Raw genomic sequence first — 56804 nt, 5'->3', positions numbered from 1 at the left:
CAGACCTCGCATGTCCCTAGTCTGCGCCGTCATCTGGGCCGCGCGGCCGGTGCGTGGCCTGTCCGCGAGCCGGCCGTGGACCTTCACGTCCAGTGCGATCACCATGGTTCCAGGTCTTGCGTCGCAACCCGGCCCTGGAGGCTCTCTCCCTCCATGTCCGGGATGCTGACCAGACTTCGGACCTATTTATCTGGCACGCCATTGGTGCCGGTAAGCGCTAGAAGAGCGCTTACCGGTGTCATGATGACGTCATGCCATGACTGGAGCCGCTGAAACTCCTATTGGCGGCATGAGCAGTAGGTGATTTGCGGTACAGTCGGGGCATGGCAGACGCGACGCGACCCTTCGGTAGCTGGCGGCTGCGCGGCGGGCGGTACGACACGCCCGGTCTGCCCGTCGAGATGCTGTCGGAGCTCGCGCTTTACCAGCGACTGGTCCTAGATGTCGCCCAGAATCTCTACAAGCAACGGCACCCACTGCGGCGGCGGATCCCTCGCGGGTTCTCTGCTGGTTTTGATCTCCGGCTGACCGAGGTGCGGCACGGTAGTGTAGTTCCGGTACTTGAGACGCCGATCCTGGCGGAGCAGGACGAGATCGACCGGATGCCAGATGGGATCTTCGACGAATCGCGGCTGCTGATACAGAACGCTCTCCGTATGATCGCCGATGAGGGTGCGCTCCCTCGCGACTTTCCGATACCTGCTCTACGCGAGTTCGCACGGTTTGGCCGGAGCCTGAAGGACGATGAGTTCATCGTCTTCGACGAGGGCTCCCCGGCTCAGGCAACCTATTCCCGCGAGGTCCGCCGGAAGATCCAGGCCTTTACCAGGCGCGTGCTCTTCGAGGTCGAGGTTGTCGTAGTGGGTCAGATTACCGGGCTGCTCGCTGACCGGTCGGCTTTCGAGATCAGACTGTCATCCACCGGGAGGACGGTTGCTGGCGGTTATTCGGCTGACGATGTCTTCCCGGACCTGGTTGCCCATCTGGGCAGCTCGAGTATGGCGCCGACGGTTGCGCTCAACTGCGTGGCGCTCCAGGACAGGGATGAGAACATCCTTGAAATAAAGGATGTTCTCGGTGTCGAGCCAGTGCTGCCCGAGGAGTGGTCCGCGCGGCTGAAGGAGATCGCGGAAATGCCGGCGGGGTGGTACGACGGAAGCGGGGAGCCGATCTCCCGGCTGACCGTTCGACAGGCAGAGACGCTTCTGTTGGAACTGCTTGAGAACGGTGTCCACGGCCACCACGTGTACCCGATGCCTGACGGCGGGATCCAGCTCGAATGGCCACACGAGCATGGTGAAGTCTCGATGGAGATCAAGCCTGGAAATATTCTCGTGTCGTACTACTTCAACAAGAGAAATGACGGCGACGACCGGGAGCTGACCTGCGCGTGGCGGGACGTCGACCGGATGGTGGCCTTCATTCGCGAGGGGATCGATGTCGTCCAAAGACTCGGAGCCTGACCTTCTTCCGGGTGAGCAGATACTGTCTGACGCTGACGAGCTTCTCTGGCGTCAGGTCCACCCCGCCTTCGTGAGCAGAGGACGGATTACCAGCCAGGCATTTACGCCGACCGAGAAGGACGCCAGACAGCTGTCGGTGTCCCGAAGCGCCCTCGTCACCGCCGAGCGGGCCCATCGGCATCACACGGAAGTTCTGGGCCTGGCCTCGGTGGGTTCATACGCCGTGTCGGTCGGAGACGTATCCGCGGAAGATCTTCGGGTGATTGACGACGCGGAGTCCACGATGGTGCTCGAGAGCGCGCCGCCTGGGCATGCCTACATCGACTTCAGACCTCGTCTCCCCGAAGGAGCCGGGCGCCTCAGGAAGATTGCGGCAAGACTCCGCGACGCGGCGGAAGCCCGCGGCCCCCACCATTCGCCTCGGCCGCCCGTCGTGGGCTAAACGGTATGCCCCCAGTCTGTGGCCGCCGCGCAGACTCAGCCGCTCAGTGCATCGACCGGCTGAGGATTCGCTACCCGCTGAGGAGAGTGCTGGTGCTCGCGGGTTCCGTCGTTGACGTGCGTGCGGCGCTCGCGTTCTTCGCTGGCCAGTTCACGACCGCCGCGAACATCGCGCATCGGGCGAGGCTCCCCACCGTCCGCGAACTCGCCCACCGGCTCACCGATCGTCGAGCCCTACCACCAGGCCACCGTCTGAACCACGCCGTCCGACGGCACCCGTCACCTGACATCGTCAACGCAGAACTCTGCGCGGCTTCGAGGAAGGCACTACCTCCCATGCGCGATCACAACACGGGACCCACGGATGGCAACGCCACCAACGCGCAGCAACTCAACCCCGTCAAACCAGTCCCCGCCTTCTACCTCCAGTACCCCCTGGGATGGAGCGCGTCACTGCAAAGCGACGCCAGGACGGGAAAAGTGCAGGTCGCCCGGATCGACCACGGTGCCGCCATCGGCGGAGTCCTCGTCCGCGACCTCGTGAACCTCGGCCCCGTACTCGCCTTTTCCCAGGCAGAATGGCACGCCTTCCTCGACGGAGCTGCCAACGGCCAGTTCCGCTACTGAGAGTGAGATCGTGCCGCCCGTCGCCGCGCGCCGCGCGGGCGAAGATCGGGGTCTCTGCTCCCTGGTGGTCGTTGGCGGGCTGAGGAACAGCCCACGAGGGAGCAGAAACAGCGATCAAGCGTCGCGCGGGCTAGGCCGCCGGCGTGCCGTCGTCGGAGCTGTGGCCGGGGAAGACCTTGGCGGAGGGGTCGATGACCGGGGCCGCGTTGTTGACGGCGGTCGCGACCTCGCCGAAGCCGGTGGCGATCAGGCGGACCTTGCCGGGGTACTCGGTGATGTCGCCCGCGGCGAAGATGCGCTCGACGCCGGTGTACATCGTCGTGTCCACCACGATGTGCCGCTTGTCGATGTTGAGGCCCCAGCGGGTGAGAGGGCCGAGGTCGGCGGTGAAGCCGAGCGCGGCGACGACGGCCTGGGCCTCGCGGACCTGGCGCTCGCCGGACTTGCTGTGGACCAGCTCGACCTTCTCGATCCGCTCGTCGCCGCTGATGGCGGCGACCTCCGTGAAGGTGAGCACCTCGCAGGAGGAGGCATGCACCCGGTCGACGGTGTGCTGGTGGGCGCGGAACTTGTCCCGGCGGTGCACAACCGTGACCGACTTCGCCAGCGGCTCCAGCGCCAGCGCCCAGTCGAACGCGCTGTCGCCGCCACCGACCACCACGACGTCCAGGTCGCGGTAGTCGTCGAGGCGGGGCACGAAGTACACCAGGCCGCGCCCCAGGTGCTCGACGCCGGTCGGCAGCGGGCGCGGAGTGAAGGTGCCGAGGCCGCCGGTGATGATGATGACCTTGGCGCGGACCCTCAGGCCCTTCGGGCTGGTCACCACGATGGCATCTGGTTCGTGCGCGATCTCGGCGGCCTGCTGGTCGAGCAGGTAGGTCGGGTTGAACGGCGCCACCTGCTCGACGAGCGCGTTGACGAGCTCACGCCCGCGCACCGCCGGGAAGCCCGCGACGTCGTAGATGACCTTTTCCGGGTACATAGCGGTCACCTGGCCGCCCGGCTCGGGAAGCGAGTCCATCAGCGCGACCGACATGCCGCGGAAACCCGCGTAGTAGGCGCCGAACAGCCCGGCCGGGCCGGCGCCGACGATGAGCATGTCGACCGAATGGTCGACGGACGTGTCACCCATGGCGTATCTCCATCCGCTGGCACCCGGGCCCCGGCCCTGAGGATCACTGCGGGCCCAGGCGGGCCCGGACTACCGATGGCCCGACCGTGCCTAGAGGGCCAAGAGCGTGCGAAATGCTCTTCCTTCGCACGCCCGGCGGCCGTTGCCCCAGGATCTAAGGGCAACGCCCCGGCCCGGCAGAGTCCTTCCGCCCGGCCGAGCCCCAGGCTCCGGTTCGATGCCACTGGAGTACTCCTAGGGCTTCATACTGCCCGACGTCCGGGTCACGTGCCCTGATCCGGCTTGTCGGAGAGTCGGGGCGAGGCGCTGGGCGCTCGCCCCGTGTCGGGGCGAGGCGCTGGGCGCGCTCGCCCCGTGTCGGGCGCTGGGCGCGCTCGCCCCGTGTCGGGCGCTGGGCGCCCTCCTCGCGTGGTGCCGGGCCCCTGGCATATGGCGGTGGTGGGGCTTGGGCCGGGCTGACGACGTGGTCGGGTTGGTACTGCGCCGATGCGCTGTCGCCAGGTGTGGGTGAGTTGCGCTTACTGGTCGCTGGAACGGTGTCGCGGGCCGCGGCGCGACTGGACAGGTGTGGGTGAGTTGCGCTTACTGGTCGCTGGGGCGGCGTCGCGGGGCGCCGTGCGGCCGGACATCCGAGCCCATGGGATGTCGGCGGTTGGACAGCGGTGGTCGGCCGACTGTGACAATCGTCGCGCCGTTTGCCCGGGAAGGGTCAGAACTTAGACAAGTTGACGGAAGCCACTGGCTGGCGGGTTACCGTCGGCCAGTACAAGGCCAGAGGTCCCAGGATCACGGGGCTCGGGAACAGGTCCCGCGGCCTCCGGGGCTTCGGGCCGCCAGAGAGTCGTACGGCATGCGATCCGGATCATGGTCCGGGTGCCTGGACGATCGTGGACGATAGAATGAGGTCGACGAGCGGGGTGGCAGTGTCGGAACGATCGGTCTGGACGGAGCGGTCCGCGGGCCCACCGGTTCCCGGTGATCAGCTGCGCTCCTCCGACCCGCGCATGATCGGCCGGTACGAACTGTTGAGCCGGCTCGGCGCCGGCGGGATGGGCGCCGTCTACCTCGCCCTGGACTCCAGCGGCCGACGGGTCGCGATCAAGGTGATCCGTGGCGAGCTCGCCAACGACCCGGAGTTCCGCGCCCGCTTCGGCGACGAGGTGACGGCCGCCCGGCGGGTCGCGCCCTTCTGCACCGCGGAGGTGCTCGACGCCGACCCGGACGCCCGGCAGCCGTATCTCGTCACCGAGTACATCGACGGCAAGCGGCTGGACACCGTCGTCGAGGAGTCGGGCCCGCTCGGCAAGTCCACGCTACAGGGCGTGGCCATCGGCGTGGCCAGCGCGCTGACCGCGATCCACGGCGCCGGGATCGTGCACCGCGACCTCAAGCCCAGCAACGTCATGCTGTCCTACTCGGGCCCGCGGGTGATCGACTTCGGGATCGCCCGCGCGCTGGACGCGGTCGCGAACCGTACCCGTTCCGGCATCGTGCTCGGGTCGCTTGGCTGGATGGCCCCCGAGCAGATGGAGGGCAGCCCGGTCGGGCCCGCCACCGACATCTTCGCCTGGGGCCTGCTGATCGGCTACGCCGCGACGGGCGTCCACCCGTACGGCGAGGGCACCTTCTACGAGATCTCCGAACGGGTGCTGGTCGGCAGTCCCGACCTTTCCGGCATCCCGACCGACCTGCGCCCCGTCGTCGCCGCGACGCTGGGCCGCGACCCGCGGCTGCGGCCGTCGGCGGATCAGATCCTGCTGACGCTGCTCGGCGAGACCGGGCGGGGCAACGTCCGGGCGGCCGCTACCCGGGTGCTCGGCGGCACGTGGCCGGGCGTCGAGCAGGGCGCCGCCGGGCTCGACCCGACCCGGATCGGCGGCCCGACGGAGGCGCCCGCGCGCCACGGCGGTGCCGGCGCGGCCCGGCCGGGCGCGAGGGCCCGGCCCGGCGCGGCTGCCGGGTACGGCGACGGCGGCTACCAGGGCGGACAGGCGCCCGCCCCGCGCCAGCCCGCTGGCTACGCCGGTGACGGCCACTACGGCCAGCCTGGGGATCCGCGCGCCGGTGGCAGGCAGGGCGCCGGCTATGCGGGCGGCGCGGTGGACAGGGCCGCGCGAGACGCTGGCCGTAAGCCCCGCGGCGGTGGCTACATCCGCTACGAGGAGCCACCGGCTCCCGCGCCCGCCCCGCCGGCCCGGCGGCCGGCCGCCCGCGAGCCGGCGCCCTACCGGCCCCCGTACCAGCCGCCCGCGCCGGCTCGCCCGGCGCCGCCAGCGCCGCCGCCCGCTCCCGCGCCGGTGCCGCGCCGTGAGCGTCCCGTTCGGCGCCGTCGCGGTTTCCGGCTCCGGATCCCGTTCAAGAAGACGATCCTCTTCGTACTGATCGTCCTGCTCCTGCTCTCGGCGGCCGATCGGATCGCGAGCGCGATCGATAAGCAGCGCCAGGCGGTCTGGGACCGTGTCGTGAACCGAGTGGAGCAGCAGATCGACGAATGGCGCGGCAAGGCGACCAGCGACCTGCCGGGCCAGGTGAACCAGCTGCCGGGCCAGCTGCGAGACCGGTTCGAGGACAGGGCGGGCAGTGGTGCCGCCAGCGGCGCGCCGCCGGCGGCGACGCCCTGACAGCTCCTACGCTGGGTGACGACAGTCCAGACAGAAAGTGTTCTGGGCGCATGATGTAGGTGCCTGGCAGGTACAACCCCGTCATGGCGAACTTCACGCAGCGGGTCTCGGAGATGCTGCACAACCCGAAGGCCCACGAGATGATCAACAAGGTCAAGTCGCAGGCCACCAAGCCGGAAAACAAGGCAAAGATCACGCACTTCAAGGACAAGCTCCGCAGCTTCGGCTCGTCCTCGTCTGACCGTGGTGGCCCCCGCTACTGACCGCCGGATCCGCCCCCTCCGCCCCGGCGCACGCCTGTGCCGGGGCGGAACGGGATGCCTTCGGCCTGTGTGGTCGATCCCACTGGGCCGCCGTGCCTTCCCGGAGGAGGCCGGCGTCGAGGGTGGGGAAGATAGCATCTGGCCGGTGAGCGAGATCCGATCCTTGCTGGCCCGGGCCGCCGACGGCGGCCGGATCACGCCCGATGAGGCGCTACTGCTCTATACGCAGGCGCCGCTGCACGAACTCGGGCAGGCCGCGGACGCCGTGCGTCGGCGCCGCTTCCCGGACGGCATCGCGACCTACATCATCGATCGCAACATCAACTACACCAACGTCTGTGTGACCGCCTGCAGGTTCTGTGCCTTCTACCGGGCGCCGAAACACCCGGAAGGCTGGGTCCGCGACATCGACGACATCGTCGCCAAGTGCGGCGAGGCGGTCGATCTGGGTGCCACCCAGATCATGCTGCAGGGCGGTCACCATCCGGACTTCGGCATCGAGTGGTACGAGAGCGCCTTCTCCGCCATCAAGGCCGCTTATCCACAGCTGGCGCTGCACTCGCTCGGTGCGAGCGAGGTCGTGCACATCGGCCGCACCTCCGGGCTGACACACGAGCAGGTCATCGTCCGGCTGCGCGACGCGGGCCTGGACAGCTTCGCCGGCGCGGGGGCCGAGATCCTCACCGAGCGTCCGCGGGCCGCGATCGCCCCGCTCAAGGAGCCCGGCCACGTCTGGCTGTCGGTCATGGAGACCGCTCACGGCCTTGGCCTGGAGTCGACGGCGACGTTCATGATGGGCACCGGCGAGACCAACGCCGAGCGCATCGAACACATGCGGATGATCCGCGACGTCCAGGACCGCACCGGTGGATTCCGCTCGTTCATCCCATGGACCTACCAGCCGGAGAACAACCACCTGCGCGGTCGCACCCAGGCGACGACGTTCGAGTACCTGCGCCTGGTCGCCGTCGCACGGCTGTTCTTCGACAACGTCGCCCATCTGCAGGGCTCGTGGCTCACCACCGGCAAGGAGGTCGGCCAGCTCACGCTGCACATGGGCGCCGACGACCTGGGCTCGGTGATGCTGGAGGAGAACGTGGTCTCCTCCGCCGGCGCGCGGCACCGCACCAACCGGGCCGAGCTGATCCACCTGATCCGCGCGGCCGACCGGATCCCCGCCCAGCGCGACACCCTCTACAACCACCTGGTCGTCCACCGCGACCCGGCCGACGACCCGCTCGACGAGCGCGTCGCCTCGCACTTCTCGTCCACCGCCCTCCCGCTCGTCCAGGCGAGCTGACCCGCCGTGGTGGCGGCGCCGCAAGGCGATCCCGACGTGGCCGCGCGGCCGGTGCCCGCGGCCGGCGCACACGAACCGCCCGGCGAGGCCGAGCGGCCGGGGCCGGCGCCGGGCAGGGGTGCGCGCGCCGGGCTGGACAAGCGGCCCGACGAGGTCGCGGCGATGTTCGACCAGGTGGCCCGGCGCTACGACGTGACCAACGCGGTGCTCTCGGCCGGGATGGACCGCGGCTGGCGCAGGGCCACCGCGAAGGCGCTGCGTCTTGAACCGGGCCAGCTGGTTCTCGATCTTGCCGCCGGTACCGCGACCTCGTCGCGCGCCTTCGCGACGGCCGGCGTCGATGCGGTCGCCTGCGACTTCTCCGTCGGCATGCTGCGCGCCGGCCAGGCACGGCTGGCGAAGCGGCCCGTCAGGACTGGCAGTGTCCGGCTGGTCGCGGGCGACGGCCTGCGGCTGCCGTTCCCGGACGGCGCGTTCGACCGGGTCACGATCTCGTTCGGACTGCGCAATGTCGCCGACGTGCCCCGCTGTCTGGCCGAGCTGCGCCGGGTGACCCGCCCGGGTGGCCGACTGGTCGTCTGCGAGTTCAGCCAGCCCACCTGGGGCCCGCTGCGCCGGGTCTACCTGGGCTACCTGATGCGCGCGCTGCCCGCGGTGGCCCGCCGCGTCAGCAGCAGCGCGGACTCCTACGTCTACCTGGCGGAGTCGATCCGCGCCTGGCCGGCTCAGTCCGACCTCGCCGAGACCCTCCGCGCCGCCGGCTGGACGGGCGTGGGCTGGCGCAATCTCACCGGCGGCATCGTCGCCCTCCACCACGGAGACAACCAGGGGCTCACCCCGTTCTGAACTCGCCAGCATTTGGGTGTCCGGTGGCGAGGCGGGGTGTGACGTTTTACCGGTCGCTCGTAAGTGTCACTTTGGCCACCGACTGTGACGGCGTCTTGACGCAGCGTCAACGAGACCACCTCGCTGGTCCGGGCCCGGACTGACTACCGCCGCATGCCCCGGCCCGGAACCACCTAAAGAGGGCGCTCGCGCCCGACAGACGGGCGCTGGGGTGGGTGCTCCGCGCCTGCCCCCAGCGCCCGCCGGATCCTGGTTGATGCCAATGGCGGTGTGAGCGCCTACACTCGGCCGTGGCGGGACGCTCGTGAAGAAATTCACGAGCGTGCGAGGAACGCGCGGTCAACGACCGGCGAACGGCTGGAGTACGCATCGCTCCACGCCCCAGGATCCGTGGTGGGACAGCGGAACCTCAGGGGAGGCGGATCAGTGTGGGACCTGGTGGAGAGTCGGTTGTCGGTGGGGAGCATCAGGTGACGACGGAGACCACGACGCGGTCGGACGGCGCGACACGCGCCGATGCCGACGTGATCGTCGTCGGCGCCGGTCCCGCGGGCTCGGCGGCCGCCTACCACCTCGCGAACACCGGCCTGGACGTGCTCCTGCTCGAGAAGGCGTCCTTTCCGCGCGACAAGGTCTGCGGGGACGGCCTCACGCCGCGGGCGGTCGCGAGCCTCGTGCGGATGGGTATCGACACCGGCCCCGCCCGCCCGCCGGCGGCCAGGCCCGCGGCATCCGGCGGCACCGGCGCCGGTGGTGCGCCAGCCGACGGGACCAAGGGCGACGGGACCAAGGGCGACGGGACCAAGGGCGACGCGGCCGAGGCGGACTCCGGCTGGGCGCGCAACAAGGGCCTGCGGATCGTCGGCGGCGGCCTGCGCCTGGAGCTGCCGTGGCCGGAGCTGGCGAGCTTCCCCGACTACGGCCTGGTCCGGCCGCGCTCCGACTTCGACGAGCTGCTCGCCCGCACCGCGCAGAAGGCCGGCGCCCGGTTGCATGAGGGCACGACGGTCGCCGGCGTCGTCCGCGAGGAGCGGACCGGCCAGGTGGTAGGCGTCACGGCCCGCTCGGGCGCGGACCGCGAGCCGGTCACCTACCGCGCCCCGGTGGTCGTCGCCGCCGACGGCAACAGCGCTCGGCTCGCGCTCTCGCTGGACATCCGCCGCCGGGACGACCGGCCGCTGGGCGTGGCGGTCCGCCGCTATTACCGCAGCCCGCGCACCCATGACGACTACCTCGAGTCGCACCTGGAGCTCTGGGAGGGCAGGCCGAACGCGAGCCGGCTGCTGCCCGGCTACGGCTGGATCTTCGGCATGGGTGACGGGACGAGTAACGTCGGTCTGGGGATCCTGAACACCACCCCGGCCTTCGGTAACACCGACTACCGCGACCTGCTGCGCCGCTGGCTGTCGGCGCTGCCGCCGGAGTGGGGCTACACCGAGGACAACGCGACCGGCCCGGTCCGCGGCAGCGCGCTGCCGATGGGCTTCAACCGGACCCCGCACTACGCCGACGGCGTGCTCCTCGTCGGCGACGCGGCCGGGATGGTCAACCCCTTCAACGGCGAGGGCATCGCGTACGCGATGGAGTCCGGCGAGCTTGCCGCCGAGGTGGTCGCGCAGGCGCTGGCCAGGACGAGCGACGCCGCCAGGGAGAAGGCGTTGCGTCAGTATCCCGAGGCGGTGCGGGCCCGCTACGGCGGTTACTACACGCTCGGGCGGGTCTTCGTGAACCTGATCGGCAACCCCACCGTGATGCGGCTGGCCACGAAGTACGGGCTGCCGCACCCGGTGCTGATGAGGTTCATGTTGAAGATCATGGCGAACCTTACCGACCCACGGGGAGGTGATGCGCACGACCGGGTGATCAACGCGCTGTGCCGGCTGGCACCGAGCGCGTAGGGCCCTTGGGCGTGCGTGTAGAAAGCGAAGAAACTCACCGCCGGGTGGCGGCGGGAATCACCGCCGCGACCGGCGGCATGGCATCACCAAGACAGGCCTCCGGGGAAGCGGTCCTGACCGGCCGGAGGCGGGGCAGGGAGCCCGGCGCACCGCCGGCCACACTTTCTCTGGGGAGAGGAGCTCGGCATGCTCTCCAACTACGTGCCGATCCTCGTCCTGATCGCGATCGCCACGGCGTTCGCGGCCGGGTCGATCGTGATCAGCATGTTGGTCGGGCCGAAGCGGTTCAACCGGGCCAAGCTCGACGCCTATGAGTGCGGTATCGAGCCGGCACCGCAGGAGGCCGGCCCGCGCCGTTTCCCGGTGAAGTTCTATCTCATCGCGATGCTCTTCATCGTGTTCGACATCGAGATCATCTTCCTGTACCCGTGGGCGGTGGCCTTCGGCGGGCTCGGCGTGTTCGGCCTGGTCGAGATGGTGCTGTTCGTGGCAACGGTGTTCGTCGCCTACGCGTACGTCTGGCGGCGGGGAGGCCTGGAATGGGACTAGAGGAGAAGCTGCCCGGAGGCGTGCTTCTCGCCAGCGTCGAGAAGCTCGCGGGACTGGGTCGCAAGTCGTCGCTGTGGCCGGTGACGTTCGGCCTCGCCTGCTGCGCCATCGAGATGATGGGTACCGGCGCGGCGCGGTACGACCTTGCCCGCTTCGGCATGGAGGTCTTCCGGGCGAGCCCCCGCCAGGCCGACCTGATGATCGTCGCCGGCCGGGTCAGCCAGAAGATGGCCCCCGTGCTGCGCCAGATCTACGACCAGATGGCCGAGCCCAAGTGGGTGCTGGCCATGGGCGTCTGTGCCTCCAGCGGCGGCATGTTCAACAACTACGCGATCGTGCAGGGCGTCGACCACATCGTCCCGGTCGACATGTACCTGCCCGGCTGCCCGCCGCGTCCGGAGATGCTGATGGACGCGATCATGAAGCTGCACCGGAAGATCCAGACCGGCCCGGTGTCCGGCAAGCTGGACCGCACCGAGATCGGCGAGTCGCCCTACCCGAAGCCCATCGAGGTCGCGACCGCCCAGTCGGCGCTGCCGGCGGGCAGCCTCGACACCCGGACGCTGTCGGTCAACGACCGCAAGCGCTTCAGGATGCCCGCCGACGCCCCGCTGCCGGCCGGCCGTGGTGCCGTCGAGCCCGCGGCGCTCGACGCGCGCAAGCCGGCCGCGGTCGTCCCGCCGTCGGTCTTCGGCCGGCGCAAGCAGCTTCCGGTCGTCGGGCAGCCGTCGACCACCGGCAGGCTCGACGAGTTGTTCGACGCCGAGCCGACCGACGACGTACACGGGCGGGACGGCGGACCGACCACCGAGGACCTGGGCTGATGAGCGAACTGGTACCGAACGGATCGGCGGCCGCGGGCGGTCGCCGGCAGGACGCGTTCGGCGCGAAGGGTACGGGCGACACCTCCGGCTTCGGCGGCCTCGTCGCCCCGGCGCCGGTGCTGGGATCCAGCGAGCGGCCGTTCGGCGACGACGACGCGGACAAGGTCTACGACGCGCTGGAGCGGGCGTTCCCCGGCCTCGACGAGGCGATCGAGCGGGTTGTGTTCGACCGCGGCGAGCTGACGCTTTACGTGCGCCGCGAGTACCTGCTCGCCGTCGGTCGCACCCTGCGCGACGACCCGGCGCTGCGCTTCGAGCTGCTGTCCTCGCAGTCCGGCGCGGACTACCCGGACGATCCGACCGGGCGGCGGCTGCACTCCGTGGTCCACCTGGCGTCGCTGACCCACCGGCGCCGGATCCGGGTGGAGGTGTCCGTGACCGTCGAGGACCCGGTGATGCCGAGCCTCACCTCGCTGTGGCCGACGGCGGACTGGCACGAGCGGGAGACCTACGACTTCTTCGGGATCATCTTCGAGGGCCACCACGCGCTGACCCGGATCATGATGCCGGACGACTGGGTGGGCCACCCGCAACGCAAGGACTATCCGCTCGGCGGTATCCCGGTGGAATACAAGGGCGCCCAGGTGCCCCCACCCGAGAAGCGTCGGAGCTACTCGTGAACAACGACCTGAAGCGATGCCTGACCAGCAGGTTCGCGATGTCATCAGGGGCGTCTGGAGACGTGTTGAAGACCGTTCTCCCGGCCCCCCTGGCCACGATCGAAGGTGTGTCATGACCGCCGACACGCATACTCCGCCCGGGGCGGCCCCCTACGAGGCCGGCTTCACCGAGGGCGGCGCGAACCGGGTCTACACCGTCACCGGCGGGGACTGGGAGCAGGTGCTCGGCGCCGGTGAGGAGGGCGCCGAGCAGATCGTCATCAACATGGGACCGCAGCACCCGTCGACGCACGGCGTCCTGCGGCTGGTCCTCGACATCGAGGGCGAGACGGTCCGCCAGACCAGGCTGGTCATCGGCTACCTGCACACCGGCATCGAGAAGAGCTGCGAGTTCCGCACCTGGACGCAGGCGGTCACCTTCCTGACCAGGGCGGACTACCTCTCCCCGCTGTTCACCGAGACGGCCTACTGCCTGTCCGTGGAGCGGCTGCTCGGCGTCACCGACCAGATCCCGGAGCGGGCGACCGTCATCCGCGTCCTGGTGATGGAGCTGCAGCGGATCTCCTCTCATCTCGTGGGCCTCGCCACCTCCGGTATGGAGCTCGGCGCGACCACGGCGATGATCGTCGGTTTCCGCGAGCGCGAGAAGATTCTCGACCTGCTCGAGATGATCACCGGCCTGCGGATGAACCACGCCTACATCCGCCCCGGTGGGCTCGCCCAGGACCTCCCGGACGGCGCCGAGCGCGCGATCCGCGAGTTCCTCGTCGACATGCCGAAGCGGATCAAGGAGTACCACCGGCTGCTGACCGGCCAGCCGATCTGGAAGAACCGGCTGATCGACGTCAACTACCTCGACGCGTCGTCCTGCCTGGCCCTCGGCATCACCGGCCCGATCCTGCGGTCCGCCGGCCTGCCCTGGGACCTGCGCAAGACCATGCCGTACTGCGGCTACGAGACGTACGAGTTCGACGTGCCGACGGCGACCGAGGCCGACTCCTTCGCGCGCTACCTGGTGCGACTGGAGGAGATGGGCGAGTCCCTGAAGATCGTCGAGCAGTGCCTGGACAAGCTCTCGAGGCTTGGTCCCGGCCCGGTCATGGTCGCGGACAAGAAGATCGCCTGGCCGGCGCAGCTGTCTATCGGCTCCGACGGCATGGGCAACTCGCTCGACCACATCCGCAAGATCATGGGCACCTCGATGGAGGCCCTGATCCACCACTTCAAGCTGGTCACCGAGGGCTTCCGGGTGCCGCCGGGCCAGGTCTACACGGCCGTCGAGGGCCCGCGCGGCGAGCTCGGCGTGCACGTCGTCAGCGACGGTGGGACCAAGCCGTTCCGCGTGCACGTGCGCGACCCAAGCTTCGTCAACCTGCAGGCGGTGCCCGCGATGACCGAGGGCGGACAGATCGGCGACGTGATCGTCGCGGTCGCCTCGGTCGACCCGGTGCTCGGGGGAGTTGATCGCTGATGCCACTCACGGACGAGACCCGGGCCGCCGCCCGGGAGATCATCGCCCGCTATCCCGTGGGACGGGAGCGCTCGGCGCTGCTGCCGATGCTGCACCTGGTCCAGGCCGCGGAGGGCTGCGTCACGGCCGAGGGGGTCGACCTCTGCGCGCGCGAGATCGGGATCACCGCGGCCGAGGTCAGCGCGGTCGCGACCTTCTACACGATGTACAAGCGCCGCCCGGTCGGGGACTGGCTGGTCTCGGTCTGCACGAACCTGTCCTGCGCGCTGATGGGCGGCCAGGAGGTCTACGACCGGATCTCGAAGAAGCTCGGCGTCGGGCACGACCAGACGACGCCCGACGGCTCGATCACCCTTGAGCACGCGGAATGCCTCGCCGCGTGCGACTACGCCCCGGTGATGACCGTCAACTACGAGTTCTACGACGGTGTCGACGAGGGCGCGGCCGAGGGCCTCGTCGAGGCCCTCCAGCGTGGCGAGCGCCCCCTGCCCACCCGTGGCGGTCCGCTGTGCACGTTCGCCGAGGTCTCCCGCCAGCTTGCCGGCTTCGAGGACCCGCGGCCCGAGGGCATCGCCGGCCCCGGCTTCCTGGAGCCCTCGGTGGCCGGCCTCACCCTCGCGGAGCAGGCCGGCTGGCGCGGCGAGGTCGCCGGCTCGTCCGCGGCCGGTCCGGCCGGCGCCGTGCCGGTCGAGGACGTGCCGGTCGAGGACGTGCCGCCGGACAGGGTGCCCGCGGACGGCGCCCGGTCCGGGGCCACCCCGGCCGCCGGCGCTCCGACGACGACACCGGCCGCTCCTGCCGCTACGAAGTCAAAGGGGGCGTGACGATGCCCGTCACCCCGGTTCTCACCGCGCGCTGGAAGGTCCCCGGCATCTGGACGCTCGACACGTTCGAGCGCCACGGCGGCTACGACTCGGTGCGCACCGCGTTCGCCAAGGGCCCGGACGACATCATCAAGATGGTCAAGGACTCCGGTCTGCGCGGCCGCGGCGGCGCCGGCTTCCCGACCGGGATGAAGTGGAGCTTCATCCCACAGGGCGACGGCAAGCCGCACTACCTGGTCATCAACGCCGACGAGGGCGAGCCGGGCACCTGCAAGGACGCCCCGCTGATGATGATCGACCCGCACTCGCTGATCGAGGGGATCATCGTCGCCTCGTACGCGGTGCGTGCCAACCGGGCTTTCGTCTACGTCCGCGGCGAGCTGGTGCACGCCGCCCGGAGGCTGCGCAACGCCACCGCCGAGGCGTACCGGGCCGGCTACCTCGGCAAGGACATCCTGGGCAGCGGCTTCGACCTCGACCTGGTGATCCACTCCGGTGCCGGCGCGTACATCTGCGGCGAGGAGACGGCCCTGCTCGACTCGCTCGAGGGCCGGCGCGGCCAGCCGCGGCTGCGCCCGCCGTTCCCGGCGACGCATGGCCTCTACAACTCGCCAACGGTGGTCAACAACGTCGAGACGATCGCCTCGGTGCCGTTCATCGTCAACAACGGCGTCGAGTGGTTCCGCTCGATGGGCACCGAGAAGTCGCCCGGCCCCAAGATCTATAGCCTGTCGGGCCACGTCACCCGGCCCGGCCAGTACGAGGCGCCGATGGGCACCACGCTGCGCGAGCTGCTGGAGATGGCCGGCGGGGTGCGCGGCGGCCGGGCGCTCAAGGCCTGGACGCCCGGCGGCTCGTCGACCCCGATGCTGACCGCCGAGCACCTCGACGTCCCGCTGGACTTCGACGGCGTGATGGCCGCCGGCTCGCTGCTGGGCACCGCCGCGCTCATGATCATGGATGACACGGTGGACATGCTCAAGGTCGTCCGCCGGCTCACCCAGTTCTACGCGCACGAGTCCTGCGGCAAGTGCACGCCGTGCCGCGAGGGCACCACCTGGATGGTGCAGATCCTGTCCCGGATGGAGCGCGGCCAGGGCGACCCGAGCGACATCAACACCCTGACCGACGCCTGCGACAACATCTTCGGCCGGGCGTTCTGCGCGCTCGCCGACGGCGCGGTCTCGCCGATCGTCTCCGGCATCAAGCACTTCCCGGAGGAGTTCGCCGCGGCGGCCCAGCCACGGCCGGCGGACCAGGCGCAGGGCTCCAGCAATGGCGTCGCCACCGGGCCTGCCGCCCTGGCGGGAGCGCACTGACATGGGATCGTCACTGATCATGGAAGCGGTCGGAATATGACTGTCACCGCGGACGCCGCGGCCGGACCGGGCGGGCCTCCCGCCCCGCCACCCGACCACGTCACGCTGACCATCGACGGGCTGCCGGTCAGCGTCCCCAAGGGCACGCTGATCATCCGGGCGGCCGAGCTGCTGGGCATCGAGGTCCCGCGGTTCTGCGACCACCCGCTGCTCGACCCGGTGGGTGCCTGCCGGCAGTGCATCGTCGAGGTGGAGGGCCAGCGCAAGCCGGTCGCCTCCTGCACGACGACCGTCGCCGCCGACATGGTGGTGAAGACGCAGCTGACCTCCCCGGTCGCCAGCAAGGCGCAGGCCGGGACGATGGAGTTCCTGCTGCTCAACCACCCGCTGGACTGCCCGGTCTGCGACAAGGGCGGCGAGTGCCCGCTGCAGAACCAGGCGATGGCCAACGGCGGCAGCGAGTCGCGGTTCAAGGAGGAGAAGCGGACCTACCCGAAGCCGCTCGCCATCTCCTCGGAGATCCTGCTCGACCGTGAGCGCTGCGTGCTCTGCGCGCGCTGCACCCGGTTCTCCGCGCAGATCGCCGGCGACCCGTTCATCGAGCTGTTCGAGCGGGGCGCCGCCGAGCAGGTCGGCGTCGCGGGCGACGAGCCGTTCTCGTCCTACTTCTCCGGCAACACGGTGCAGATCTGCCCGGTCGGCGCGCTCACCAGCGCCGCCTACCGGTTCCGCTCCCGCCCGTTCGACCTGGTCTCCACGCCGACGGCGTGCGAGCACTGCGCGTCGGGCTGCTCGCTGCGCACCGACCACCGGCGCGGCACGGTGATGCGCCGCCTCGCCGGCGACGACGGCGCGGTGAACGAGGAGTGGAACTGCGACAAGGGCCGGTTCGCGTTCACCTACGCCCGCCAGGCCGACCGGCTCACCACCCCGCTCATCCGGGATGGCGAGACCGGCGAACTGGTCGAGGCGAGCTGGACCGAGGCGCTCGAGTACGCCGCGCGGGGTCTCGCCGAGACCCGCGACCGCTACGGCGTCGGGGTGCTGGCCGGCGGCCGGCTCACGCGGGAGGACGCCTACGCCTACGCGAAGTTCGCCCGGCTGGCGCTGCGCACCAACGACATCGACTTCCGGGCCCGGCCGCACTCGGCCGAGGAGGAGGCGTTCCTCGGGCACGCGGTCGCCGGCACCGGCATCGGCGTGAGCTACGCCGACCTGGAGGCCGCTCCCACCGTCCTGCTCGTCGCCTTCGAGCCGGAGGAGGAGTCGCCGATCGTCTTCCTGCGGCTGCGCAAGGCGGTCCAGAAGCGTCGTACGGCCGTCTACGCCGTCGGCCCGGTCGCGACCCGCGCGCTCGGCAAGCTCGCCGGCACCCTGCTGCCGGTGGTGCCGGGCGGCGAGGCCGACCTGCTCGCCGGCCTCGCCGGCGGGCGGCCCGGTCCGGACGGCGAGCTCGCGGCGAGCGTCTCCGAGGCGCTCCGGGCCCCCGGCGCGGTGATCCTGGTCGGCGAGCGGGCCGTCGAGGCGCCGGGCACGCTGACCGCGGCGCTGCGCCTGGCCGAGGCGACCGGTGCCCGGCTCGGCTGGGTGCCGCGCCGGGCGGGCGAGCGCGGCGCGCTCGCCGCCGGTGCCTTCCCGTCGCTGCTGCCCGGCGGCCGCCCGGTCGCCGACCCGGCGGCGCGCGCCGAGGCCGAGGCCGTCTGGGGGACGCCGGTTCCCGGCGCGCCCGGCCGGAGCACCGCCGAGATCCTCGCCGCCGCGGCACTCGAGAACGCCGGGCTCGACGCCCTGGTCGTCGCCGGCGTCGACGTCGAGGACCTGCCGGACCCGGCGGCGGCGCTGGAGACGCTCGCGACCGTGCCGTTCCTGGTCTCGCTGGAGATCCGCCGCTCGGCGATCACCCAGGTGGCCGACGTGGTGTTCCCGGTCGCCCCGGCCGCGGAGAAGGCCGGCTCGTTCGTCGACTGGGAGGGGCGGCTGCGCCCGTTCCAGCGGGCGCTGGAGACCCAGGCGCTGCCGGACCTGCGGGTGCTGCACCTGCTGGCCGCGAAGATGGGCATCGACCTCGGCGTCGCGGACGTCGGCGCCGCCGCCCGCGAGCTCGCCGCGCTCGGCCGGGCCGGCGCCGAGGTCGCACGGGTGCCCGCGCCCGCCTCCTCGGCCGTGGCGCCGGTCACCCCGCCCGTCGGTACGGCCGTGCTCGCGAGCTGGCACCAGCTCATCGACGACGGCGCGCTGCAGGCCGGCGAGCCCTACCTCGCCGGTACCGCCCGCCCGGCCGCGGCGCTGCTGTCGGCGGCGACCGCCGCGGAGGCGGGCGTGGCCGACGGTGGCCTGCTGACCGTCAGCACCGAACGGGGATCGGTGACGCTCCCGGTGGAGATCGCCGACATGCCCGACCGGGTGGTCTGGGTGCCGACCCACTCGCCCGGCTCGCACGTCCGCCGGGCGCTGGCCGGGTCCACCGGCGGGATCGTGAAGATCGCGGCCGCCCAGGCGCCGGGGACGGTGCCGGCGCCCGCGGTGCCGGCGGCGGCCACGACCAGGAGCACTATCACTGCCGGAGGCCCCGTCACCGCTGGAGGGGCAGCATGAGCGACTCTGTAACCACCGTGCTGCTCGCCGCGGGCAGCACCGGCGCCGACCCCGACCTGACCAGGTTCGGCTCGGACCCCTTCTGGCTGATCCTGATCAAGGGTGTGGCGGTCTTCGCCTTCCTCATGATCATGACGTTGTTCGGCATCGTGTTCGAGCGCAAGGTCGTCGCCCGCATGCAGGTGCGGCTCGGCCCGAACCGGCACGGGCCGAAAGGCTGGCTGCAGAGCCTCTTCGACGGCGTCAAGCTGATGCTGAAGGAGGACATCATCCCGGCGCTGGCCGACCGGCCGGTGTTCCTCCTCGCGCCGCTGGTGTCGGTCATCCCGGCACTGATCGCGTTCGCGGTCATCCCGTTCGGGCCCGAGGTCTCGATCTTCGGTCACCACACCGTGCTGCAGCTCGCCGACCTGCCGGTCGGCGTGCTCTACCTGCTGTCGGCGGCGTCGCTCGGGGTGTACGGGCTGATCCTGTCCGGCTGGTCCAGTGGGTCGACGTACCCGCTGCTCGGGTCGCTGCGCTCGGCCGCGCAGATCATCTCCTACGAGATCGCGATGGGCCTGGCGTTCGTCGCCGTGTTCATGTACTCCGGGACGCTGTCGACCTCGGGCATCGTCGAGAGCCAGCACGACTGGTGGTACATCGGGCTGTTCCCGTCGTTCGTGATCTACATGATCTCGATGGTCGGCGAGACGAACCGGACGCCGTTCGACCTTCCCGAGGCCGAGGGCGAGCTGGTCGGTGGCTTCCTCACCGAGTACAGCTCGATCAAGTTCGCGTTCTTCTACCTCGCCGAGTACGTCAACCTGGTCACCGTCTCGGCGGTCATGACGACGCTGTTCCTCGGCGGCTGGCAGCCCCCGCCCATTCCGGGGCTGTCGGGGCTCGACCACGGCTGGGTCCCGCTGATCTGGTTCATCGTCAAGCTGCTGCTCGTGATGTTCTTCTTCGTCTGGCTGCGCGGCACGCTGCCCCGGCTGCGCTACGACCAGTTCATGAGCTTCGGCTGGAAGATCCTCATCCCGGTCGGCCTGGTCTGGGTGCTGTTCATCGCGGCGCTGCGGACCATGCGGGACAACAACACCTCGGGCCTGCGTCCCTGGCTGATAGCCGTCGCTGTCATCCTCGGCCTGTTCGTCGTCGCCGAGTTCGCGTTCGGCGGGCGGCGAGGCGAGATCGACGAGGACGACGAGGACGACGTCGGGCCGCCGAGCCTCGAGCGCATCCCGTGGCCCCCGCCCGCCGAGACGGGCGCCGCGACCCCCGCCGCTTCACCCATCGTCATGCCGGCTGGCCCACGCCAGCGTCAGGAGAGCTGAACCATGGGCTCCTTCGATTTTTTCAAGGGCTTCGGCCTCACCTTCGGCAACATGTTCCGCAAGCCGGTCACGGAGTCGTACCCGGAGCAGAAGAAGGAGACGGCGCCGCGCTTCCACGGCCGTCACCAGCTCAACCGGCACCCGGACGGGCTGGAGAAGTGCGTCGGCTGCGAGCTGTGCGCCTGGGCCTGCCCGGCGGACGCGATCTACGTCGAGGGTGCCGACAACACCGACGAGGAGCGCTACTCGCCCGGTGAGCGGTATGGCAAGGTCTACCAGATCAACTACCTGCGCTGCATTATGTGCGGTCTGTGCATCGAGGCGTGCCCCACCAGGGCGCTGACCATGACGAACGAGTACGAGCTCGCCGACGACAGCCGCAACGACCTGATCTTCACCAAGGAGCAGCTGCTCGCGCCGCTGCGGGAGGGGATGCAGGAAGCGCCCCACCCGATGTACCTCGGTGACAGCGAGACCGACTACTACCGCTGGGACCCGAACACACCGTTGCCCGCCTTCCAGGAGCTGGCGCGCGACGGCGGGTCCGGTTCGGAGCACTGATGGACCCGCACCTTCTCGCCGCGGCGGCGCCGATCACCAGTACCTCGGGTGGCGAGGCGCTGACCTTCTGGATCATCGCTCCGATCGCGGTGCTCGGCGCCCTCGGCATGGTGCTCGCCAAGAACGCCGTGCACGGCGCGCTGCTGCTGGTCGCCAACCTGTTCTGCGTGGCGGTCTGCTATCTGCTGCAGGATGCGCCGTTCCTCGGCTTCGTGCAGATCGTGGTCTACACGGGCGCGATCATGGTGCTCTTCCTGTTCGTGCTGATGCTGATCGGCGTCGACTCCACCGAGTCCCTCGTCGAGACGTTGCGCGGGCAGAGGCTGGCGGCGACCGTGCTCGGCCTCGGCTTCGCGGGCCTGCTCGTCTTCCCGCTCGGGAAGGTCATCAAGGGGCAGCCCGCGGCCGGCGTCGCGGACGTGAACAAGGCCGGCGGCGGCAACATCCACGCGATCGCCCGGCTGTTGTTCACCGACTATGTGTTCGCCTTTGAGGCGGTGTCCGCGCTGCTGGTCATCGCGGCCGTGGGCGCGATGATCCTCACCCATCGTGAGCGGACCGGGCCGAAGCCGTCGCAGCGGGAGACCCTGCGCAGGCGGATCGAGAGCGGCGCCGTGCTCACCCCGGTGCCCGGCCCCGGCGTGTACGCGCGGGCCGACTCGGCCGACCAGCGGCCGGCGCTGCCCGGCGGCTCGAACGGCCTGGTCGGCGGCGCGCCGTCCGAGCTGGGGCCCGGTGGTGGCGCGGCCGGTGGCCGCGGCGACGATGCCGGCGCGGGCGACGCGGGCGACGGCAAAGCCCCGTCCGGCCCGGTGCCCGCCACGGGGCCGGGCGCGGCTGGTGGCGCGGCGCCGGTCGGCGCCGGGAAGGGGAGCGGGCTGTGAACCCGGGGAACTACCTGGTGCTGTCCGGGCTGCTGTTCGCGATCGGCGCGGTTGGGGTGCTGGTCAGGCGCAACGCGATCGTCGTGTTCATGTGCGTCGAGCTGATGCTCAACGCGGTGAACCTGTCGCTGGTCACCTTCTCCCGGATACAGGGCAACCTCGAGGGCCAGGTCATCGCGTTCTTCGTGATGGTGGTGGCCGCCGCCGAGGTCGTGATCGGGCTCGCGATCATTCTGACGATCTTCCGAACGCGCAGGTCGGCGTCGGTCGACGACGTGAACCTCCTCAAGTACTGAAGGGCCAAAGGGTGTGCGAAAATGATCTTCTTTCGCGCGCCCGGCGGCCGTTGTCCCCAGGGCGGCTAAGGGCCAAAGCCCACAAGTGATCCGGACGAGGCCGACGCGGCCCCGCGCGACATGCGCGCGCGCTGCCGGCTAAGCGAAGAACGGACGAACTGCAGTGAAGCTGGAAGTCCTCGACGGCGCGACGCCGTCGCACCTCGGGACCGGTCCGCGATGACGCCGGCGGTTGCTGCGGGCGCCGAGGGGGGCGCCGTCCACTACGCCGCGGCCAGCGGTGCGTTCTCGCTGTCGTGGCTGCTCATCGCGCTGCCGCTGGCCGGCGCCGCGGTGCTGCTGCTCGGCGGTAAGCGCACCGACAAGTTCGGCCACGTCGTCGGCACGGTGGCGGCACTCGCGAGCTTTGTCGTCGGTCTGGTCATCTTCTTCACCCTGGTCGGCAGGGACGGCTCCGACCGTGCCGTCTCGCAGCACCTGTTCTCCTGGATCCCGGTAAACGGCTTCCAGGTCGACGCCGGACTGCTCGTCGACCAGCTCTCGGTCGTCTTCGTCCTGCTGATCACCGGTGTGGGCACGTTGATCCACATCTACTCGATCGGCTACATGGCGCACGACCCCGGCCGGCGGAAGTTCTTCGCCTACATGAACCTGTTCCTCGCCTCCATGCTGCTGCTGGTGCTGGGGAACAACTTCCTGGCGCTCTACGCCGGCTGGGAGCTCGTCGGCCTCTCGAGCTTCCTGCTCATCAAGTTCTGGGAGTACAAGCCGGCGGCGGCCACCGCGGCGAACAAGGCCTTCTACATGAACCGGGTCGGCGACGTGGGCCTCGCGATCGCCATCATGTTCATGTTCGGCACGCTCGGCTCGACGAACTACGACCACGTCTTCACCGCGGCCGCCGGCGGCGCCATCGGCCACGGCACCATCACCGCGATCGCGCTGCTGCTCCTGCTCGGCGCCTGCGGCAAGTCCGGCCAGTTCCCGCTGCAGGCCTGGCTCCCGGACGCCATGGAGGGCCCGACCCCGATCTCCGCGCTCATCCACGCGGCGACGATGGTCACCGCCGGCGTCTACCTGATCGCCCGGTCCGCCCCGGTCTTCAACGAGACCCAGGCCGCCCGCACGGTCGTCGTCATCATCGGCGCCGTCACCATCCTCATCGGGTGCGTGATCGGCTGCGCCTACGACGACATCAAGAAGGTGCTCGCCTACTCGACGGTGAGCCAGATCGGCTACATGTTCCTCGCCGTCGGGCTCGGGCCGGCGGGCTACGCCCTGGGCATCGCACACCTGCTCGCGCACGGCTTCTTCAAGGCGGGCCTGTTCCTCGGCTCCGGCTCGGTCATCCACGCGATGGACGACGAGCAGGACATGCGCAGGTACGGCGGCCTGTGGAAGTACATGAAGGTCACCTGGGTGACGTTCGGGCTCGGCTACCTGGCCATCATCGGCTGCCCGCCGTTCTCCGGGTTCTTCACCAAGGACAAGATCATCGAAACGGCCTTCGACAAGGGCGGGACGTCCGGCTACATCCTCGGGATCGTCGCGCTGCTCGGTGCCGGGATCACCGCCTTCTACATGACGCGGCTGTTCCTGATGACCTTCCACGGCAAGGCGCGCTGGTCGCACGAGGGTGCGGACGCCAAGCACCCCCACGAGTCGCCCACGACGATGACCGGCCCGATGATCCTGCTGGCCATCGGCTCGGTGGCCGCCGGAGCGCTGTTCGTCGTCGGCGGCACCCTGCAGGACTGGCTCGCCCCGGTCGTCGGCGAGCACGGCGAGGCCGACCACGTGCTCTCGCCGACGGTGCTCACGCTGCTCACCCTGGTCGTCAGCGCCGGCGGCCTGGCCGGCGCCGTCCTGCGCTACCAGCTGCGCCCGGTGGACGCGGTGGCCAAGCCCGACGCCGCGGTCAGCCCGCTGACCGTCGCCGCCCGCCACGATCTGTACGCGAACACCTTCAACGAGGCCGCGTTCATGATCCCGGGCAACTACCTGGTCCGCTTCCTGGTCTGGTTCGACAAGATCATCATTGATGGCCTGGTCGGCGGGACCGCGGCGACCATCGGTGGCCTGTCCGGCCGGCTGCGGCGCACCCAGACCGGCTACGTCCGCACCTACGCTCTATCGATGTTGGGAGGCACGATCCTCGTGGTCGGTGCCCTGCTGTTGGTGAGGGCGGGCTGACGTGCATACCGTTCCCTGGCTGACGATCCTGCTGGTCATCCCGGTCGCGGGCGCGATCCTGGTCGCGCTGCTGCCCAAGCGTGCGAGCACGCTGGCCAAGCAGGTCACCCTGGTTCTCACGCTCGTCGAGCTGGTGCTCGCGGTTCTCGCCACCATCGCCTACGAGCCCGACAAGCCCGGCTTCCAGTTCGCCCAGCGGTACGACTGGATCAAGCAGTTCGGCGTGTCCTACTCGGTCGGCGCGGACGGCATCTCGATCGTGCTGATCCTGTTGGCCTCGGTCCTGATGCCGGTGGTTGTGCTGGCGTCCTGGCACGAGGCCGAGGAGGGCAAGCGCGGCGTCGGGGCGTTCTTCTCGCTGCTGCTCGCGCTGCAGGCCGGCATGGTCGGCGTCTTCGCCGCCACCGACGTGTTCCTGTTCTACGTCTTCTTCGAGGCGATGCTCATCCCGATGTACTTCCTCATCGGGAGCTACGGGGCGCCGAAGGAGCAGACGCAGCGCTCGTACGCGGCGGTCAAGTTCCTGCTCTACAGCCTGTTCGGCGGTCTGCTGATGCTCGCGGCGGTCATCGGCCTCTACGTGGTCTCGGTGCACCAGCTCGGCCATGGCACGTTCGACTTCGCCGCGCTGCGCCAGATGCACATCGACGAGGACACGCAGAAGTGGCTGTTCCTCGGCTTCTTCATCGCGTTCGCCATCAAGGCACCGCTGTTCCCGTTCCACACCTGGCTGCCGGACGCCGGCGCCCAGTCGCCCACCGGCGGCGCGGTGCTGCTCGTCGGCGTGCTCGACAAGGTCGGCACCTTCGGCCTGCTCCGCTACTGCATCCCGCTGTTCCCGGACGCGGCCGACTACTTCGCCCCGCTGGTGCTCGCCCTCGCGGTGATCGGCATCTTCTACGGCGCGCTGCTCGCGATCGGGCAACGTGACATGAAGCGGCTGGTCTCGTACACCTCGCTCGCCCACTTCGGCTTCATCGCGCTCGGCTGCTTCGCCTTCACCTCGCAGGCCGGCACCGGCGCGGTGCTGTACATGGTCAACCACGGCCTCTCCACCGGCCTGCTGTTCCTGGTGGTCGGCTTCCTGGTCGCCCGCCGCGGCAGCCGGGACGTCGACGCCTACGGCGGCATGGCGAAGGTCACCCCGGTGCTCGCGGGCGTGTTCCTCATCGCCGGGCTCTCGTCGCTGGCGCTGCCCGGCCTGAACAGCTTCGTGTCGGAGTTCCTCGTCCTGGTCGGCACGTTCACCGAGTACAAGGCGCTGGCGATCGTCGCGACCTGCGGCATCGTGCTGGCCGCCATCTACGTGCTGCATCTGTACAAGCGGACGATGACCGGGCCGGTGGTCCACGAGGAGAACAAGCTCGTCGCCGACCTGTCGCTGCGGGAGAAGCTCGTGGTCGCCCCGGTGGTCGCGCTCATCGTCGCGCTCGGTGTCTACCCGAAGCCTCTGATCGACATCATCCGCCCGACGGTCACGGCCACGTTCACCGATGTCGGGCACCATGACCCGGCACCGAGTGTCCCGGTAGCCGGTGTGACCACCACCGGAGGCCACTCGTGAGCGCCGCTCCCGTCGTCCTCGCCGCGTCGTCGGCGACGACCGTCGCGCCCATCCAGACGCCGCACGTCGAGTACTCCTCGATCAGCCCGCTGCTGATCGTGCTCGGGCTCGCGTTCGCCGGCATCCTGGTCGAGGCGTTCGCGGCGTCCGAGGCCCGCCGGCGGATTCAGCCGGTGCTCGCCTTCGCCGGCTTCGCCGCGGCGTTCATCGCCGTCGTGCTGCTGCACTCCCGCCGCGCCACGCTGGTGTCCGGCGCGCTCGCCATCGACGGCCCGACGCTGTTCCTCGAAGGCACGATCCTGCTGTTCGGCCTGTTCGCGGTGCTGCTGGTCGCCGAGCGTCGGCTGGATTCCTCGGGCGGCGCCATCGTCGCCTCCGCGTCCGTCACGCCCGGCGCGGCGGGGTCGACCGCGATGCAGACCTCCAAGGAGGTCCAGACCGAGGCCTACCCGCTGCTGGCCTTCTCGGTCTCCGGAATGCTGATGTTCGTCGCGTCGAACAACCTGCTGGTGATGTTCGTCGCGCTGGAGATCCTCTCGCTGCCGCTCTACCTGCTGGCCGGGCTCGCCCGCCGCCGGCGGCTCCTCTCGCAGGAGGCGGCGATGAAGTACTTCCTGCTCGGCGCGTTCTCGTCGGCGTTCTTCCTCTACGGCCTGGCGATGATCTACGGCTACGCCGGCACCGTGCGCCTCGGCGCCATCGCGGACGCGGCCGGCAGCGCGAGCGCGAACGACACCTACCTCTACCTCGGGATGGGCCTGCTCGCCGTCGGTTTCTTCTTCAAGATCGGCGCGGCGCCGTTCCACTCCTGGACGCCGGACGTCTACCAGGGCTCGCCGACGCCGGTCACCGCCTTCATGGCCGCGGCCACCAAGGTCGCCGCCTTCGGCGGCCTGCTGCGGGTCTTCTACGTCGCCTTCGGCGGCCTGCGGTGGGACTGGCGGCCGGTCATCTGGGGTGTCGCGATCCTCACCATGGCCATCGGTGCCGTGCTGGCCCTGACCCAGCGCGACATCAAGCGGATGCTGGCCTACTCGGCCATCGCGCACGCCGGCTTCCTGCTCGTCGGCCTGGCGGCCGCGAACACCGACGGCCTGTCCGGCTCGATGTTCTACCTGGTGACCTACGGCTTCACGACGATCGCCGCGTTCGCCGTCGTCTCCCTGGTGCGCACCGGCGACGGCGAGGCCAGCGACCTGTCCCAGTGGCAGGGCCTCGGACGTACCTCGCCGTGGCTCGCGGGCATCTTCGCCTTCCTGCTACTCGCGCTCGCCGGCATCCCGCTCACCAGCGGCTTCACCGGCAAGTTCGCGGTGTTCCAGTCGGCCATCGAGGGCGACGCCACCCCGCTGGTCGTCATCGCGCTGGTGTGCAGCGCGATCGCCGCGTTCTTCTACGTGCGCGTGATCGTGCTGATGTTCTTCTCCGACCCGCCCGCCGATGGCCCGGTCGTGGTCACCCGGCCGAGCCTCACCTACGCCACCGTGGGCGTCGGCGCGCTCGTCACCCTGCTTCTCGGTGTAGCTCCACAGCCTTTGTTGGACCTCGCCAGTCACGCGGCGGCCTCAGGCTTCGTACGCTAGAGGGCCAAAGGGCGTGCGAAAATGATCCTCCTCGCACGCCCGGCGGCCGTACTCCTCCGTGAGAGGGCCAAAGGGCGTGCGAAAATGATCCTTCTTCGCACGCCCGGCGGCCGATACCCCCCAGGATCACAAATGGCGGTATGAGCAGAACCGGGCTGGACACCATGGGGATCAGGGCAGACCCTGATCTCGAATCCGCCGTGCGAGCGGGCCTCACGGACGTCGAGCGACTCCTGCGCGAGGCGGTCCGCAGTGAGTTCACGTTCGTCACGGAGGCATCGCGGCATCTCACCGACGCGGGCGGGAAGCGCTTCCGTCCGATGGTGGTGCTGCTCGCGGCGCACTTCGCCGACCCGGCCGCGCCGGAGGTGATCCAGGCCGCGGCCGCCATCGAGCTGACCCACCTGTCGACCCTGTACCACGACGACGTGATGGACGAGGCCCCGCTCCGACGCGGGGCCGCGTCCGCCAACGCCCGGTGGACGAACACGGTGGCGATCCTCGTCGGGGACTACCTGTTCGCGCGGGCCTCGGAGATCACCGCCGACCTCGGCCCCGAGGCGACCAGGATCCTCGCGCAGACGATCGCGACGCTGTGCGAGGGCCAGATCCGCGAGACCGTCGGGCCGATGCCGGACGACGACCCCGTCGAGCACTATCTTCGGGTCGTCACCGGCAAGACCGCGTCGCTGATCGCCGCATCCGGCCGCCTCGGCGCGATGATGGCCGGCGCCGACCCTGTGACGGCCGACATCCTCGCCACCTTCGGGGAGCGCATCGGCGTCGGCTTCCAGCTCTCAGACGACATCATCGACGTCGCCTCAGAGAGCGCCGCCTCCGGCAAGACCCCCGGCACCGATCTGCGGGCCGGCGTCCGCACGCTGCCGATGCTGTACGCCCTGCGCGGCCAGGACGCGGGCGCGGACCGGCTGCGCGAGCTGCTGGCCGAGGGCTTCGCCTCCGACGCGGCGCTCGGTGAGGCGATCGAGATCCTGCGCTCCCACCCCGGTATGGACGAGGCCCGGGCTCAACTGAACTCCTGGGCGTCAAGCGCCCGCGACTGCCTGGCTCCGCTCCCGGAGGGCTCCGCCAAGACCGCCCTGGAGAGCTTGGCCGACTTCGTCGTCGCCCGCACGGGCTAGGGCGCCGGGCCGGGGTTCCTGCCGGATCGGCGGAGCTTGCGTAGCCGATCTGGGAGGTCCGGGACGCGCCGGCCGCCTGTCGGGCGCCTAGGGCGCCCTCCCTGCGTGGTGCCGGGTACAGGCGTATGGCCGTGATTGGTGTGGTGCCGGGCTGAGGCCGTGGTCGCGTTGGCGCTGCGCTTTAAGGCGCTGTCGCGTGCTGGGGCTGGGTTGCGCTTGCGGCCGGGTGGCGGCGACTGGCCGGCGGTGGACGCGAAGCGGCCCCGCACCCGGAGAGCGCGCTTCGGGGGCGGGGCCGGTCTTCTTCGGCCTATCAGGCTTTGGTTAGGAATGCCAGCCGATCGTCGCCTTGGTGAACCAGTCGGCGTCCTCGAGCGGGTCGGGCTCGGGGGCGGGGTCGGGGTCTGTCACCGTGATCGGATCCGCGGGCGCGGACGTCGAGGCGGTCGTGTCGGAAGGAGTCCCTGAGCCGGTCGAGGTCGGGTCGGCCGCCGCGGCCTGCTGGCTGGCCACGGGGTCCTGGTCCGTCCCCTGAGGCTGTCCCGCGTCGTTCGGCGGCGCAGCATTCGGCGCCGTCGCGGTTGGGTCGGTGCCTGGGTCGGCCGTGGCGTCCGGCGGGGGAGTCGCCTCGCCCTGCTCCGGCGAGTCCGTGGGCGATGGGCTCGGGGTGGGGGTGTCGGTGGCCGGGACGCCGCCGATCCCGAACCAGTTGAACACCGAGCTGCCCGTCGCCGGCTGGTCCGTCGCCGCGGCTGGGGCACCAGTCGTCGGGTCGGTGGCGGACCCGTCCCGCGGGGTGAGCGGAATGACCGGAATCTCGCTGCTGCTGAGGCCGTCCGTCGGGTACGGCGAGTCCGCCGAGCCGTCGACGGTGGGGTCGTGCGTCGGGTCGTAGGAGTCGACCAGCGGGTCGTACGCGCCCGCGGCGTCGACGTAGCCGCCACCGGTGTCCGATGGCTGCTGCCCGCCGGAGTCGGACTGGTTGGGCACCATGGGCACCACGGGTACCTGGGGAGTGAGACCCGGCGTGATCGGCGACGAGGCGCTCGCCGCGGACGTGTCCGCGTCGGAGCCCGTGGACTGGACGGACGGGAACTGGCCCGTCGACGTTCCGCCTCCGGGCCCTGCTGGAATGATCAGCGGGCCGGTGTCCGTGGCGAGCACCGCGCTGCCGACGAGCGCCGAAAGGCCGGCGAGCGAGGCCGTGCTCGCGATGGCGAGCTTCGCCCTGGCGCTGCCAGGCCGCCCGATGGGCGCTCGGTGCGCTCCCGGCGACCGCTGCCCTCCTTCGGGCTTCTCGCCTCTCGCCCGGGCACCGCCACCGCTCGGCGAGCCCCGCCTGCCGGTGGAACGCGCCTCACGGCCGACTCCGCTGGGGAGGCCACCGGTGTCGTCGATGCCCCGTGACGAGAAGGCGGCGGGAGTGGCGGCGATGAACGTCGTGCCCACCGGGACGACCGGCACGCCGTACAACGGCTCGTCCTCGAGGACCGTGTAGTCGGCGTCGTCGGTGTAGTCGGTGTCGTCCGCGTATGCGTACGGGCCGCCGACGGCGTCACCGCCGTCACCGCCCGGGTATTCGTAGCCCTCCGCGTAGCCGTGGCCGCGCGAATAGTCGAAGTGGCCGGGGCCGGCGGAGTCCGTGTGGCTCGGGTAGCCCTCGTATCCGTACCCGTAGCTACCGCCCTGCCGCTCGGCGGCGCGGTCCCGGCGCGCGGAGGTGCTGAGGGAGATCGGACCGGTCACCGTGTCGAGCTCGCCGGGCGGCAACACCGGTGGGCGTGCCGGAAGCGGCGCGGCGAAGGCCTGCTGAGGAGCGAGGGCGCGACCGCGGGCATACGGCCACCCCGAGGGTTCTTCAGCCCGCGGGGCATCCTGGGTACCGGTCCAGCCCTGCTGGCCGGCCACGTAGCTAACCACGTCGCGCCCCAGTGGGCGTCAGAGCGCCGACGAGCACCAACGGGCACCCGACCTCGTACCCGTGGTGACGGAAGTAGTGCCTGTGCCAGTCACGACTGTGCCTGTTACGGCGATGCACGGAGCCTCCGGCTTTGGTTCGGTGTGGACCCCCCCGGGCGACACCGCACGCACCCCCACGCGCACCCACACAGTATCGGACATCAGTCACGTTCGCGCACCGGGGTATCGCCATCGGCGACCATCCGGACGCCCAACCGACACCCAATGGGCGGTGGGCGGATGTCAGGCTCCCGGGACCGGGAACGGAGCCGGCGGGGCCGGCGGGAAGTTGCCGCGCGCCGCCGGTGTCACGGTCGCCGTCGGAGCCGCCCCCTCCGCCGGAGCGGGTGGCTTCCCCACGCTGGGCGTCGCGCCCACGGACAGCGGGAAGACGGGAGAGCCAACGGCCTGGCCGAAGGCGCCACCCGGCGGCAGGGTCCCGACCGCCGACGGGCTCGGCGCGCTGGCGGCGCCGCGTTGGGTCAGGGGGATCACCGGGAAGGGGTAGGTCCTCGTCGCGCGCGGCTGCGCGGCGCCGGGAGCCGGCGTACCGGCCGCCAGCGTGTCCTTGTCGCCCTGATCGTCGCCGGTCGCGACCAGCCGCAGCGAGACGGTGCCCGCGATCGCGGCGGCCACAAGGCAGCAGACCACGAGCAGCACGGCCCGACGGCGACGGCGCCGGGCTCGCCGCCCACCGGGTCTGGCCGACCTGACGGCGGGCCCGTTGGCCGGTTCGCTGTTCGACGCCGCCGGCTGGTCCGCCGCCGTCCCACTCGCCGGCGGATCCCCCACCGAACCGTCGGCCGGCGAGTCGCCGCCCGCCGGACCGTAGGGCGGTGAGCTGTCCGTCCAGGCGCCCGCCGGGAAGGCCGCCGTAACCTCCGGAGCCGTGGCCGCCGTCGCTGGCCACGGGTCGCCCGCCTCCGCTGGCCACGCCGGATAGGGCCACGGCGCGCCAGGCGAGGCCAGGTCAGGCTGTGTCAGGTCAGGCGCCGTGGGAGCCGGCGACAGGCCGTCGGACCAGACGGGCGCCGCCGGCATGATCGGGATGGCACTGGTGTCCGTCGCCGCGAACCCGCCGCCGCCGAGGTCGGTCGGCGGCGGCGCGTAGTAGATCGGAAACGCGCCGGTCTGCGTCGCGGGATCCGCCGCGGCCGGGAACGGTGTCCCTCCCGTACCTCCAGGCGGCTGCTGGTAGATCGTTCGCTGGTAGGCGTAGAACTCGAGCTGGTAGCCGGCGACCTGATGAGGCTGGTCCGGGTCCGGCTGGCCGGTGTAGGGCGGGCTCTGCCCATACGCGCTCTGCTCATACGCGCTCTGCCCGTAGGTGCCCGGCGCGAACTGGTCCTGGTAGGGCCCGAGCGGCTGGGTGGGTGGCCCGGCGAACGTGCCGGTCGGGTGCTGGTACGACGTGTGCGGCGGCGCTGGCTCGTGGGGCGGGCCGATCGGGATCGCGCCGGTGTCGGCGGGAGCGAACCAACTTCCCGGATCGGGTGACGCCGCCCCCTGGTCAGGCTGCTCGTATCCCCACTGGCCATATGGCGCCGGCGGAGGGATGCCGTAGTCGGCGGAGGTGCCGGCGGGCACCGAGGCCTGGCCGGGAGCGGGATACGTCCCGGCGTCGCCGTACGGCGGCCAGCCTGGCTGCTCCGGGGGCGCCGGCGGCCAGGGCGCGGGCTGCTCGAGCCATGGCGAGGGCACCGGCTCGTAACGGGCGGCGTCGCCGGTGGGCGCCTCCGGATACGGCGGTGGCGGGTGGCCTATCTGGCTGTGCGCCTGCCCCTGGTAGGCGGGCGGCGGCGGGGGCGCGACGTCGTCGGCCGGGTCGCGGTACGGCGTCTGCATATACAGCGGGCCCAGCGGGATGGCGCTCGTCTCGCTGGCGAGGAAGCCGCCGCCGAAGTCGGTGGGCGGGGGCTGGTACGAGAACGTGAACTCACCGGTCCGCGGCCACGGGGAGACGTCGTCCGGGACGGACGCGGCGCTGTCCGGGCCGGCGGCTGTGCCCAAGCCGTCGGCTTCGCCGCCAGACCGGGCCGGGTTGCCATCCATTGCCGGTAGCGCCTCCGCGTCCCTGGGCCGGTCGTGCCGCCGTTCGCGAATGGAACGGACCTGTCACTGACCATAGTTCCACCGGATACCCGCGACTCTCCCGCGGCGGGTGAGTTGCGTACAGAGTTCGTGGCCTGACCGTTGCCGGACGAGACGGTAGAACTCGGCGCGACGTCGCGGGGGACGCTCCGCGAGATCTGGTGCCATGGCCGTCCGTAACGGCGATGGCCGGGGCGGCTGGTGTGCCGCCCCGGCCATCGGGAGATCGCTGCCCATTGACCGAGGCCGACGAAGTCGACCTCGGTCAGCCCGGGATCAGGAGATCGTCCAGGTCTCCTTGCCCGCGACCAGGGACATCAGGTTGCCATCGCCCTGGCGCTGCTTGGCCCGATCGATCTGGGCGTTGAGCTCCTCGTCGTAGCTGGGCACGTCGACGTCGCGGAAGACGCCGATCGGGGTGACACCGTGGGTGTCACCGGTCAGCCGGGACAGGGCGAACTGCTGGCTCGGGTCGACGGCGTGCGCGTCGTGGACGAGCACCCCCGCGTCACCGGCGGCGCCGACCTCCAGGCTCCCGTCGGCACCCCGGCGGATCGCCTTGCTCCCGTCGGCCCCGAAGGCGAGCGGCTGGCCGTGTTGCAGGCGCAGCGTCACGTCGTCGCGGGTGTCCCGGTCCTTCATGGTGTCGAAGGCGCCGTCGTTGAAGATGTTGCAGTTCTGGAAGATCTCCACGAAGGCGGCGCCGGGGTGCTCCGCGGCGGCCCGCAGCACCGAGGTGAGGTGCTGGCGGTCCGAGTCGACGGAGCGGGCGACGAAGGTCGCCTCCGCGCCGAGCGTCAGCGACGTCGGGTTGTACGGCCGGTCCAGCGAGCCGTGCGGGGTCGACTTCGTGATCTTCCCGATCTCGGAGGTCGGGGAGTACTGGCCCTTGGTCAGGCCGTAGATCCGGTTGTTGAACATCAGGATCTTGATGTTCACGTTCCGGCGCAGCGCGTGCAGCAGGTGGTTCCCGCCGATCGACAGCGAGTCGCCGTCGCCGGTGATGACCCACACCGACAGGTCGGGCCGCGAGGTGGCGAGGCCTGTCGCGATCGCCGGCGCGCGGCCGTGGATCGAGTGCATGCCGTAGGTCTGCAGGTAGTACGGGAAGCGCGACGAGCACCCGATGCCCGAGATGAAGACGATGTTCTCGCGGGCGACCCCCAGCTCCGGCAGGAAGCCCTGCACGGTCGAGAGGATGGCGTAGTCACCGCAGCCAGGGCACCAGCGGACCTCCTGGTCCGAGGCGAAGTCCTTGCGGCTCTGCGGGCCCGGGGCAGCCGGGACCAGGTCGAGCAGCCGGTTGGTTACCCGGCCACCGCCGACCTTGCCGTTGGTGGTGACGGTCACTGGTTGATCACATCCTCCAGAACGCCCGCGAGCTCCGCCGCCTTGAACGGGAGGCCTCGGACCTGGTTGTAGCCGATCGCGTCGACCAGGAACTCGGCCCGGACCAGGGTGCGCAGCTGACCGAGGTTCATCTCAGGCACCAGCACCCGGTCGTAGGACCGCAGCACCTCGCCGGTGTTGGCGGGGAACGGGTTGAGGTGGCGCAGGTGCGCCTGGGCCACCTGCAGGCCCTTGGCCCGCACCCGGCGGACTGCCGCGGCGATCGGGCCGTACGTCGAGCCCCAGCCGAGTACGAGCACGCGGGCCGAGCCGGACGCGTCGTCGACCTCCAGCGGCGGGATGTCGGCGGCGATGCCGTCGATCTTCGCCTGGCGGAGCCGGACCATCTGGTCGTGGTTGTTCGCGTCGTAGGAGATCGTGCCCGAGCCGTCCGCCTTCTCCAAGCCGCCGATCCGGTGCTCCAAGCCCTTGGTGCCCGGGACCGCCCACGGGCGGGCCAGCGTCTGCGGGTCACGCAGATACGGCCAGAAGTCGTCGTCGTGGTTCGGCTCGGTCGTGAGCTGGATCGGGATCTCCGGCAGCTGGTCCCGGGTCGGCAGCAGCCACGGCTCGGAGCCGTTGGCCAGGTAGCCGTCGGAAAGGATGAACACCGGGGTGCGGTACTTGGTCGCGATCCGGGCGGCCTCGATCGCGGCGTCGAAGCAGTCCGACGGCGACCGCGGGGCGATGATCGGCACAGGGGCCTCGCCGTTGCGGCCGAACATCGCCTGCATCAGGTCGGACTGCTCGGTCTTGGTCGGCAGACCCGTCGAGGGGCCGCCGCGCTGGATGTCGACGATCACCAGCGGGAGTTCGAGGCTGACGGCGAGACCGATCGTCTCGCTCTTGAGCGCCACACCCGGGCCGGACGTGGTGGTCACGCCGAGCGAGCCGCCGAACGAGGCGCCGAGCGCCGCGCCGATGCCGGCGATCTCGTCCTCCGCCTGGAAGGTGCGGACGCCGAACTGCTTGTGCTTCGAGAGCTCGTGCAGGATGTCGGACGCCGGGGTGATCGGGTAGCTGCCGAGGAACACCGGCAGGCCGGTGAGCTCGCCGGCCGCGACCAGGCCGTAGGACAGGGCCAGGTTGCCGGAGATGCGGCGGTAGGTGCCCGCCTTCATCCGGGCCGGCGCGACCTCGTAGGTAACCGAGAAGGACTCGGTCGTCTCGCCGTAGTTGAAGCCCGCGCGGAAGGCCGCGACGTTCGCCTCGGCGATCTCCGGGCGCTTCGCGAACTTCTGCCGGAGGAACTCCTCGGTGCCCGTGGTCGGCCGGTGGTACAGCCAGCTCATCAGGCCGAGGGCGAACATGTTCTTCGCCCGCTCGGCTTCCTTCTTGTTCACCGCGCCGGCGACGCCGTCGGCGGCGTTCACCGCGTTGATGGTCATCGAGGTCAGCGGGACCTTGTGGACGCGGAACTTGTCCACCGTGCCGTCGGTCAGCGGGTCTGCCGTGTAGCCCGCCTTCTTCAGGTTTCCACCTGTGAAGGCGTCGGTGTTCACAATGAGGTCGGCACCCGGTGGGAGGTCCTTCAAATAGGCCTTCAAAGCGGCCGGGTTCATCGCCACCAGGACATCCGGCGCGTCGCCGGGCGTCAGGATGTCGTGGTCGGAGAAATGCAGCTGGAAACCGGACACACCGGCCGGGCTACCCGCTGGGGCGCGGATCTCGGCGGGAAAGTCCGGGAGCGTCGACAGGTCGTTTCCGAATGTCGCCGTCTCGCTCGTGAACTGCTCGCCGGTGAGCTGCATGCCATCGCCGGAGTCGCCGGCGAACCGCACGACGACCCGGTCGAGCCGGCGGGTCTCCCGCTCCCGGGCCTGCTCGCGGACCTGCTCAGACACCTTCAGTAACCTCCTCAGGTACCGGTCCAGCCTACCTGTCGGCCTATTTGGGCGCGCGCATAGCGGCGCCTGTGCCGCCGGGGGGCGAGCCGTCCAGCAGGTCGGGGTGGCACCAGCTCGTCCGTAGTCCTATCACGCTCCGTGTTGGAGGCATCTCTGTCTGTCGTGTTGCTTGCGGGTTGCCGGGTGGTAGCGGCGTCCGGGCTGGTACCCGGGTTGGCCAAGCTGGCATCCCTACCGGCGAAATTGCGCACGTCGGCTCCTTGATTGCCGCCGATGTCGGGTATTTGTCACCAGTCGGCTCTCCTCGGCCACTTCCGACACTGCCGGGGCGGACGCCATTCCGCCGGGCCGCCGCGCACTTCATCCGATGACTTCGCCCACAGTGTGTGATTCGTCTCCCTCTTGACCGACGCGGCGGCCTCCCGAGACCCGCGGGTCAGACCCGCGCGTCCCGAGCGCTGTGCCCGCCGGGTATAAAGGCCCGCCCTTCGCCTGGCGGACCCGGGCGTACGTCGCCGACGGGAGGCCTTCGCCGCCCGGTCAGCATCCACCTGCCCAGGATGCGTGCCATGGGCGCCGGGCATGACGGAATCGGTGTGGTGTCGATAGCGCCATTAGCACTAGCACTGGCGGCGCTGGCGCGGCCAGCGTCACGGCCGGCGGGGTCGTCGCCGAGTGGCTGCCGTGGCCGCCGCCGCAGGACCTGCCGTCGTTCCGGGCGTCGCCGAGCGGCCGCGGGCTCCACGTGGCCGATGGCACCGTGAGTCGCGTGACCGGAGAGGTTCTCGCCCTCGCCTACTCGTGCCGGCGGCGAGAAGGAAGGATGAAGGAGAGCGGGCAGCCGCGCGAGAATCGGCGGGTGGACGCGGACATCCCCATCTCGGCTGATCGAGTCCTCGCCGGTTCCGGTGGGACCAGCCGCGCCGGTGATCGTGCCCTCGCCGTCGGGTTCGTCGGTTTCGGCCGCGCCGGGGCGGCGCTCGCCGTGGCGTTCGCCGACGCCGGACATCGCCTCGTCGGGGTGACCACGCGCTCCGATGCCTCGGCCGCCCGCGTTCATCGTCTTCTTCCCGGCGCGCGGCCGCGGCCCGTGGCGGAGCTTGCCTCGCTGGTAGACGTCCTGATACTCGCCGTCCCCGACGACATGATCGCTCTCGTCGCCACCGAGATCGCCGAAGCCGCGGAACCCGCGGGCCCGCGGGCGGGCAGCGTCGTCGTTCACCTGAGCGGACGGCATGGGCTCGCCCCGCTCACGCCGGTCGCGGCCCGCGGCGCGGCCCGCGCGGCGGTCCACCCGATCATGAGCCTGGCCGGCCTTGACCCGGCCGCGGATGCCGCCCATCTGCGCGCCGCCACCTTCGGCGTCACCGCCGACCCGGCGGCCGCACCCATCGCCCGCCGGCTGGTCGCGGACGTGGGCGGCCGGTTCGTCGAGGTGGCCGACGAGGCGCGCACCCTCTACCACGCGGCGATCGTGTTCGGAGCGAACTACCTGGCGGCGCTGGCCGGCGCGAGCGCCGACCTGCTGGCCGCGGCGGGTGTGACTGACGCGCGCGCGGCGCTCGCCCCGCTGCTGCGGGTGTCGCTCGACAACGCGCTGCGCGACGGCGACGCCGCCACCACCGGACCGGTGCGCCGCGGCGACGCCGGTACGGTCGCCGCCCACCTGGAGGCGCTCCGTGCCGCGGACCCCGCCGTCGTCCCCGCCTACCGCGCGCTCTCCCGTCTCGCGGCCGGGCGCCTGGAGGCCGCCGGCCTTCTCCCTGCTCGCGCGGCCACGAGCCTCCGCGCCACGCTCGAAGCCTCCGACCCCACAGACCCCACAGACTCCTCCGTCTCCTCCGGCGCCTCGAACGTCTCCGACGAACCGTGACCCAGGCCGACCGGAGGGTTCAGAGCCGCGCTGCCCGGGGATGGTCGGGGCACCGAGGACGCAGGTCGGCCCGCGGAGACGGCCGCACAAGCCGGGCGTTGCCGACGTTACGGGCCTGGATGGGAACGCCTCGCGACACCTCTGGCGTTGAGCTGGGTGCAACCTTCTAATACGACAGGACAACGGGACGCCATGTCTCACCTCAACGGTCTCAAGACCGCGTTGCTACTCGGAGTACTGTCGGCCGCGATCCTGGCGGTGGGATCCATCTTCGGCCGGAACGGGCTGATCATCGCGCTCGTCCTCGCGGTCCTGATGAACGGCTTCTCGTACTTCTATTCGGACAAACTCGCGTTGCGCGCCATGCGCGCGTACCAGGTGAGCCAGGTCGAGCAACCACGCCTATACGCCATCGTCCGTGATCTCGCGACGCGCGCTCGCATGCCGATGCCACGCCTGTACCTGAGCCCCACCAGCGCACCCAATGCCTTCGCGACCGGCCGCAACCCGAAGAACGCGGCGGTGTGCTGCACCGAGGGGATCATGGAGCTGATGGACGACCGGGAGCTGCGCGGCGTCCTCGGCCACGAGCTCAGCCACGTCTACAACCGGGACATCCTCATCGCCTCGGTCGCCGGCGCGCTCGCCAGCGTGGTCGTCTACCTCGCCAACTTCGCCCAGTTCGCGGCGATCTTCGGCGGCGGGCGCAACGAGGACGGCCCGGGCATGTTCGAGCTGCTACTCCTGATCATTCTCGGCCCGATCGCCGCGACGATCATCCAGCTGGCCATCAGCCGCGCCAGGGAGTACCAGGCCGACGAGTCCGGCGCGACGCTGACCGGCGACCCGCTCGGCCTCGCCAACGCCCTGCGCAAACTGGAGGCTGGCACCGCCGCCCGCCCGCTTGCCCAGAGCTCCCGCCTGGCCCCGGTCTCCTCGCTGATGATCGCCAATCCGTTCCGGGCCGGCGGGGTCGTCCAGCTCTTCTCCACCCACCCCCCGATGGACCAGCGCATCGCCCGCCTCGAAGAGATGGCCCGGCTGAACCCCTACCGCTGATGCCGCTGATTTCGCCGCTCGTCCCGCTCGTCCCGCTCGTCAGCGCGGGGCGTCGGCGCGGGGCGCGGTCCGGACGCGCCCGCACCGCGACGTTGCCGTTTCACGGAAGCGATCTTGGAGGGGCTGGGCGGCGGTGGGCGGGGGTCGTCGATCGCTAGAGTCGGCAGGCGTGGCCGACGACTCCGCGACTGAGACCTCGACGCTGGCCGCCCGGGTTCGGGCGGCGGCCCTGTTGACCGGCAGCTTCGTGCTGCGTTCCGGTAAGACAAGCACCGAGTATTTCGACAAGTACCGGCTAGAGGCGGATCCGGTCCTTCTCGCGGACATTGTCACCGCGATGGTCCCGCTCGTGCCCGCCCGGGCCGAGCTGCTCGCCGGCCTGGAGCTCGGCGGCGTGCCGCTGGCCACCCTGCTGTCGGCCCGTACCGGACTGCCGGCCCGCTTCGTCCGTAAGAAGGCGAAGGAGTACGGCACCCGCCAGATCGCGGAGGGCGGCGACTTCGCCGGCCGGTACGTGGTCCTCGTCGAGGACGTCGTCACCAGCGGCGGCGCCGTCCTCGACGCGACGAAGGTGCTGCGCGAGCAGGGCGCGACCGTCGAGCACGTCGTCTGCGTCATCGACCGCCAGGAAGGCGGCGCCGAACGTCTGGCTGATCTTGGCCTGACCCTCCACCCTGCGCTCACCCGCGCCCAGCTCGACGCCGCCGCATAGCCGGTCCGCCCGGGCGGACCGCCTGGTCCATCTGGCCTGTCCGCCAGGCCTGTCCGCCAGGCCAGTCCGTATGGCCGAGCCGGCGCGGCCAGGCCCGCGCGGGACCCGGCCGCGCTCACCTCAGGGCGACGATCTCCCGCGTTCGCGAAGCTGGCCCCTCCAGGGGCCAGCTTCACTTCGACCGCCCGACCGCGTCCGCCCGGACGACCGTGTGACGGAGGGCTCTCGACCCGTCAGCGGTAGTTGATGAACTGCAGCGAGACCTCGAAGTCCTCGGCCTTCAGCATCTGAATGACGGCCTGCAGGTCGTCGCGCTTCTTGCCGGTGACGCGGAGCTGGTCACCCTGGATCTGGGCCTGCACGCCCTTCGGGCCGTCCGCGCGGATCTTCTTCGCGATCGCCTTGGCCTTTTCGTCCGGGATGCCTTGCGTCACGGTGATGGCGAGGCGGTACTCCTTGCCGGCCTGCTTCGGCTCGTCGTAGTCGAGCGCCTTGAGCGAGATGCCGCGCTTGACGAACTTCTCCTGCAGTACGTCCAGCACCGCCTTGACTCGCTCCTCGCTGTTCGCGACTAGCGAAATCGAGTCGCCGGAGTGGGTCGCGGAGGCGTCGGTACCCCGGAAGTCGAAGCGAGTCTTGATCTCCTTGGCGGTCTGGTTGACCGCGTTGTCGATCTCTTGGGTGTCCACCTTGCTGACGATGTCGAAGGACGGGTCCGCCACAGCGAGGAACCTCCTGTCGGGGTCGGTTGTGAGGGGCAATCGCCGCTGCCCACAAGGTCAGGGCCACATGACGGGGACCTCACCTCGGTGGCACCTCCGCCGCGACCGGTATGCTCATCCACGACACGGCAGGTTGCCCGAGCGGCCAAAGGGAGCGGTCTGTAAAACCGTCGGCTCAGCCTACGATGGTTCGAATCCATCACCTGCCACCACCCCGACCTAGCTGCAACACCGCAGGTCACCGGCCCCGGAGCGATCACCGGGGCCTTTTTCATGCCCACGGCCAGTACCGACCGATCACGGTCGTTCCCGGGTGGCTGTGCAACATACGTGCACGCGATCATGTGCCCGGCTCCAGCGCCAGCATGGCCTCGATCCGCCGCCGGGCGGTGACGTCGTCGCCGTCCACGCACTTCGCGTAGACCCGGTGCAGGACGGCCACGGAGTGCCCAGCCCACTCGGCGACCTGCTGCGGCGGAACCCCGGCGTTCAGCCAGCCCGACAGACAGGCGTGCCGCAGGTCGTAGACCCGCCGCGCGAGTGGCCCGGCCGCTTGCGCCGGGGTCAGCGCCGATGCCCGCGTCGCCGCCCAGGTCCGGCCCACCACCGAGTCGGAGAGGTCCCCGCCGCGCACCCCGGGGAACAGCCGGCCATCGGGCGCGAACCCGAAATCCGCGATGTGCTGGCGGAGGATCACGACCAGCGGCGGGCAGGCCGGCACAGGCCGGGTGTCCCCGACGCCCCGGTGCTTCAACTGGCGGGCGGGCGCCAGGTTGCCGGTCTTCCGGTCGTCGAGCCAGCCGCTCGCGGTCGCCGGCCGGGAGGTTGCCAGACGCAGCACGCCCCACTGGTCCGGCGCGCCGTCGGCCGGGAGTTCCACCGTGTCGCGGTCCAGTCCCGCGATCTCACCAGGCCGGCACCCGGCGTAGTAGGCGACCGCGAAGAACGCGACCAGCCGCCGGCTGGTGTCGCCCAGCCGTCCCGCCGCGTCCAGCAGCGCCCGCGCCTGGCGGTGGTTGCACACCACCCGCCGGTCAACGGTCTCCACCGTCTTCGGTGGCTTCCACTTCAACGCGGTCAGCGGGTTGGCCGCCAGGTCCCGCCGCTCGACCGCGTAGTCGAGCGCCCCGAAGAACACCGCCCGCTTGCGCGCCACCGTCGTGGCCGCCGCGGGCCGGCCGTCCAGCTTGCGCGCGATCCGGTCGAGCGCCGCCCGCGCCACGCCCGGTTCGGCGAGGTCGACGACCGGCCGGGAGTGCTCCGCGAGCCACGCGAGCACGTCCGCCAGGTGTGCGGGCGGTTCGCGTTCCACTCGCGGGCGGTGCGCTCCACCGTCCGAGGTCCGGGTAGCCGTCCGGAACATCCAGCCGTAGAGCGCTTCCCGAAGCACGTCGGCGTGCACGTCCGGCGGATCGGCGGTCAGCAGCGCGGGCGTCACGGTCGCGAGAGCGTCCGCGATGGACGCCCGGGACTTGGGCGCCACCCGCCACCACTGGAGATCCGCGAAGTCCCGGGCGTGCTCGAGCCACGTCCGGACCGCGACCGGCGCCGGCGGGGGCTTGGGCCTGGCCCGCAGCTCCGAGACCGGCACGCCGTCTTCCACGTCGAAGGCCTCGCCCCGGCGGGAGGCCGCCACGAGGTCGGAGCGCCGCGAGTCCGCCAGCCCCCACGTGGCGAACGAGTCGCTGTGCGTCTTGGGGCCGACCCTCCATCGGATCTGGTAGGTGGTCTTCGTCTGGCGCTTGATCTCGTTGATTTTCCAGATCCGGACCTCGAAGGATGTCGGCCGGTCGTCCGGGTCGTCCGGCATCGCCAAGGCGGTGGTCATGCCGCCTGTGCCCGGGTGTCGAGCCAGGCGTTCAGGTCAGGCCGGGCGACGCGAAGTTGGCCGTTCGGCAGCTTGATGACCCGTGGGGCGCGGCCCTTGGCGCGCCAGTCGTCGAAGGTCGACCGGGCGAGCGGGCCCTGTTCGTCGCCCAGCTCGGCCAGGACGACGGCGAGCGGGAGCAGTTCGCGGCGGGTGTGGTCCGGTGTGGTCGCGACCCGGGCGGGGGTTACTCGGCGGGCGGGGGCGGTCATGCTACGGGTGCTCCTTCCTGAAGGGGGTGGAGTGGCCGGCCCCGGCGGCTTCTTGGCGGTTGGCGCCGGGGTCGGTTCCTTGCCGAGCGGTGCGGGCGGCCTCGCGATGCGAGCGGGCCAGGTCGGCGGCCATAGCGGCGAGCTGGGCGTCCCCGGCCAGGCGGTAGCCGGCGCCCTCGAAGGTCCATTCGCCGATGGTGAGGATTTCGTCGCCGGTGTCGGCTTCGAGTGGGCGGCCCCAGGCGTCGAGCGGGGTCCGGGGGTTGCCGTTGGCGTCGTGGGTGCGCTGCCAGTCGCGCCGGGCCTGGCGGCAGGCGCCGAAGGTCAGCGAGTAGACGCGGGACTTGGTGAGCCAGTGGCCCCGGTACCCGAACTGGTGGGCGTTCTGCCGCAGTCGCAGTTCGGCGAGCGGCCGGGGCGGGGGTGGGTCGGGTGGCGGGTCTGTGTGCGGTCGCCGTGCTTGGTGTCGTGGGAGTGGGAGGACCGGGCCGCCGAGGTACCAGGCGGTGCGGACCATCGCGGCCTGGTGCGCGCTGAGCAGCGGCAGGACCAGGCGCAGATCGTCCGACGTCCGGATGGGCTGGTCCAGGACGCCGGAGTCGGTCACGCCCTTCGTGACGTACTTGGCGAGGTAGTTCCCGACGGCGCGGGCGGACAGCGGCCCGTCCGGGACGACGGTGGTGGTGTCGTCGAGCTCGGCGCCGCCGGCCACGGTCAGGTGGCGTTCGTGGTGCTGCTCTCCCCAGCGGGCGGCGGCCAGGCCGGCGGCGGCCGGGGTCGGGCATGGTTCGCTGACCTGTTCGACCGCCCAGCGCCAGGCGCGCGCAAGGAGCCGGCCGGTCGCCCAGTCAGGCGGGGGTGGGTAGTCGCCGGGGATCGGGCTGAACCCGTCGAGCCGCAGGATGCCGTGGAAGTGGATCAGGCTGCGGGCCTGCATCTCGGCGACCTTGACGTACGAGATCCGCAGCAGCTCGCGGATACCGACCCGCCGTGAGCCGTCCTTGCGGACGCCGCTGGTCAGCGGCACCCCGGCCATGTGGGCGAGACGCCGGTAGCAGAGATCAACGGTCCGCTTGAACAGGCGGGCGGCGGTCGCGTTCCAGATCACCGCGCCGAGGTAGTCGTAGCAGTCCAGGCAGAGCGCCTGCCCGAGCGCCGGATCGTCGGTGGCGTCGTGGACGGCCCAGCAGCCGCGGGGCCGGCCGTGTGGGCAGAAGCCGCTGAGTCGGTGGCAGGTCTTCGCCGGCTGGCCGTGCTTGGCGTTGCGGGTGTGGACCGGCCCGAAGCTCGGGGCGGTGACGGTGACGAACAGGCCGGGGTGGTCGATGACCGTGTCGGGGATGCTCCGGCCGCCGGCCAGGCCGGTGTGCACGATCTGCCAGGCGTCGCCCGCATAGGTCCAGGAGCATGACGGGCAGACGCTCGCGCGCCGGTTGCCGCAGGCGATGAGGATCGTCCCGTCCGGCTTCGTCGCCGAGTCGAAGAACGGCCGGATCTCGCCGGTGCGCAGGTCGACGTGGTTGCTACGGCCGGACAGGCGAATGGGCCGGGTGCAGCCGGCGATCCGTTCGAGCTGTGCCCAGAACTCGCGGAACGTGCCGTCCTCGATACGCGGCCGGGCTTCTTCCACCAGGTCGGGCAGCATTGGCGTTCCTCCTTTCCGGGCACGGCGATAGTTGCTCTGACCGGTGGCAGAATGCGACGCACAATCCAGGCTGATTTCCGGCAGGAAAGCGGCACGGTTCTGGCACGGGAGCGGCATCAAGCCGGTATGTGGGCTGCTCAGGCGGCGTGGGTGGTGGCCTGCGGCGTCAATTCGACTTTCCCCGACGGCGGCCGGGTTGTCACTGCCTGGCGGCACGGAGCTTTCTCGGAGTTTTCACGGAGTAAACGCGGAGTGGAAGCGGAGAAAACCCGGAGAAAACCCGGAGTCGGCCAGGTCAGTGGGGGTGGGCAGCCCCGCCGGGGGTGTCGGGCCGGCGGCCGGCACGGTGGATGCGTCCGGCCGCCGGCCCGCGCGGGCGCGGTTCTAGAAGGGCGGCCGATCGTCGCCGGTGGTGTAGGCGTCGGGGCCGGTGGCTGTGGTGCCGCGAGCGGCGCGGACTACTTTGGCGGTGGCGTAGCGCAGCGACGGGCCGATTTCGTCCACGTCGAGTTCGAAAACGGTGCGCTTCTCACCCTCGCGGGTCTCGTACATGCGCTGCTTGAGTCGGCCCGTGACGATGACGCGGGTGCCCTTGGTCAACGATTCGGCGACGTGTTCGGCGGGCTGGCGCCAGATGGAGCAGCGCAGGAACAGCGGCTCGCCGTCCTTCCACTGGCCGGTGGCGCGGTCGAGGGTGCGGGGGGTGGAGGCGACGGTGAAGCTCGCGACCGGGACGGCGTTCTGGGTGAAGCGGATCTCGGGGTCGGCGGTGAGGTTGCCGACGAGGGTGATAGTGGTTTCGCCTGCCATGGGTGGTGCTCCGTTCAGGGGCGGTCGGGTTAGCGAGCTGGGGGGATGGCGGTGATGGCCGGCTGTCCGGCGGGGCGGGCCCAGCGGGTGGTCTCGGACAGGTGGTGATCGCAGGTCAGCGCCGAGCGCACCGGGCCACCGTCCTTGACGTGGGCGGGGTCCAGGCCGTGGGCGGGGGCGGTGACCTGCCAGGTCCAGGGCCGTCCGCAGCGGGGATGGTCCGGGCAGGGCACCGGGTCGGGGCGGGCCATCAGCGCCGCCCGGTCGGCGGTGCGCTGCCGGCATCGAGGGCGGTGACGCAGGCGGCGATGACGTCCAGGTCCTCGGTGCGGGCGAGGGTGTTGCACGCCTGGTGGACGAGGTCGCTGTCCGGCGGGGCGGGGTAGTCGGTGTCGCAGACGTTGCAGTGCAGCCAGGTGCCGGTCTGGCCGGCCGGGGTCGCGATGACGTCGCAGGACCAGGAGTGCGGGCAGGTCGTCGGGGTCAGGCCGGTCGGAATCCCGGCGTCGCACGGCGGTGTGGTCGGATCCGGGGCCGGCCAGCTCACCGCGCGGGCCAGGTGCGTGGGGGCGCAGGTCGGGCACTGGCAGCCGGCCGGGCAGAGCCAGCCGTGGCCGTCGGTCGGGCCGGCGCAGTCGTCGCAGGCCGCGTAGGCCCGTAGGACATCGAGGACTTGGCGGCGCTCGCAGGGCGTGAGCGCGCGGGCGGCGGTTCGTGCGGCATGCGGATCGGTCAAGGTCCACTGCGCGGACGGGAGGTCGAGCGCGCCGATCGCGGCCGCGCACGCCCGCGCTGCGGCCAGCGATGGACTCGGCACGGGGGACAGGAGCAGACCGCAGCGCGCGTAGAGCCACCAGGGGCGGTGGCCGGTGGTGGCGTGCCAGGGGGCACGCGGATGCCAGACAGGCAGCCGGCTGATGTAGATCCCGGGCGGGCCGGCGGGCAGCGCCGGGACTCGGCGGCGGCGGCCGGTGTCGGTCCCGCCTTCCATGATCGGGGCGAGTAGGACCACGGCGCGGCCCACGGCGGCCCGGTCGGTCGTCGGGGTGGTCACCGGCGCCGGCCTCGGGTCGCCGGGGCGGGGGTCGGGGTGGCGGTCCGGCGGACGGGCCGGCAGAAGTACTTGCGGTGGATGACGAGTAGTTCGTTGGCCTCGGCCTGGGTGACGACGTTGTCCGAGCGGACTCCGCAGTTCGGGCACGTGTAGTGCGCCATGATGGGACTCCCTTGCTCCCTGTAGGGGTGGTGAGGGCCGGGGCGCGGCGGTGGTTCTTGGCGGAAGTGGCGCCGCGCCCCGGGCGGATCTAGCGGCGGCGGACCTGGTAGGAGACGTCACCGCCGCCGCGTACACGGGTGTCGGTCATGTCGAAGCCGGCGCTGTCGATGAGGCGGCGGACGCGGTCGACCTGCTCATCGGAGGCGCCGCGCTCGCGGTAGAGCCGGATGTTGATGAAGCCCTGGCTGACGACCGTGGCCGTCACGTCGAGGCTGCGGTTGAGGAGGCGGGCGACGGCGAGGGCGTCGGGGTCGAGCTCGCGCGGGTCGAGGTGGCGGTGATGCACCATGGCGGTGTCCTGTCGTGTGGTCGTGCCGAGCGGGCGGGTTACTGTCGGCAGCCGGTGCCGGGCATGCAGACCATCCGGCGGCCGGCGACGTAGAGGGGCCCGGGGCTGCCGCAGCGGGTGCAGGCCTGGCCGTCGATGTCGCGGGTGGCGCCGGGTGGGAGTTCGGAGCCGGCAGGGGCGGAGTAGGTGCGGGTACCGCGGCGGGTCCAGGTGACCTGGAGGCGGCCGGGTCGGGATCGGCCCATGGGTGGCTCGTCCTTTCAGCGGGTGGGTGGCGGGGTGTTCTAGCGGCTGGTGTCGGTGGTGGGCGACGGGTCGTCGGTGCTTGCCGTTCGGGATGCGGCCGGTGACGGTTGGTGGGTGTGGGTGTGGGTCAGATCTGGCCGTTGCGGTAGAGCCGGTCGGCGGCCTGTTGGATGTGGCGGTGGTGGGTGCGGGCGAAGCGGGTGGCGAGGTTCTCGGCGTGGGCCAGGTCGATGCCGATCTCGCGGCAGACCTTGCGGGCGTTGGTGAGGTCGTTCGAGCCGTGGAGGCCGGGCTGGCCGGTGATGAGCCGAGCGGCGGCGGCTCCGGCGAGGAGGTAGACGACGAACTCCTCGTCGGTGCCGCTCCAGGTGCGGCGGGTGGCCGTGGTCATCCCGCGCCAGCCGTGGGTGCTCTCGGTCAACGTGGCGTGGAAGGCGGTGCCGAACAGGACACCGCCGCGGCTGTACTGCCGGCCGGCGATGACGTGGCCGGCCTCGTGGACCGCGACGATCCGCCGATGGTCGGGCTCGGCGTGGCGTAGCCAGCTCACCGGACGGCCTCGGTGAGCGTCTGCCACAGCCGGTCGCGCCGCCCCCACTGCGGGTCGTAGGCGATGACCTGGTGTGCCCCCAGCAGGGTGTCCAGGCCGGCGCGGGACAGCTCGCCGCCCCAGAGCCAGCGCAGCTCTCGGGTGGACGGGATCGCGCCGATCCTGGTGTGGGCAACGCCGCGCTCGGTCGTCACCGGGGTCGAGTACAGGTAGACGGTCCGCCAGCGTGGCCGTACGTGGGGCGGGACGTACCGGACCCACAGGTCGGCGGTCAGGCAGGCGTCGGCGATCCGCTTGGCGAGGTCCTCCGTGCAGAAGCCCTCGACGAACGCGCACTGCTGCCATCCGTCGCCGGACCCGGCCGGCTGGGACTGGTCCGTGACGAATCCGGCCCGGTTCAACGCGAGCAGCGGTTCGAGGATCTCGGCGGTCTCCGGGTCCGGCGGGCCGAGGTAGGTCGGCGACTCGCCGGCCTCGCCGGACAGGTAGCGGGCGGTCAGCTCGCCCAGCTCGGCCAGCGTGGTGGCCGTCGACCAGTCAAGGCCGCTCACTGGTTGCCGTCCTGGCGGTGGGTGGCGCGCAGCTTGGCGGAGAAACCCTTGCCCATCTGGGCGTCGACCTCGGCGTCGGAGACGCGGTCACCGACCTTCCATTCGACCCAGCCCTTGTAGCCGGAGTCGCGCAGGTCGTAGACCCGGCCGTCGGCCTTGGTCAGCGGCTCACCCCACGGGGTGACACGGCCCTTGGGGTCGAGCACCTCGTCGCGGTCCCGGTCGTCGCGGCGGTTCCTGCGAAGCATGAGCGGTCCTTTCGGGTTTGGGAGGGCGGGGTTAGAGGGCGGTGGCGGTCAGGGCGGCGGCCCACAGGCATGCGGTGTGCAGGGCCTGATCTGCGAGGTACATCCCGTTGAGCCCGTGGTCAGCGAGAGCGGCGAACCGGGCAGCGCCGGTGTGCTCCAGCACCCAGCGCACCGGGGTGCGCCGGTCCCACACGGTGTGGGTGGCGATCGAGATGGCCAGTCCCGCGGCGGCGCCGGCCGGGCTGATAGGCAGGGCGAGTGCAGCGACGGTGACGGTGCACATCGCGGCCATGACGAGGTGGTAGGCGCCGACGTGGCGGGCGAGCGCGGCCCAGCCGGCCCGGCCGGGCAGGGCCTTGGCTGCGGCCTGCCGGTCGGTCTGGCCCAGGACGTGGTCGGCCAGCGTGTGCGCGGCGTAGGCGGTGATCGTCAGGGCGGCGAAGGTCGCGGCGCTCATACGACGGTCCACCAGGCGTCGTGGCCGCAGGCCAACCGGACCTTCACCCGGGCGCCGGGCTGGCCGGTGACGGCGAAGGTGTCCTTCTTGCCGCAGTCGGGGCAGGGGCAGGCCCCGTCCGAGACCTGGTTGTAGCGGGCGACGACGTCAGGGCCGGAGCCAACCGATGGCCCCTCGATGTAGGTGTCGATCGTGGTCGGGGTGTGGCGGCGGTTCGGCCCGTACCGGGGCATGACGATCTCCCTGTCTGTCACTGTCTGTGACTCGATGGGGGTATGGGTGGAGAGGGGAGGGAGGCGCGGGTGTGTGCCTCGGTCCCCGTGGCAGGGCTTTGGTGGTGCTGGTGTGGGGGTGGGTCCCTCGGGTCCCTTGGCTCCCTCGGGGTGTGAGCTGTGGTTGTTCGCGCTGCTAGATCGGGGTGCGGGGTGGAGGGAGGGGGCGGGGGAGCCGCCGAGGGAGTTCTCCCTCGGTCCCTGGGTGGTCCCTCGCGGGTTCCCTCGCCCGGGTGGTCACGCTGTGTCGAACTCGTCGGTTGTTTCGTCGGCCGGGTCGGGGGTGTCGCGGTCGGCCATGGCGGCGGTGACGCGGTCGGCGTTGACGCACATGTGGCCGCGGGTCTTGTAGGGGCGGGCGGAGTCGGGGAGTTCCTTGCGGAGCCGTTCGAACGTCCACCCTCGGTAGAGCTGGGGGCGCAGCGCGGCGAGGCCGGCCAGGACTTCCTGGGTGCGCATGATCGGGTCCGGTCCGGCGGCGCGGATGACGGTTCGAATGTCGGCGAGGTGATCGACGTGTTCGGCCTGCTCTGGCCCGTCGGCGCCGGCGGCGGCCGGTGGGGTGTCGAGCGTGGCCATGGCCCGTTCGACGACGGGAGTGACGTCGTCGACGCCGTCGCCGCGTCGGACGTAGAAGCAGCGCAGCAGCCCGTCGGTAGGGGTGAACCCGCAGGCCATCGCGGTGCCGAGGTCGCCGAGGTCCACAGTGCCGTCGGCGTTGACGGTCATCGGCCGAAGCGTCGTGGCGGAGATCCCGGCGCGGTGCTTGCCGGTGCCCAGGATCGCGTCGTTGCCCTGGTGGTCCGCGATGGCGAAGCATGCCCGGTTGGACAGCACCTTGGCGACCTTGCGGGGCAGCGAGTCCGCCGACGGGACGGGCGTAGCGAAGATCAGGGTGACGCCGTACTTACGGGCCTTGGCCACGATCTTCTCCACCAGCTCGGCGGCCTCCTCGCCGACGTCGGAGACGAACAGCTCCTGGCACTCGTCGATCACCACCACCCGGGGTCGCATGCTCGGGTCGGCTTCGGCCAGGGCCCGGGTGAGTTTCGGCTCGCCGGCCGCCGAGAGCTTGCGGCCGCGGTCGGACAGCTCGGACATGAGCTGCTTGAGGGCGCCGAGCACGGTCGGGATCTCGTCGGGGTCGTCGGAGACGAACAAGGTCCGTAGCCGGGGCCGCAGCGGGTCGTAGTCGGCGTTGACGGCCATGCAGTAGACGTCGATCTCGACGAGCGGGTCGAGGATCGCGCCCAACAACGCGGTGATGATCAGCGTCGACTTGCCGGAGCCCATCATCCCGGCGACACCCCAGTTGGCCTGGAACAGCCGGCCGAGCACGACGTTCCCGCGCGGGTCGACGCCGACCGGCACACCCTTGAAGTAGTCGGCGCCGCCGCCGGTGAGCAGCGGCCACGGCGCCACCGGCTTGGTCAGGCTGCCCTGGTCTGCGACCCACAGGTCCAGCACGCCGGGCTTGTCGCGGGGCTCGGTCGGCCACACCTCCACCGGCAGGCGCAGCAGGTTGTGCGCGAGCACGGGCTTGCTGTTGACGATCATCTCCACGGGGACGGCTTCGGGGAGCAGGAGCCGGGCATGCCAGCCCTTGCCGTCGTGGACGGGGTGATCGATCCAGCGCGGTGTCCAGCCCTCGCGGAACTTCTTGTTCAGTGCTGGCAGGTTCAGGTTCCGCAGCGCGTTCGTGATCGCCCGCTCGTCCGGGATCACGTCCCGGCCGCCGCCGTCGGCGGGCGTCGTGGCCGACACCCAGGCGGGTAGCTCGGAACGGGAGCGGCCCAGGTGCCACAGCCACGCCGCGGCCCCGCCGGTGGCGGCGAGCAGGAGAGCGGCGCCGTAGGCGGCGAGAAACCAGCACACGAACGTGACCAGGGCGATCACCCCGATGATCGGGGCCAGGACGTAGCCGGGATCGTGGTGGCCCAGCGCCAGGACGACGCCGAGCGCGAGCAGCAGCGCGGCGACCCCGGCCAACCCCACCCCGACGGCCCGGATCAGCTCGACAGGCGAACGCACCCAGTCCATGACACGGTCGTGGCGGCGCGCCTTCTCGGCGACGTCGCGCGCCTCCCACTCCCGCAGGCTCTCCTGATCCCCCGCGACCTCCGCGCGGCGCATCTGCCGCTCATACCGCGACGCCCCATGGGTGTCCCGCCACCTGCCGTAGGCCACCCCGGCCCCGGCGACCGGGTACCACAGGTTGCGGGCGACCAGCTTCGCGCCGGTCTTGGTGTGCGGGTGTGTGGCGACCGTACGCACCCCGGTCACCACGACCCACGTCCGCGACACCACGTCCCGCGACACCGCCAGCGCGCGGGGCCGGTAGAGCTCCACCCCCGCCGAACCGAGAACGTCGCCCTCCAGCACCACCTCAGCCGGCGCCGCGCCGTCGTCGTCCAGCTCGACCGCGCTGTCCAGCTCGATCAGATCCCCGGACTCGGCAGGGGTCTCCGGGGTCCAGGGGCCGGGCAGGACGACGCCGGCCGGCGGGGTCGTGGGGTCGGTCTTGTGGCTCAGGTTCGGGTCGGTCATGCCGCACCACCCGTGGTCGCAGGAACAGGAGTCGAGCCGGCGCCGGCAGCGCGGTGGATGTCGGCGATGTAGCGGCGGACAGTCGCGGGCGACAGCCCGGCCTCGGCGGCGAGGTCGGCGGCGAGCTGGCGGCCTGAACGGGTGTCGTCCGCAGGGACCGCGGCGTACAGACGGGCGATCTGACGGCGGCCCGCACCGGGGTCGCGGCGGCCGGCCCCGGAGCCATCGCCGCGGCGGGTCTCGGTGGCGCGGGGGCGGATGGTGGTGGTGGCTGGCTCCGGAGCCAGCGGGGTCACTGGCTCCGGAGCCACAGCCGCCGGGGCCGGAGCGGTCGTGGTTGCTGGCTCCGGGTCCGGGGCGGTGCGGACGAGCTTGGCGAACTGGGCGCGGTAGTGCGGCGCGGCCTCGGCCAGCAGGATCAGCACGATCGGCGGGATCGAGTGCGCGACGATCGCTCCGGCGTCGCCGGAGCCGGCAGCGTCCCAGGCGTTGAGGGTCCAGGTCGCCAGGCCGCAGAACCAGCGCAGCGCGGTGCCCCAGCCGGAGCGGGGCGCGTTGTGGCGGGACAGGACGGAGTCGGCGGTGATCGCGCCGAACAGGGCGACGTCGACGATCGGGGCCAGGAGCCAGGCTTGCGGGTCGGCGGTGCCGTGGGCGATCGCGACCGTGTGGACGTTGGACAGGCTGTAGACCCCGACCGCCAGGGCGACGAGCCACAGCGCGCCATCGAGCGCGCGGGCAACCCGGCGAAGCTGGCGCGGGTCGACCGGGTCGGCCGTAGCCGCTGGCGTCGTGGGGGTGGACACGAGAGGGCTCCTTCAGGCCGAGCGGCGACGAGTCGAGCGGGCAGAGGTCGGGACGGCGGGAATGATCGGGCGGTAGGTGGTGGCGTCCAGGTCGGCCGGGGTGAAGCCGGCGGCGACGGCGGCCAGGCGGCGACGGGCGACCCGCAACCGGCGGGCGGCGAACGGGCCACCGCCCTCGGCAACGAACGCGGCGATAGCGTCGGTAACCGCCAGCTCGGCGGCGATCAACGGCCACTCAGCTTCGATCGCGGCCAGGTCAGCGGCGGTCGGCTCCAGGTCGCTCATGCCGCGGCCCGGGCGGTGTCGAGGGTGGCGAGTTCGGCGCGGTAGCGGGCCGCCGCAGGGGCCCAGACGTCGGTGCGGTAGGCGGCGGCGAGGTACTTCTCCGCACGGGCCAGGCGCAGGCTCAGCACCCGGCGGCGGTCCGGCGTCTCGTAGAGCACCGCGTGCAGCGCGGCGACCCAGCGAAGCGTGCCCCGGTGGTACTTGTTCGTCAGCGTCATCGAGCCATCCAGCAGGCCCGTGATGACGGAGCGAGACGCGCCCACAACGGTGGCCGCGCGGCTCTCGTAGTCGTCGTAGTAGTCGAGCTCGTCGCGCGCCGCGGCCAGCTCGGCCGCCGTCAGCTCGGGTCCGGGCCGGCCGGCCCGGACATCCGGGCCGGCCACCGAGACGGACGGGGTCACTTGCCACCGCCGGACTGCTTGCCCCGCCCAACCAGCTCCCGCGCGAGCTTCTCCACGGCCTCCGCCGTGGCGTCACGCAGGTTGTCGGCGTGCGGAACCGAGTTCAGGGCATGCTGCATACGGATCTGGCCTCCCACAAAGGTCCGGTCCACGGCCCCGGCGGGTGGCACCCCGCCGGGGTCTTTCCTGTCGGAGCGATGACCCAACCAGCAGGTCTAGTCGTCCACTCGCCTAGACCACTATGACTGGTACAGAACCAGTTGGCAATGGCCTACAGCGAACTAGCGCGCGGGCAGTTCGTACGACAGCACGTAGCGATCGGCCGCAAGGACCGTGTCGCAGACCTCGACGGCCATACCTGACTCGTCGAAGGCGGTCCTGACCAGCGCGATCACCGGCGTACCCGGTACCAGCCGCAGGGTGCGGCGCTCCTCGTCAGTGGGCATCCGGGCAGTTACTTCCTCGGAGAACCGCTCAAGACGGTGGCCCCGCTCCTCGATCCGCGCGTAGATCCCGCCGGGGCCAGTCTGGGTCTCGGTCATCGCGGTGCCCTCAGCGATCTCCCACGGGACGTACGACGTCGCCGTCTCCATGGGCTCGCCATCCGCCAGGTACATCCGCCGACGGACGAGTACCTGTGCACCCTCGTCCACGCCCAGTCGGCTGGCCATGTCGGATGGCGCCGGACCAGGGCCGACGTACAGAACCTGTACGTCAGGACGGCGACCATCTGCCTCAAGCTCCACGAGGTACGCGGCCTTGCCGCGGTCGCGGTGGTGTCGGGCGAATCGATCACTAGCCAGCCGTCGGACCGGCGGGCGCCGACGCACGAATGCGCCTCGGCCGTGTTCGACGGTGACGAGGCCCTCGGAGCGAAGCAGTGCAATTGCCTCGCGGATCGTTCCCCGCGCAGTCCCATAGGCGTCCATGAGGGTGCGCTCGCTCGGGAGCTTGGCGCCGGGGAGTAGCTCGCCGGACTCGATCTCACCACGTAGACGATCCGCGATCTGCCGGAAGGCAGCGCGGTCGCTTGCGTGGTCGATGCCCAGGGTCACGAACGCTCCTACACTGGTCCAGTCCAGTGGACCACTGTACATCGGAGGATCACCCATGAGCCCCGCGCCGTGTCACTCCGTCAGCGTCGGCGCCGCCGTCATAAACGGCGACGGCCAGATCCTCACGATCCAGCGCCGCGACAACGCCCACTGGGAACTACCCGGTGGAGTCCTCGAACTGCACGAGGACATCCATCACGGCCTACGCCGCGAAGTCGAGGAAGAGACTGGCTACCACGTCCAGCCTGAGGCACTCACCGGCGTCTACAAGAACATGCGAATTGGCGTCGTCGCGCTCGTGTTCCGCTGCCGCATCACCGGGGGCGCCGCGCGAACGAGCGACGAAACCAGCGCCGTCCGGTGGATGAGCCCCACCGAGGTCGAGAACCACATGGACCAGGCATATGCCGTCCGCCTCCTCGACGCGCTTCGCGACGGTCCGCCGGCCATTCGCTCCCACGACGGTCGGAGCCTCATCGTCGCTGGGTAGCAGTCGCGGCGGCGAATGCTGACCACCGTTCGGATCTTGCCCGACTGCCCTGTGCCAACTTTCCTTGCTCCTTCAAGGCCGGCCTTCGGCCGGACAAGCAGAACCGCCCCGGGCCGGATGATCGGCACGGGGCGGTTGTGTGCGGGGAAGACCTCAGGGGGCTCTGCCCCCCGAACCCCCCGGCCAGATCCAGAGGGAGGGGAAGAACGAGGACACGTCCGCGTGATCACTCCGCAGATCTGGCGCCTGAGGGCTACCACCGGAACCCCGACCGCGCAAGATCCGCACGGCTGGCGCTGGGGACCGCCGGAGCCCCGCCCGCGCAAGATCCGCATGGCGGAGGATGAGGGTAAGCACCGTTGGCGGATCTTGCACGGCCGAGCTCCGTCGGTAGGGCCCGTTGGCGGATCTTGCACGGCCGAGAACCCGGCGGTAGGGACAAGCCCGCCAGCTCTCCGGAGGGATCACGCTCGCCCCAGCCATGAGGGCCAGGCCCTCAAGCACACGGGCGCGGTGCGCCGCACACGCCACGCACGGCCAGGACCCGACGTCCCGCCACGCAACCGCCTGCGCGCGGCCCTGGCGGGCCGTGCTCGGCGGGCGCGTCGAGCCGCCACCCGCCCGCCCGCGTCGGAGCGGCGCACCGCGAACGATCTTGTCTGTGCACCATACGTGCACGTCGCGCGGACCCGTCCGCAGCAGGACTGCATCGACGCAGGTAGGCGTGACTTTCCGTGCGGGACGGTGACAGCCTGTAAAACCGTCGGCTCAGCCTACGATGGTTCGAATCCATCACCTGCCACCACCCCGATCTAGTTGCGAAGCAGCAGGTCACAGGCCCCGGATCGATCACCGGGGCCTTTCTCCTGCCCCCGGCCCATCCCGGCCGATCACGGCTGTTGCCGGAAGATCGTGGACAATGCGCGGACGCGATCACGACCCCGGTTCCAGCGCCAACATGGCGTCGATCCGCTTGCGGGCCGTGACGTCGTCCCCGTCCACGCACTTCGCGTAGGTCTTGTGCAGGACGGCGATGCTGTGCCCGGCCCACTCGGCGACCTGCTGAGGAGACACCCCGGGATCTCACCCACAGTGCGACCTCAGGCCCCATCAGGGCCACCAGCGGTAGACCCGCGTCACCGCCGAGACGACCGCCGCGCCGATCACCCCACGCCCATCGTCGATCGAGAGCACGGCGGGAAGAACATCCATCACGGCCCCCCGACCCGCCGAGGACCGGGCGGCCAGGGCCTGCGCCAGGACGGGGCCACGCCGCTCGGCGGGCAGGTGCAGTGCCAGCCCGACCAACGCCTGGGCCCGGTCGTCCGACTCCTCGATCGCGGTGGCGGCGGCCAGGGCCTGCGTGAGCAGTTCGGCGGGCAGGTGCGGTGCCAACTCGGCCAACTCCTCTGCCCGGTCGGACGGCACGTCGATCGCGGTGGCGGCGGCCAGGGCCTGCGCGAGCAGGTCGGCGGGCAGGTGCGGTGCCAGGCCGATCAACGCCCGGGCCCGGACGTACGGGTTGTCGGTGGCGGTGGCGGTGGCGGTCGCCAGGGCCTGCGTGAGCAGGTCGGCGGGCAGGTGCGGTGCCAGCCCGGCCAACGCCTGGGCCCGGTTGTACGGCTCGCCGATCGCGGTGGCGGTGGTCAGGGCCTGCGTGAGCAGGTCGGCGGGCAGGTGCGGTGCCAGGCCGACCAATGCCTGGGCCCGGTAGTACGGCTCGTCGAGGGCGGTGGCGGCGTTCAGGGCCTGCGTGAGCAGGTCGGCGGGCAGATGCGGTGCTAGCCCGGCCAACGCCTGGGCCCGGAGGTCCGGCCGGTCGATCGCGGTGGCGGTAGCCAGGGCCTGGGTCAGGATGGGGCCGCGCTGCTCGTCGGGCAGGTGCGGTACCAGCCCGGCCAACGCCTGGGCCCGGGCGTCCGGCCGGTCGATCGCGGTGGCGGCGGTCAGGGCTTGCGTGAGCAGGTCGTCGGGCAGGTGCGGTGCCAGCCCGGCCAACGCCCAGGCCCGAGCGGACGGGTTGTCGAGGGCGGTGGCGGCGTTCAGGGCTTGCGGGAGCAGGTCGGCGGGCAGGTGCGGTGCCAGCCCGGCCAACGCCTCTGCCCGGTCGTACGGGTCGCTGATCGCGGTGGCGGTGGTCAGGGCTTGCGTGAGCAGGTCGGTGGGCAGGTGCGGTGCCAGCCCGGCCAACGCTCGGGCCCGGACGTCCGGCCGGTCGATCGCGGTGGCGGCGGCCAGGGCCTGGGCCAGGACGGGGCCGCGCTGCTCGTCGGGCAGGTGCCCGACCAGCCTGGCCAACGCCCGGGCCCGGTAGTGCGGCTCATCGATCGCGGTGGCGGCGGCCAGGGCCTGCGGGAGCAGGTCGGCGGGCAGGCGCGGTGCCAACCCGGCCAACGCCCGGGCCCGAGCGGACGGGTTGTCGAGGGCGGTGGCGGCGTTCAGGGCTTGCGTGAGCAGGTCGTCGGGCAGGTGCGGTGCCAGCCCGGCCAACGCCCGGGCCCGGGAGTACGGCTCGTCGAGGGCGGTGGCGGCGTTCAGGGCCTGCGGGAGCAGATCTGCGGGCACATGCGGTGCCAGCCCCTCCAACGCCTCTGCCTGGGCGAACGGCTCGTCGATTGCGGTGGCGGCGGCCAGGGCTTGCGGGAGCATGTCGCCGGGCAGGTGCGGTGCCAGCCCGGCCAATGCCTGGGCCCGGTAGTGCGGCTCGTCGATTGCGGTGGCGGTGGTCAGGGCTTGCGTGAGCAGGTCGG

Annotated in this window: 54 protein-coding genes, 1 tRNA gene and 1 pseudogene (1 of these 56 running past the window's edge); 27 read left to right on the top strand and 29 right to left on the bottom strand. The window is 71.2% G+C overall.

Annotation, left to right across the window (positions count from 1 at the left end; translation table 11 throughout):
* Nucleotides 1-105, bottom strand: partial view of a sirohydrochlorin chelatase gene (locus BCD48_RS25030; protein WP_397428665.1) — the 5' end (the start) only. Its footprint begins 378 nt before the window's first position; the window shows 105 of its 483 coding nt (coding positions 1-105); it begins with the start codon at nucleotides 103-105; its stop codon lies beyond the left edge, outside the window.
* A 218-nt stretch (nucleotides 106-323) separates the two neighbouring features.
* Between BCD48_RS25030 and BCD48_RS25025 the strand changes: the two genes are divergently transcribed.
* Together BCD48_RS25025 and BCD48_RS55885 are read left to right on the top strand one after the other, a co-directional pair.
* Nucleotides 324-1463, top strand: coding sequence for a hypothetical protein (locus BCD48_RS25025; protein ID WP_071050813.1), 1140 nt, complete (start codon nucleotides 324-326; stop codon nucleotides 1461-1463).
* 534 nt (nucleotides 1464-1997) lie between these two features.
* Complete coding sequence (locus BCD48_RS55885) at nucleotides 1998-2531, top strand: DUF397 domain-containing protein (protein WP_312622917.1); 534 nt, start codon at nucleotides 1998-2000, stop codon at nucleotides 2529-2531.
* 130 nt (nucleotides 2532-2661) lie between these two features.
* Here the strand turns inward: BCD48_RS55885 and BCD48_RS25010 are convergent, their stop codons facing one another.
* Nucleotides 2662-3663, bottom strand: a complete 1002-nt coding sequence (locus tag BCD48_RS25010) for an NAD(P)/FAD-dependent oxidoreductase (RefSeq protein ID WP_071050808.1) — start codon at nucleotides 3661-3663, stop codon at nucleotides 2662-2664.
* 1004 nt (nucleotides 3664-4667) lie between these two features.
* Here BCD48_RS25010 and BCD48_RS25005 point away from each other — a divergent pair.
* The 20 genes from BCD48_RS25005 to BCD48_RS24910 all read left to right on the top strand — a co-directional run bounded on the left by BCD48_RS25005 (nucleotide 4668) and on the right by BCD48_RS24910 (nucleotide 28395).
* Entirely contained in the window at nucleotides 4668-6284 is a 1617-nt protein-coding gene (locus BCD48_RS25005) for a serine/threonine-protein kinase (RefSeq protein ID WP_241841968.1), read from the top strand.
* A 59-nt stretch (nucleotides 6285-6343) separates the two neighbouring features.
* On the top strand, nucleotides 6344-6547 hold the full coding sequence (locus tag BCD48_RS25000; protein WP_241841962.1) for a hypothetical protein: 204 nt from the start codon (nucleotides 6344-6346) through the stop codon (nucleotides 6545-6547).
* 145 nt (nucleotides 6548-6692) lie between these two features.
* Nucleotides 6693-7847 carry a cyclic dehypoxanthinyl futalosine synthase gene (gene mqnC / locus BCD48_RS24995; protein WP_083419154.1) on the top strand — a complete coding sequence of 385 codons (1155 nt, stop codon included), beginning with the start codon at nucleotides 6693-6695 and terminating at the stop codon, nucleotides 7845-7847.
* A gap of 162 nt (nucleotides 7848-8009) precedes the next feature.
* The gene (locus BCD48_RS24990; RefSeq protein WP_071050845.1) at nucleotides 8010-8693 is read left to right on the top strand and encodes a demethylmenaquinone methyltransferase; all 684 of its coding nucleotides are present in this window, start codon (nucleotides 8010-8012) and stop codon (nucleotides 8691-8693) included.
* Between the two features lie 470 nt (nucleotides 8694-9163).
* Nucleotides 9164-10591, top strand: a complete 1428-nt coding sequence (locus BCD48_RS24985; RefSeq protein WP_116271648.1) for a geranylgeranyl reductase family protein — start codon at nucleotides 9164-9166, stop codon at nucleotides 10589-10591.
* Between the two features lie 186 nt (nucleotides 10592-10777).
* A complete protein-coding gene (locus BCD48_RS24980; RefSeq protein ID WP_007519871.1) occupies nucleotides 10778-11140 on the top strand; it encodes an NADH-quinone oxidoreductase subunit A in 363 nt (120 codons plus the stop codon).
* Nucleotides 11131-11964: a NuoB/complex I 20 kDa subunit family protein gene (locus BCD48_RS24975; RefSeq protein ID WP_071050805.1), complete on the top strand. Its 834-nt coding sequence runs from the start codon at nucleotides 11131-11133 to the stop codon at nucleotides 11962-11964. Before BCD48_RS24980 ends, BCD48_RS24975 begins: the two co-directional genes overlap by 10 nt.
* Nucleotides 11964-12644, top strand: coding sequence for an NADH-quinone oxidoreductase subunit C (locus BCD48_RS24970; RefSeq protein ID WP_071050803.1), 681 nt, complete (start codon nucleotides 11964-11966; stop codon nucleotides 12642-12644). Before BCD48_RS24975 ends, BCD48_RS24970 begins: the two co-directional genes overlap by 1 nt.
* A 112-nt stretch (nucleotides 12645-12756) precedes the next feature.
* Nucleotides 12757-14115, top strand: coding sequence for an NADH-quinone oxidoreductase subunit D (locus BCD48_RS24965; protein WP_071050801.1), 1359 nt, complete (start codon nucleotides 12757-12759; stop codon nucleotides 14113-14115).
* On the top strand, nucleotides 14115-14939 hold the full coding sequence (nuoE, locus tag BCD48_RS24960; RefSeq protein ID WP_071050800.1) for an NADH-quinone oxidoreductase subunit NuoE: 825 nt from the start codon (nucleotides 14115-14117) through the stop codon (nucleotides 14937-14939). Before BCD48_RS24965 ends, nuoE begins: the two co-directional genes overlap by 1 nt.
* Nucleotides 14940-14941: 2 nt before the next feature.
* Nucleotides 14942-16258 (top strand): NADH-quinone oxidoreductase subunit NuoF, encoded by a 1317-nt coding sequence (gene nuoF / locus BCD48_RS24955; RefSeq protein ID WP_071050843.1) that lies wholly within the window; start codon nucleotides 14942-14944, stop codon nucleotides 16256-16258.
* Nucleotides 16259-16294: 36 nt separating this feature from the next.
* Nucleotides 16295-18853 carry an NADH-quinone oxidoreductase subunit G gene (locus BCD48_RS24950; protein WP_071050799.1) on the top strand — a complete coding sequence of 853 codons (2559 nt, stop codon included), beginning with the start codon at nucleotides 16295-16297 and terminating at the stop codon, nucleotides 18851-18853.
* On the top strand, nucleotides 18850-20172 hold the full coding sequence (gene nuoH, locus BCD48_RS24945) for an NADH-quinone oxidoreductase subunit NuoH (protein WP_071050796.1): 1323 nt from the start codon (nucleotides 18850-18852) through the stop codon (nucleotides 20170-20172). The genes BCD48_RS24950 and nuoH overlap by 4 nt, the downstream gene beginning before the upstream one ends.
* 3 nt (nucleotides 20173-20175) lie before the next feature.
* A complete protein-coding gene (gene nuoI, locus BCD48_RS24940; RefSeq protein WP_071050795.1) occupies nucleotides 20176-20733 on the top strand; it encodes an NADH-quinone oxidoreductase subunit NuoI in 558 nt (185 codons plus the stop codon).
* Nucleotides 20733-21617 (top strand): NADH-quinone oxidoreductase subunit J, encoded by an 885-nt coding sequence (locus BCD48_RS24935; protein ID WP_071050794.1) that lies wholly within the window; start codon nucleotides 20733-20735, stop codon nucleotides 21615-21617. The genes nuoI and BCD48_RS24935 overlap by 1 nt, the downstream gene beginning before the upstream one ends.
* Complete coding sequence (gene nuoK, locus BCD48_RS24930) at nucleotides 21614-21913, top strand: NADH-quinone oxidoreductase subunit NuoK (protein ID WP_007514768.1); 300 nt, start codon at nucleotides 21614-21616, stop codon at nucleotides 21911-21913. The genes BCD48_RS24935 and nuoK overlap by 4 nt, the downstream gene beginning before the upstream one ends.
* Before the next feature lie 219 nt (nucleotides 21914-22132).
* Nucleotides 22133-24106: an NADH-quinone oxidoreductase subunit L gene (gene nuoL, locus BCD48_RS24925; protein WP_071050793.1), complete on the top strand. Its 1974-nt coding sequence runs from the start codon at nucleotides 22133-22135 to the stop codon at nucleotides 24104-24106.
* 1 nt (nucleotide 24107) lies between these two features.
* Nucleotides 24108-25670 (top strand): NADH-quinone oxidoreductase subunit M, encoded by a 1563-nt coding sequence (locus BCD48_RS24920; RefSeq protein ID WP_071050792.1) that lies wholly within the window; start codon nucleotides 24108-24110, stop codon nucleotides 25668-25670.
* Nucleotides 25667-27253 (top strand): NADH-quinone oxidoreductase subunit NuoN, encoded by a 1587-nt coding sequence (nuoN, locus tag BCD48_RS24915; protein ID WP_071050791.1) that lies wholly within the window; start codon nucleotides 25667-25669, stop codon nucleotides 27251-27253. The genes BCD48_RS24920 and nuoN overlap by 4 nt, the downstream gene beginning before the upstream one ends.
* Before the next feature lie 140 nt (nucleotides 27254-27393).
* Complete coding sequence (locus BCD48_RS24910; protein ID WP_071050790.1) at nucleotides 27394-28395, top strand: polyprenyl synthetase family protein; 1002 nt, start codon at nucleotides 27394-27396, stop codon at nucleotides 28393-28395.
* A gap of 324 nt (nucleotides 28396-28719) precedes the next feature.
* On the opposite strand, the gene BCD48_RS24905 is transcribed toward BCD48_RS24910, so the two are convergent.
* The 4 genes from BCD48_RS24905 to BCD48_RS24890 all read right to left on the bottom strand — a co-directional run bounded on the left by BCD48_RS24905 (nucleotide 28720) and on the right by BCD48_RS24890 (nucleotide 35678).
* On the bottom strand, nucleotides 28720-30315 hold the full coding sequence (locus BCD48_RS24905; protein WP_131804100.1) for a hypothetical protein: 1596 nt from the start codon (nucleotides 30313-30315) through the stop codon (nucleotides 28720-28722).
* 282 nt (nucleotides 30316-30597) lie between these two features.
* On the bottom strand, nucleotides 30598-32406 hold the full coding sequence (locus BCD48_RS24900; protein WP_071050788.1) for a hypothetical protein: 1809 nt from the start codon (nucleotides 32404-32406) through the stop codon (nucleotides 30598-30600).
* Between the two features lie 315 nt (nucleotides 32407-32721).
* The gene (locus BCD48_RS24895; RefSeq protein ID WP_071050787.1) at nucleotides 32722-33795 is read right to left on the bottom strand and encodes a 2-oxoacid:ferredoxin oxidoreductase subunit beta; all 1074 of its coding nucleotides are present in this window, start codon (nucleotides 33793-33795) and stop codon (nucleotides 32722-32724) included.
* Nucleotides 33792-35678, bottom strand: coding sequence for a 2-oxoacid:acceptor oxidoreductase subunit alpha (locus BCD48_RS24890; protein WP_071050786.1), 1887 nt, complete (start codon nucleotides 35676-35678; stop codon nucleotides 33792-33794). Before BCD48_RS24890 ends, BCD48_RS24895 begins: the two co-directional genes overlap by 4 nt.
* A gap of 772 nt (nucleotides 35679-36450) precedes the next feature.
* Between BCD48_RS24890 and BCD48_RS24885 the strand changes: the two genes are divergently transcribed.
* From BCD48_RS24885 to pyrE, 3 genes are all read left to right on the top strand, one after another.
* Nucleotides 36451-37554, top strand: a complete 1104-nt coding sequence (locus tag BCD48_RS24885) for a Rossmann-like and DUF2520 domain-containing protein (protein ID WP_241841961.1) — start codon at nucleotides 36451-36453, stop codon at nucleotides 37552-37554.
* A 192-nt stretch (nucleotides 37555-37746) separates the two neighbouring features.
* Complete coding sequence (gene htpX / locus BCD48_RS24880; RefSeq protein WP_071050785.1) at nucleotides 37747-38613, top strand: zinc metalloprotease HtpX; 867 nt, start codon at nucleotides 37747-37749, stop codon at nucleotides 38611-38613.
* Between the two features lie 169 nt (nucleotides 38614-38782).
* Nucleotides 38783-39325: an orotate phosphoribosyltransferase gene (pyrE, locus tag BCD48_RS24875; RefSeq protein WP_083419140.1), complete on the top strand. Its 543-nt coding sequence runs from the start codon at nucleotides 38783-38785 to the stop codon at nucleotides 39323-39325.
* 233 nt (nucleotides 39326-39558) lie between these two features.
* Here the strand turns inward: pyrE and BCD48_RS24870 are convergent, their stop codons facing one another.
* Nucleotides 39559-40047 (bottom strand): YajQ family cyclic di-GMP-binding protein, encoded by a 489-nt coding sequence (locus tag BCD48_RS24870; RefSeq protein WP_071050784.1) that lies wholly within the window; start codon nucleotides 40045-40047, stop codon nucleotides 39559-39561.
* 127 nt (nucleotides 40048-40174) lie between these two features.
* Here BCD48_RS24870 and BCD48_RS24865 point away from each other — a divergent pair.
* Nucleotides 40175-40259 (top strand) — tRNA-Tyr (locus BCD48_RS24865).
* A 128-nt stretch (nucleotides 40260-40387) separates the two neighbouring features.
* Here BCD48_RS24865 and BCD48_RS54035 read toward each other — a convergent pair.
* From BCD48_RS54035 to BCD48_RS24775, 20 genes and pseudogenes are all read right to left on the bottom strand, one after another.
* Complete coding sequence (locus tag BCD48_RS54035) at nucleotides 40388-41875, bottom strand: tyrosine-type recombinase/integrase (protein WP_241841960.1); 1488 nt, start codon at nucleotides 41873-41875, stop codon at nucleotides 40388-40390.
* Nucleotides 41872-42126 (bottom strand): helix-turn-helix transcriptional regulator, encoded by a 255-nt coding sequence (locus tag BCD48_RS24855; RefSeq protein WP_198543383.1) that lies wholly within the window; start codon nucleotides 42124-42126, stop codon nucleotides 41872-41874. The genes BCD48_RS54035 and BCD48_RS24855 overlap by 4 nt, the downstream gene beginning before the upstream one ends.
* A gap of 1 nt (nucleotide 42127) precedes the next feature.
* On the bottom strand, nucleotides 42128-43771 hold the full coding sequence (locus tag BCD48_RS24850) for a replication initiator (RefSeq protein WP_071050783.1): 1644 nt from the start codon (nucleotides 43769-43771) through the stop codon (nucleotides 42128-42130).
* A 426-nt stretch (nucleotides 43772-44197) separates the two neighbouring features.
* Nucleotides 44198-44581: pseudogene (locus BCD48_RS24845) on the bottom strand (single-stranded DNA-binding protein); the annotation flags it as partial.
* A gap of 29 nt (nucleotides 44582-44610) precedes the next feature.
* Nucleotides 44611-44832 (bottom strand): hypothetical protein, encoded by a 222-nt coding sequence (locus BCD48_RS24840; RefSeq protein WP_071050781.1) that lies wholly within the window; start codon nucleotides 44830-44832, stop codon nucleotides 44611-44613.
* Entirely contained in the window at nucleotides 44832-45635 is an 804-nt protein-coding gene (locus tag BCD48_RS24835) for a hypothetical protein (RefSeq protein WP_071050780.1), read from the bottom strand. Before BCD48_RS24835 ends, BCD48_RS24840 begins: the two co-directional genes overlap by 1 nt.
* Complete coding sequence (locus BCD48_RS52505; protein WP_198543378.1) at nucleotides 45632-45796, bottom strand: hypothetical protein; 165 nt, start codon at nucleotides 45794-45796, stop codon at nucleotides 45632-45634. The genes BCD48_RS24835 and BCD48_RS52505 overlap by 4 nt, the downstream gene beginning before the upstream one ends.
* Nucleotides 45797-45885: 89 nt before the next feature.
* Entirely contained in the window at nucleotides 45886-46146 is a 261-nt protein-coding gene (locus tag BCD48_RS24830) for a hypothetical protein (RefSeq protein ID WP_071050779.1), read from the bottom strand.
* 38 nt (nucleotides 46147-46184) lie between these two features.
* A complete protein-coding gene (locus BCD48_RS24825) occupies nucleotides 46185-46391 on the bottom strand; it encodes a hypothetical protein (RefSeq protein ID WP_071050778.1) in 207 nt (68 codons plus the stop codon).
* 128 nt (nucleotides 46392-46519) lie between these two features.
* Nucleotides 46520-46942: a hypothetical protein gene (locus BCD48_RS24820; protein WP_071050777.1), complete on the bottom strand. Its 423-nt coding sequence runs from the start codon at nucleotides 46940-46942 to the stop codon at nucleotides 46520-46522.
* A complete protein-coding gene (locus BCD48_RS24815; protein ID WP_071050776.1) occupies nucleotides 46939-47493 on the bottom strand; it encodes a DUF6919 domain-containing protein in 555 nt (184 codons plus the stop codon). The genes BCD48_RS24820 and BCD48_RS24815 overlap by 4 nt, the downstream gene beginning before the upstream one ends.
* A complete protein-coding gene (locus BCD48_RS24810; protein ID WP_071050775.1) occupies nucleotides 47490-47741 on the bottom strand; it encodes a hypothetical protein in 252 nt (83 codons plus the stop codon). Before BCD48_RS24810 ends, BCD48_RS24815 begins: the two co-directional genes overlap by 4 nt.
* 31 nt (nucleotides 47742-47772) lie before the next feature.
* Nucleotides 47773-48198: a DUF3307 domain-containing protein gene (locus BCD48_RS24805; RefSeq protein ID WP_071050774.1), complete on the bottom strand. Its 426-nt coding sequence runs from the start codon at nucleotides 48196-48198 to the stop codon at nucleotides 47773-47775.
* The gene (locus BCD48_RS24800) at nucleotides 48195-48431 is read right to left on the bottom strand and encodes a hypothetical protein (RefSeq protein ID WP_071050773.1); all 237 of its coding nucleotides are present in this window, start codon (nucleotides 48429-48431) and stop codon (nucleotides 48195-48197) included. Before BCD48_RS24800 ends, BCD48_RS24805 begins: the two co-directional genes overlap by 4 nt.
* Nucleotides 48432-48707: 276 nt before the next feature.
* Nucleotides 48708-51017 carry a zonular occludens toxin domain-containing protein gene (locus BCD48_RS24795; protein WP_071050772.1) on the bottom strand — a complete coding sequence of 770 codons (2310 nt, stop codon included), beginning with the start codon at nucleotides 51015-51017 and terminating at the stop codon, nucleotides 48708-48710.
* Nucleotides 51014-51823, bottom strand: a complete 810-nt coding sequence (locus BCD48_RS24790) for a hypothetical protein (RefSeq protein WP_071050771.1) — start codon at nucleotides 51821-51823, stop codon at nucleotides 51014-51016. Before BCD48_RS24790 ends, BCD48_RS24795 begins: the two co-directional genes overlap by 4 nt.
* A 12-nt stretch (nucleotides 51824-51835) precedes the next feature.
* Nucleotides 51836-52108: a DUF6284 family protein gene (locus BCD48_RS24785; RefSeq protein ID WP_071050770.1), complete on the bottom strand. Its 273-nt coding sequence runs from the start codon at nucleotides 52106-52108 to the stop codon at nucleotides 51836-51838.
* The gene (locus BCD48_RS24780; protein WP_071050769.1) at nucleotides 52105-52509 is read right to left on the bottom strand and encodes a hypothetical protein; all 405 of its coding nucleotides are present in this window, start codon (nucleotides 52507-52509) and stop codon (nucleotides 52105-52107) included. Before BCD48_RS24780 ends, BCD48_RS24785 begins: the two co-directional genes overlap by 4 nt.
* On the bottom strand, nucleotides 52506-52628 hold the full coding sequence (locus tag BCD48_RS55005; protein ID WP_274536573.1) for a hypothetical protein: 123 nt from the start codon (nucleotides 52626-52628) through the stop codon (nucleotides 52506-52508). Before BCD48_RS55005 ends, BCD48_RS24780 begins: the two co-directional genes overlap by 4 nt.
* Before the next feature lie 162 nt (nucleotides 52629-52790).
* On the bottom strand, nucleotides 52791-53564 hold the full coding sequence (locus BCD48_RS24775) for a GntR family transcriptional regulator (protein WP_198543377.1): 774 nt from the start codon (nucleotides 53562-53564) through the stop codon (nucleotides 52791-52793).
* Between the two features lie 55 nt (nucleotides 53565-53619).
* On the opposite strand from BCD48_RS24775, the gene BCD48_RS24770 reads away from it, so the two are divergent.
* Nucleotides 53620-54054, top strand: a complete 435-nt coding sequence (locus BCD48_RS24770) for an NUDIX hydrolase (protein ID WP_071050767.1) — start codon at nucleotides 53620-53622, stop codon at nucleotides 54052-54054.
* Between the two features lie 933 nt (nucleotides 54055-54987).
* Here BCD48_RS24770 and BCD48_RS52500 read toward each other — a convergent pair.
* Nucleotides 54988-55128 carry a hypothetical protein gene (locus tag BCD48_RS52500; RefSeq protein ID WP_198543376.1) on the bottom strand — a complete coding sequence of 47 codons (141 nt, stop codon included), beginning with the start codon at nucleotides 55126-55128 and terminating at the stop codon, nucleotides 54988-54990.
* Nucleotides 55129-55164: 36 nt separating this feature from the next.
* Nucleotides 55165-56804, bottom strand: a 1640-nt coding sequence (locus BCD48_RS51540; RefSeq protein WP_198543375.1) for a hypothetical protein, incomplete at its 5' end; no start/stop codon positions are given.

The organism is Pseudofrankia coriaricola (genome assembly GCF_001854805.1).
Taxonomy (GTDB): Bacteria; Actinomycetota; Actinomycetes; order Frankiales; family Frankiaceae; genus Pseudofrankia.
This window is presented reverse-complemented; position numbering and strand designations above follow the sequence as displayed.

Bases quoted from the DNA above. Each gene is read 5' to 3' on its own strand.
- BCD48_RS25025 (WP_071050813.1), top strand. From the start codon at position 324: ATGGCAGACGCGACGCGACCCTTCGGTAGCTGGCGGCTGCGCGGCGGG.
- BCD48_RS25010 (WP_071050808.1), bottom strand. From the start codon at position 3,663: ATGGGTGACACGTCCGTCGACCATTCGGTCGACATGCTCATCGTCGGC.
- BCD48_RS25005 (WP_241841968.1), top strand. From the start codon at position 4,668: ATGATCGGCCGGTACGAACTGTTGAGCCGGCTCGGCGCCGGCGGGATG.
- BCD48_RS24990 (WP_071050845.1), top strand. From the start codon at position 8,010: ATGTTCGACCAGGTGGCCCGGCGCTACGACGTGACCAACGCGGTGCTC.
- BCD48_RS24980 (WP_007519871.1), top strand. From the start codon at position 10,778: ATGCTCTCCAACTACGTGCCGATCCTCGTCCTGATCGCGATCGCCACG.
- BCD48_RS24975 (WP_071050805.1), top strand. From the start codon at position 11,131: ATGGGACTAGAGGAGAAGCTGCCCGGAGGCGTGCTTCTCGCCAGCGTC.
- BCD48_RS24970 (WP_071050803.1), top strand. From the start codon at position 11,964: ATGAGCGAACTGGTACCGAACGGATCGGCGGCCGCGGGCGGTCGCCGG.
- BCD48_RS24965 (WP_071050801.1), top strand. From the start codon at position 12,757: ATGACCGCCGACACGCATACTCCGCCCGGGGCGGCCCCCTACGAGGCC.
- nuoE (WP_071050800.1), top strand. From the start codon at position 14,115: ATGCCACTCACGGACGAGACCCGGGCCGCCGCCCGGGAGATCATCGCC.
- nuoF (WP_071050843.1), top strand. From the start codon at position 14,942: ATGCCCGTCACCCCGGTTCTCACCGCGCGCTGGAAGGTCCCCGGCATC.
- BCD48_RS24950 (WP_071050799.1), top strand. From the start codon at position 16,295: ATGACTGTCACCGCGGACGCCGCGGCCGGACCGGGCGGGCCTCCCGCC.
- nuoH (WP_071050796.1), top strand. From the start codon at position 18,850: ATGAGCGACTCTGTAACCACCGTGCTGCTCGCCGCGGGCAGCACCGGC.
- nuoI (WP_071050795.1), top strand. From the start codon at position 20,176: ATGGGCTCCTTCGATTTTTTCAAGGGCTTCGGCCTCACCTTCGGCAAC.
- BCD48_RS24935 (WP_071050794.1), top strand. From the start codon at position 20,733: ATGGACCCGCACCTTCTCGCCGCGGCGGCGCCGATCACCAGTACCTCG.
- nuoL (WP_071050793.1), top strand. From the start codon at position 22,133: ATGACGCCGGCGGTTGCTGCGGGCGCCGAGGGGGGCGCCGTCCACTAC.
- BCD48_RS24910 (WP_071050790.1), top strand. From the start codon at position 27,394: ATGAGCAGAACCGGGCTGGACACCATGGGGATCAGGGCAGACCCTGAT.
- BCD48_RS24900 (WP_071050788.1), bottom strand. From the start codon at position 32,406: ATGGATGGCAACCCGGCCCGGTCTGGCGGCGAAGCCGACGGCTTGGGC.
- htpX (WP_071050785.1), top strand. From the start codon at position 37,747: ATGTCTCACCTCAACGGTCTCAAGACCGCGTTGCTACTCGGAGTACTG.
- BCD48_RS54035 (WP_241841960.1), bottom strand. From the start codon at position 41,875: ATGACCACCGCCTTGGCGATGCCGGACGACCCGGACGACCGGCCGACA.
- BCD48_RS24855 (WP_198543383.1), bottom strand. From the start codon at position 42,126: ATGACCGCCCCCGCCCGCCGAGTAACCCCCGCCCGGGTCGCGACCACA.
- BCD48_RS24850 (WP_071050783.1), bottom strand. From the start codon at position 43,771: ATGCTGCCCGACCTGGTGGAAGAAGCCCGGCCGCGTATCGAGGACGGC.
- BCD48_RS24840 (WP_071050781.1), bottom strand. From the start codon at position 44,832: ATGGCCCGCCCCGACCCGGTGCCCTGCCCGGACCATCCCCGCTGCGGA.
- BCD48_RS52505 (WP_198543378.1), bottom strand. From the start codon at position 45,796: ATGGCGCACTACACGTGCCCGAACTGCGGAGTCCGCTCGGACAACGTC.
- BCD48_RS24830 (WP_071050779.1), bottom strand. From the start codon at position 46,146: ATGGTGCATCACCGCCACCTCGACCCGCGCGAGCTCGACCCCGACGCC.
- BCD48_RS24825 (WP_071050778.1), bottom strand. From the start codon at position 46,391: ATGGGCCGATCCCGACCCGGCCGCCTCCAGGTCACCTGGACCCGCCGC.
- BCD48_RS24810 (WP_071050775.1), bottom strand. From the start codon at position 47,741: ATGCTTCGCAGGAACCGCCGCGACGACCGGGACCGCGACGAGGTGCTC.
- BCD48_RS24805 (WP_071050774.1), bottom strand. From the start codon at position 48,198: ATGAGCGCCGCGACCTTCGCCGCCCTGACGATCACCGCCTACGCCGCG.
- BCD48_RS24800 (WP_071050773.1), bottom strand. From the start codon at position 48,431: ATGCCCCGGTACGGGCCGAACCGCCGCCACACCCCGACCACGATCGAC.
- BCD48_RS24795 (WP_071050772.1), bottom strand. From the start codon at position 51,017: ATGACCGACCCGAACCTGAGCCACAAGACCGACCCCACGACCCCGCCG.
- BCD48_RS24785 (WP_071050770.1), bottom strand. From the start codon at position 52,108: ATGAGCGACCTGGAGCCGACCGCCGCTGACCTGGCCGCGATCGAAGCT.
- BCD48_RS55005 (WP_274536573.1), bottom strand. From the start codon at position 52,628: ATGCAGCATGCCCTGAACTCGGTTCCGCACGCCGACAACCTGCGTGAC.
- BCD48_RS24770 (WP_071050767.1), top strand. From the start codon at position 53,620: ATGAGCCCCGCGCCGTGTCACTCCGTCAGCGTCGGCGCCGCCGTCATA.